54 protein-coding genes and 1 pseudogene (1 of these 55 running past the window's edge) are annotated in these 55451 nt (G+C 63.6%); 33 read left to right on the top strand and 22 right to left on the bottom strand.

The window, feature by feature from the left end; all coding sequences use genetic code 11:
* Positions 1-17 carry the 5' end (the start) of an extracellular solute-binding protein gene (locus JC607_RS08965; protein ID WP_198836594.1) on the bottom strand. Its footprint begins 1273 nt before the window's first position, so only the first 17 of its 1290 coding nucleotides appear in the window; the start codon lies at positions 15-17; its stop codon lies beyond the left edge, outside the window.
* A gap of 267 nt (positions 18-284) precedes the next feature.
* Here JC607_RS08965 and JC607_RS08960 point away from each other — a divergent pair, with 267 nt between their 5' ends.
* Both JC607_RS08960 and JC607_RS08955 read left to right on the top strand, forming a co-directional pair.
* The gene (locus tag JC607_RS08960) at positions 285-1334 is read left to right on the top strand and encodes a GntR family transcriptional regulator (protein WP_198836593.1); all 1050 of its coding nucleotides are present in this window, start codon (positions 285-287) and stop codon (positions 1332-1334) included.
* A complete protein-coding gene (locus JC607_RS08955; RefSeq protein WP_198836592.1) occupies positions 1331-2518 on the top strand; it encodes a PotD/PotF family extracellular solute-binding protein in 1188 nt (395 codons plus the stop codon). The genes JC607_RS08960 and JC607_RS08955 overlap by 4 nt, the downstream gene beginning before the upstream one ends.
* Before the next feature lie 15 nt (positions 2519-2533).
* On the opposite strand, the gene JC607_RS08950 is transcribed toward JC607_RS08955, so the two are convergent.
* Positions 2534-3295 carry a DeoR/GlpR family DNA-binding transcription regulator gene (locus JC607_RS08950; RefSeq protein WP_198836591.1) on the bottom strand — a complete coding sequence of 254 codons (762 nt, stop codon included), beginning with the start codon at positions 3293-3295 and terminating at the stop codon, positions 2534-2536.
* Between the two features lie 163 nt (positions 3296-3458).
* Here JC607_RS08950 and JC607_RS08945 point away from each other — a divergent pair, with 163 nt between their 5' ends.
* The 3 genes from JC607_RS08945 to eutH all read left to right on the top strand — a co-directional run bounded on the left by JC607_RS08945 (position 3459) and on the right by eutH (position 8092).
* Positions 3459-4367, top strand: coding sequence for a phosphotransferase family protein (locus JC607_RS08945; protein ID WP_198836590.1), 909 nt, complete (start codon positions 3459-3461; stop codon positions 4365-4367).
* Positions 4367-6823, top strand: coding sequence for an FAD-dependent oxidoreductase (locus JC607_RS08940; RefSeq protein ID WP_198836589.1), 2457 nt, complete (start codon positions 4367-4369; stop codon positions 6821-6823). The genes JC607_RS08945 and JC607_RS08940 overlap by 1 nt, the downstream gene beginning before the upstream one ends.
* Positions 6824-6895: 72 nt before the next feature.
* Complete coding sequence (gene eutH / locus JC607_RS08935) at positions 6896-8092, top strand: ethanolamine utilization protein EutH (RefSeq protein ID WP_198836588.1); 1197 nt, start codon at positions 6896-6898, stop codon at positions 8090-8092.
* Between the two features lie 48 nt (positions 8093-8140).
* On the opposite strand, the gene JC607_RS08930 is transcribed toward eutH, so the two are convergent.
* Positions 8141-10099 carry an FAD-dependent oxidoreductase gene (locus JC607_RS08930; RefSeq protein ID WP_198836587.1) on the bottom strand — a complete coding sequence of 653 codons (1959 nt, stop codon included), beginning with the start codon at positions 10097-10099 and terminating at the stop codon, positions 8141-8143.
* A gap of 98 nt (positions 10100-10197) precedes the next feature.
* On the opposite strand from JC607_RS08930, the gene JC607_RS08925 reads away from it, so the two are divergent.
* Positions 10198-10797 carry a helix-turn-helix domain-containing protein gene (locus JC607_RS08925; protein WP_198836586.1) on the top strand — a complete coding sequence of 200 codons (600 nt, stop codon included), beginning with the start codon at positions 10198-10200 and terminating at the stop codon, positions 10795-10797.
* 274 nt (positions 10798-11071) lie between these two features.
* Positions 11072-12109: a LacI family DNA-binding transcriptional regulator gene (locus JC607_RS08920; protein ID WP_255532422.1), complete on the top strand. Its 1038-nt coding sequence runs from the start codon at positions 11072-11074 to the stop codon at positions 12107-12109.
* Positions 12110-12265: 156 nt separating this feature from the next.
* Here the strand turns inward: JC607_RS08920 and JC607_RS08915 are convergent, their stop codons facing one another.
* From JC607_RS08915 to dapF, 3 genes are all read right to left on the bottom strand, one after another.
* Complete coding sequence (locus tag JC607_RS08915) at positions 12266-13363, bottom strand: hypothetical protein (protein ID WP_198836585.1); 1098 nt, start codon at positions 13361-13363, stop codon at positions 12266-12268.
* A gap of 184 nt (positions 13364-13547) precedes the next feature.
* Complete coding sequence (gene mtaB / locus JC607_RS08910) at positions 13548-14822, bottom strand: tRNA (N(6)-L-threonylcarbamoyladenosine(37)-C(2))-methylthiotransferase MtaB (RefSeq protein ID WP_198836584.1); 1275 nt, start codon at positions 14820-14822, stop codon at positions 13548-13550.
* Positions 14819-15673: a diaminopimelate epimerase gene (gene dapF / locus JC607_RS08905; protein ID WP_198836583.1), complete on the bottom strand. Its 855-nt coding sequence runs from the start codon at positions 15671-15673 to the stop codon at positions 14819-14821. The genes mtaB and dapF overlap by 4 nt, the downstream gene beginning before the upstream one ends.
* A gap of 155 nt (positions 15674-15828) precedes the next feature.
* On the opposite strand from dapF, the gene JC607_RS08900 reads away from it, so the two are divergent.
* The gene (locus JC607_RS08900; protein WP_198836582.1) at positions 15829-17247 is read left to right on the top strand and encodes an amidase; all 1419 of its coding nucleotides are present in this window, start codon (positions 15829-15831) and stop codon (positions 17245-17247) included.
* 166 nt (positions 17248-17413) lie between these two features.
* On the opposite strand, the gene JC607_RS08895 is transcribed toward JC607_RS08900, so the two are convergent.
* Positions 17414-18931 carry an aldehyde dehydrogenase family protein gene (locus tag JC607_RS08895; RefSeq protein ID WP_198836581.1) on the bottom strand — a complete coding sequence of 506 codons (1518 nt, stop codon included), beginning with the start codon at positions 18929-18931 and terminating at the stop codon, positions 17414-17416.
* 168 nt (positions 18932-19099) lie between these two features.
* Entirely contained in the window at positions 19100-20062 is a 963-nt protein-coding gene (locus JC607_RS08890; protein WP_198836580.1) for a helix-turn-helix domain-containing protein, read from the bottom strand.
* 305 nt (positions 20063-20367) lie between these two features.
* Here JC607_RS08890 and JC607_RS08885 point away from each other — a divergent pair, with 305 nt between their 5' ends.
* The 5 genes from JC607_RS08885 (at position 20368) to modC (ending at position 24348) form a co-directional block, all read left to right on the top strand.
* Positions 20368-21252 (top strand): bestrophin family protein, encoded by an 885-nt coding sequence (locus JC607_RS08885; RefSeq protein WP_198836579.1) that lies wholly within the window; start codon positions 20368-20370, stop codon positions 21250-21252.
* 41 nt (positions 21253-21293) lie between these two features.
* Positions 21294-21638: a winged helix-turn-helix domain-containing protein gene (locus JC607_RS08880; RefSeq protein WP_233092793.1), complete on the top strand. Its 345-nt coding sequence runs from the start codon at positions 21294-21296 to the stop codon at positions 21636-21638.
* A 101-nt stretch (positions 21639-21739) separates the two neighbouring features.
* Positions 21740-22522, top strand: coding sequence for a molybdate ABC transporter substrate-binding protein (gene modA / locus JC607_RS08875; protein ID WP_198836578.1), 783 nt, complete (start codon positions 21740-21742; stop codon positions 22520-22522).
* Between the two features lie 24 nt (positions 22523-22546).
* Entirely contained in the window at positions 22547-23245 is a 699-nt protein-coding gene (gene modB / locus JC607_RS08870) for a molybdate ABC transporter permease subunit (protein ID WP_198836577.1), read from the top strand.
* Positions 23242-24348, top strand: a complete 1107-nt coding sequence (gene modC / locus JC607_RS08865; protein ID WP_198836576.1) for a molybdenum ABC transporter ATP-binding protein — start codon at positions 23242-23244, stop codon at positions 24346-24348. Before modB ends, modC begins: the two co-directional genes overlap by 4 nt.
* A gap of 205 nt (positions 24349-24553) precedes the next feature.
* On the opposite strand, the gene JC607_RS08860 is transcribed toward modC, so the two are convergent.
* On the bottom strand, positions 24554-25639 hold the full coding sequence (locus JC607_RS08860) for a LuxR C-terminal-related transcriptional regulator (protein WP_198836575.1): 1086 nt from the start codon (positions 25637-25639) through the stop codon (positions 24554-24556).
* Between the two features lie 73 nt (positions 25640-25712).
* Positions 25713-26732 carry a polyprenyl synthetase family protein gene (locus JC607_RS08855; RefSeq protein ID WP_198836574.1) on the bottom strand — a complete coding sequence of 340 codons (1020 nt, stop codon included), beginning with the start codon at positions 26730-26732 and terminating at the stop codon, positions 25713-25715.
* Between the two features lie 80 nt (positions 26733-26812).
* Between JC607_RS08855 and JC607_RS08850 the strand changes: the two genes are divergently transcribed.
* The 3 genes from JC607_RS08850 to JC607_RS08840 all read left to right on the top strand — a co-directional run bounded on the left by JC607_RS08850 (position 26813) and on the right by JC607_RS08840 (position 28074).
* Positions 26813-27028, top strand: coding sequence for a DUF2007 domain-containing protein (locus JC607_RS08850; RefSeq protein WP_092899498.1), 216 nt, complete (start codon positions 26813-26815; stop codon positions 27026-27028).
* The gene (locus tag JC607_RS08845; protein ID WP_198836573.1) at positions 27025-27795 is read left to right on the top strand and encodes a tRNA1(Val) (adenine(37)-N6)-methyltransferase; all 771 of its coding nucleotides are present in this window, start codon (positions 27025-27027) and stop codon (positions 27793-27795) included. The genes JC607_RS08850 and JC607_RS08845 overlap by 4 nt, the downstream gene beginning before the upstream one ends.
* 108 nt (positions 27796-27903) lie before the next feature.
* Complete coding sequence (locus JC607_RS08840; RefSeq protein WP_092899494.1) at positions 27904-28074, top strand: YdcH family protein; 171 nt, start codon at positions 27904-27906, stop codon at positions 28072-28074.
* Between the two features lie 46 nt (positions 28075-28120).
* On the opposite strand, the gene JC607_RS08835 is transcribed toward JC607_RS08840, so the two are convergent.
* From JC607_RS08835 to JC607_RS08820, 4 genes are all read right to left on the bottom strand, one after another.
* Positions 28121-28972, bottom strand: coding sequence for a DMT family transporter (locus tag JC607_RS08835; RefSeq protein WP_198836572.1), 852 nt, complete (start codon positions 28970-28972; stop codon positions 28121-28123).
* A gap of 141 nt (positions 28973-29113) precedes the next feature.
* Positions 29114-29839, bottom strand: a complete 726-nt coding sequence (locus tag JC607_RS08830) for a beta-ketoacyl-ACP reductase (RefSeq protein WP_198836571.1) — start codon at positions 29837-29839, stop codon at positions 29114-29116.
* Between the two features lie 196 nt (positions 29840-30035).
* Complete coding sequence (locus JC607_RS08825; protein WP_198836570.1) at positions 30036-31211, bottom strand: acetyl-CoA C-acetyltransferase; 1176 nt, start codon at positions 31209-31211, stop codon at positions 30036-30038.
* A 133-nt stretch (positions 31212-31344) separates the two neighbouring features.
* Entirely contained in the window at positions 31345-32202 is an 858-nt protein-coding gene (locus tag JC607_RS08820; protein WP_198836569.1) for an EAL domain-containing protein, read from the bottom strand.
* Between the two features lie 104 nt (positions 32203-32306).
* Between JC607_RS08820 and JC607_RS08815 the strand changes: the two genes are divergently transcribed.
* The 4 genes from JC607_RS08815 (at position 32307) to JC607_RS08800 (ending at position 34744) form a co-directional block, all read left to right on the top strand.
* Positions 32307-32888 carry a DNA-3-methyladenine glycosylase I gene (locus JC607_RS08815; RefSeq protein WP_198836568.1) on the top strand — a complete coding sequence of 194 codons (582 nt, stop codon included), beginning with the start codon at positions 32307-32309 and terminating at the stop codon, positions 32886-32888.
* Positions 32889-32983: 95 nt separating this feature from the next.
* On the top strand, positions 32984-33901 hold the full coding sequence (locus tag JC607_RS08810) for a co-chaperone YbbN (protein WP_198836567.1): 918 nt from the start codon (positions 32984-32986) through the stop codon (positions 33899-33901).
* A 1-nt stretch (position 33902) separates the two neighbouring features.
* On the top strand, positions 33903-34544 hold the full coding sequence (locus JC607_RS08805; RefSeq protein ID WP_198836566.1) for an LON peptidase substrate-binding domain-containing protein: 642 nt from the start codon (positions 33903-33905) through the stop codon (positions 34542-34544).
* Positions 34541-34744, top strand: a complete 204-nt coding sequence (locus JC607_RS08800) for a Trm112 family protein (protein WP_198836565.1) — start codon at positions 34541-34543, stop codon at positions 34742-34744. The genes JC607_RS08805 and JC607_RS08800 overlap by 4 nt, the downstream gene beginning before the upstream one ends.
* 79 nt (positions 34745-34823) lie before the next feature.
* Here the strand turns inward: JC607_RS08800 and JC607_RS08795 are convergent.
* Positions 34824-35403: pseudogene (locus JC607_RS08795) on the bottom strand (IS5 family transposase); the annotation flags it as partial.
* A gap of 759 nt (positions 35404-36162) precedes the next feature.
* Positions 36163-37395, bottom strand: a complete 1233-nt coding sequence (locus JC607_RS08790; RefSeq protein ID WP_198836564.1) for an RsmB/NOP family class I SAM-dependent RNA methyltransferase — start codon at positions 37393-37395, stop codon at positions 36163-36165.
* Between the two features lie 67 nt (positions 37396-37462).
* Between JC607_RS08790 and JC607_RS08785 the strand changes: the two genes are divergently transcribed.
* Positions 37463-37651, top strand: a complete 189-nt coding sequence (locus JC607_RS08785; RefSeq protein ID WP_198836563.1) for a DUF1674 domain-containing protein — start codon at positions 37463-37465, stop codon at positions 37649-37651.
* A gap of 140 nt (positions 37652-37791) precedes the next feature.
* Here JC607_RS08785 and dapB read toward each other — a convergent pair whose 3' ends face one another.
* Positions 37792-38601 carry a 4-hydroxy-tetrahydrodipicolinate reductase gene (dapB, locus tag JC607_RS08780; protein ID WP_198836562.1) on the bottom strand — a complete coding sequence of 270 codons (810 nt, stop codon included), beginning with the start codon at positions 38599-38601 and terminating at the stop codon, positions 37792-37794.
* Between the two features lie 99 nt (positions 38602-38700).
* Between dapB and rbfA the strand changes: the two genes are divergently transcribed.
* From rbfA to truB, 3 genes are read left to right on the top strand one after another with little or no spacing between them, the layout of a single operon-like run.
* On the top strand, positions 38701-39132 hold the full coding sequence (gene rbfA / locus JC607_RS08775; RefSeq protein WP_198836561.1) for a 30S ribosome-binding factor RbfA: 432 nt from the start codon (positions 38701-38703) through the stop codon (positions 39130-39132).
* A complete protein-coding gene (locus tag JC607_RS08770) occupies positions 39129-39875 on the top strand; it encodes a phosphodiester glycosidase family protein (protein WP_370584776.1) in 747 nt (248 codons plus the stop codon). The genes rbfA and JC607_RS08770 overlap by 4 nt, the downstream gene beginning before the upstream one ends.
* A 3-nt stretch (positions 39876-39878) precedes the next feature.
* Positions 39879-40781, top strand: a complete 903-nt coding sequence (gene truB / locus JC607_RS08765) for a tRNA pseudouridine(55) synthase TruB (RefSeq protein ID WP_198836560.1) — start codon at positions 39879-39881, stop codon at positions 40779-40781.
* Positions 40782-40890: 109 nt separating this feature from the next.
* Here truB and JC607_RS08760 read toward each other — a convergent pair whose 3' ends face one another.
* Positions 40891-42165: a calcium-binding protein gene (locus tag JC607_RS08760; RefSeq protein ID WP_198836559.1), complete on the bottom strand. Its 1275-nt coding sequence runs from the start codon at positions 42163-42165 to the stop codon at positions 40891-40893.
* A 378-nt stretch (positions 42166-42543) separates the two neighbouring features.
* Between JC607_RS08760 and rpsO the strand changes: the two genes are divergently transcribed.
* The 9 genes from rpsO to JC607_RS08715 all read left to right on the top strand — a co-directional run bounded on the left by rpsO (position 42544) and on the right by JC607_RS08715 (position 49206).
* Positions 42544-42813 carry a 30S ribosomal protein S15 gene (rpsO, locus tag JC607_RS08755; RefSeq protein ID WP_198836558.1) on the top strand — a complete coding sequence of 90 codons (270 nt, stop codon included), beginning with the start codon at positions 42544-42546 and terminating at the stop codon, positions 42811-42813.
* 202 nt (positions 42814-43015) lie between these two features.
* Positions 43016-45235, top strand: a complete 2220-nt coding sequence (gene mbhE, locus JC607_RS08750) for a hydrogen gas-evolving membrane-bound hydrogenase subunit E (protein ID WP_198836557.1) — start codon at positions 43016-43018, stop codon at positions 45233-45235.
* On the top strand, positions 45232-45645 hold the full coding sequence (locus JC607_RS08745) for an MnhB domain-containing protein (RefSeq protein WP_198836556.1): 414 nt from the start codon (positions 45232-45234) through the stop codon (positions 45643-45645). The genes mbhE and JC607_RS08745 overlap by 4 nt, the downstream gene beginning before the upstream one ends.
* Positions 45645-46013 (top strand): Na+/H+ antiporter subunit C, encoded by a 369-nt coding sequence (locus tag JC607_RS08740; RefSeq protein WP_198836555.1) that lies wholly within the window; start codon positions 45645-45647, stop codon positions 46011-46013. The genes JC607_RS08745 and JC607_RS08740 overlap by 1 nt, the downstream gene beginning before the upstream one ends.
* On the top strand, positions 46010-47509 hold the full coding sequence (locus JC607_RS08735) for a Na+/H+ antiporter subunit D (RefSeq protein WP_198836554.1): 1500 nt from the start codon (positions 46010-46012) through the stop codon (positions 47507-47509). Before JC607_RS08740 ends, JC607_RS08735 begins: the two co-directional genes overlap by 4 nt.
* On the top strand, positions 47506-47856 hold the full coding sequence (locus JC607_RS08730) for a Na+/H+ antiporter subunit E (protein ID WP_198836553.1): 351 nt from the start codon (positions 47506-47508) through the stop codon (positions 47854-47856). Before JC607_RS08735 ends, JC607_RS08730 begins: the two co-directional genes overlap by 4 nt.
* The gene (locus JC607_RS08725) at positions 47853-48149 is read left to right on the top strand and encodes a monovalent cation/H+ antiporter complex subunit F (protein WP_198836552.1); all 297 of its coding nucleotides are present in this window, start codon (positions 47853-47855) and stop codon (positions 48147-48149) included. Before JC607_RS08730 ends, JC607_RS08725 begins: the two co-directional genes overlap by 4 nt.
* The gene (gene mnhG / locus JC607_RS08720) at positions 48142-48441 is read left to right on the top strand and encodes a monovalent cation/H(+) antiporter subunit G (protein ID WP_198836551.1); all 300 of its coding nucleotides are present in this window, start codon (positions 48142-48144) and stop codon (positions 48439-48441) included. Before JC607_RS08725 ends, mnhG begins: the two co-directional genes overlap by 8 nt.
* 111 nt (positions 48442-48552) lie before the next feature.
* A complete protein-coding gene (locus JC607_RS08715) occupies positions 48553-49206 on the top strand; it encodes a hypothetical protein (protein ID WP_198836550.1) in 654 nt (217 codons plus the stop codon).
* Between the two features lie 64 nt (positions 49207-49270).
* Here the strand turns inward: JC607_RS08715 and pnp are convergent, their stop codons facing one another.
* From pnp to JC607_RS08695, 4 genes are all read right to left on the bottom strand, one after another.
* A complete protein-coding gene (gene pnp / locus JC607_RS08710) occupies positions 49271-51409 on the bottom strand; it encodes a polyribonucleotide nucleotidyltransferase (protein WP_198836549.1) in 2139 nt (712 codons plus the stop codon).
* 180 nt (positions 51410-51589) lie between these two features.
* Positions 51590-52606 (bottom strand): hypothetical protein, encoded by a 1017-nt coding sequence (locus JC607_RS08705; protein ID WP_198836548.1) that lies wholly within the window; start codon positions 52604-52606, stop codon positions 51590-51592.
* Between the two features lie 124 nt (positions 52607-52730).
* On the bottom strand, positions 52731-53654 hold the full coding sequence (locus JC607_RS08700; protein WP_198836547.1) for a formylglycine-generating enzyme family protein: 924 nt from the start codon (positions 53652-53654) through the stop codon (positions 52731-52733).
* 38 nt (positions 53655-53692) lie between these two features.
* Positions 53693-55027: a sulfatase gene (locus JC607_RS08695; RefSeq protein ID WP_198836546.1), complete on the bottom strand. Its 1335-nt coding sequence runs from the start codon at positions 55025-55027 to the stop codon at positions 53693-53695.
* Between the last annotated feature and the right edge of the window lie 424 nt (positions 55028-55451).

Genomic DNA, 55451 nt, shown 5'->3' with positions numbered 1-55451 from the left:
TTCTTGCTGGTCGTCATGGTCATTCTCCCTGTTGCTGGAGGTGGCCTGCCGGGTCTTCTGACCGGTCGGGCGCTGATGGGAACTATCCGGAGCGGATATCACTCTGACAAGTACGCTAGCAAAGTGTTCTTGGGATGCAATGCACAATTTATATCTGGAAAGATGTAAAGCATGGTCGCATACTTCGGGTTCAGTGCTGGATCCGCCACTTTTTTTGGCAAATTGCCCTGTGTTTGCCGGGGTGTGGACGGACTTTGTATGCGATGGACAGAAAGATCGGACAGTTGAGCCAAAACACTGCCGAATCTGCCCCGATGATCGCCCGACCGGCGATGTCGATGGGGGCGGCGGGGTCACGCCCGGCCTTTCTCTATGTCTCGATTCGCGACCTTCTGTCCCGAAAGATCAGCAGCGGCGAGCTGCCGCCCGGGACAGTGCTGAAAGAAGCGCCGGTTGCCGGGCAGCTCGGCGTCAGCCGGGCCCCGGTGCGCCGTGCGCTGGCCCTTCTGGCCGAGGCCGGGCTGATCTTCGAGGCAGGCGGTCAGGGGTTTAAGGTCGGCCAGGCCGCGCCGGTGCAGCTGCCGCTGCGCCAGCTCCACCAGATTCTCACCGGTGAGCCGGAGGAAATCGACCGCTCGCCCTCCTGGGAGCGGATTTTCGACGAGGTGCGCGAGGAGATCACCGCCGCCATGCCCTTTGGCTCCTGGCGCATTCAGGAGGCGGCGCTTGGCGATCATTTCCATGTCAGCCGTACCGTCGCGCGCGAAGTGCTCTGGCGGCTGATGGACCGGCGCCTGGTCGATAAGGACAGCAAATCGCATTGGATCGTCGGCCAGATGACCGCGCGCGACCTGCGCGAGACGCTGGAAATGCGGGCGCTGATGGAGCCGGCGGCGCTGGTCCAGGTGTTGCCTGGCCTCGACCGGGCCTGGCTTGCGCGGCTCGAGGCGCGGGTCGCGGCGCTGATCCGCGCCTTCCCGCAGGTCGAGCCCCAGGCGCTGGATCAGATCGACCAGGCGATGTTTCAGGAGATGTTCGCCGGTCTGCGGAATTCGCGCCTGCTGGCCTCGATCCGGCGCAATCAGATCTCGCTGGTGGTGCCGCATCTCTTCCGCCACCATTTTCCGCTGACCGATGACCTGGCCGCCTTGCTCGATTACGCGCGGATCCTGCATCACCTGGGCCGGGACGAGGCCGAGGCGGCGCAGGTTCTGATGCGCAGCCATCTGTTGCGGATCGGGCGGCTGACGCTGGCGCGCCTCAGGGTGTTGTCGCTCCTGCCGCCGCCGCGCCGGGTGACCTGGCTGATTCCGGCACATCAGGGGGGCCTATGACGGATACCGTGCTGCGCGTGATCGGAACACCTGCGACCCTGACGCCTGAACTGCGCGCGCGGGCAGCGGCAGATTTGCCGTTCGGCATTCAGTTCGAGGTGCTGGACGGGCTCGATTGCCAACGCCGCGGCGTGATGGCGCCCGAGAGCTTCGATGTTTATGACCAGTGGTTCCATTCGCTGGATCTTTTATGGACAGCGGCCTCGATCCGCCCGATCGACACGACGCGGCTCGCGCGGTGGGATGAGGTGACCATCGCCGGAACGCGCCCCGGCGCCAATGGGCGGCAGCCTGGCAGCTGGCCCGGAAGCCTCCTTTATGCGCAATCTGATCGCAGCCTTGCCGCTACGCCGCAGCCCGGAGCGGCCCCGCAAATATCCATGTTGCCAACAACTTACAACGTGGACAGTTTTGTCTGGACGCCGGATATGTCAGCGCTGCGCCGCGCGGAAGAGGCGGAAAGCTGGGCCTGGCTCTTGGATGGGCGCTGGCATGGGCGCGCGGCTCTTGCCGCAGATCCGGCCGCAAGTGTGGTGGAGCTTGCGCTGGCGGCGCGGGCGGCGGGGCTGGTCGACATTGCCGATCCGGGCGATCTGACCATCGAAGAGATCGACGCGCTTTTTGCCGTGCTGATGCCCCTGCGCCGGTCAGGTCATTTCACGCGGTTCTGGGCGACATCTGATGATGCGGTGCGGCTGATGACGCCACAGGGCAGCGGAGGCGGGCCGGTGATTTCGGCTTTGTGGTCGCCCGCCTATTACGCGATGCGGGCCATGGGGCGCGATCTGCATTACGCGGTGCCGGGCGAGGGATATCGTGGCTGGCATTCCGGGCTTTGCCTTTCGGCGGCACTGTCGGGCGAGCGGCTTGAGATGGCCTATGCCTGGCTCAACTGGTGGCTTGATGGTGTGCCCGGGGCGATCATGGCGCGGCAGGGCTATTACATGTCGGTGGTTCAGCCGCTGCGCGACACGCTGACGCCGGCCGAATGGGCCTTCTGGTATGCGGGCGAGCCTGCCTGCGAAGACCTTGCGGGCAGTGACGGGCAGATCGTGGTCCGGCGCGGCGAGCGGCGCGAAGGCGGCAGCTATCAGGACCGTGTCGCCCGCATCGCCGTCTGGTCGACCATCATGCCCGAACATAATTATCTGATCCGGCGCTGGCGCGAATTTCTCGGGGACTGAGGGCGCTGCGCCGGTTCAGTCGCTGGCGCGGATCAGCACGCCCCCGGCCTGCAGCGCGGCCTCGAGGTCCGGCGGCGGCGGCTGGTCACAGATCACCTCGTCAATCGCGTCAAAGCCGCAGACCTGCACCAGGCCCTGCACCCCGAATTTCGTCGCATCCGTCACCACCACCCGCCTGCGGCCGCAGCGCAGCACGGCGAGGGCGAATTCCGCCTCCTCAAGATCGTAATCCATCACCCCGGTCAGGGCATCGATCGCCCCGACCGAGATCACCGCATGATCAACGCTGAACCGGCTGACAAAATCTATCGCCGAGACGCCGAAGGACGCGCCACTGTCGCTCCGCAGCCTGCCGCCCGCCATATAGACCTGGTTGCCATTCACCGTGGCCAGAGTGCGGGCAATGTCTGAAGAATTCGTCACCACCACCAGCCGATGATGCTGCAAAAGCGCGCGTGCCAGCAGGCTCGTCGTCGTTCCGGTATCCAGCATCACCGAATCCCCGTCACGGATCGTCGCGGCGGCGCGGCGCACGATGATGTCTTTCGCCGCGCGGTTTTCGCGCATCCGCCGCTCGAACGGGGCCTCACGCAGCGTCGAGGCCAGCCCGATCATGCCATGCATCCGCACGATCTCGCCCTGCGCGGCGAGGGTCTTCACATCGCGACGAATGGTCTCGGCCGAGACACAAAGGCGCGCGGCAAGCTCGTTGATTCCAACCGTTCCCTGGTCGGACAGCATCGCGAGGATCTGGCTGTGACGCGGAGAGTGATCCATAAAAGTCCTGACCTCGTGACCGTTTGCGCATCTGGCGCGTGAATCTGTGACCGTTTCCACATATTTCGGTCATATCCGGGCATAAATCCACATTTTTGTTGACGCAATCCCAAAGCCACCGCCAGTCTTGCGCAACATGCGGCGACAGACTGCAGGGGGGGCTATGACCGGAGAGACAAGAGTTCCGCCAGAGAAGGCGGCGATCATCGGGGCGCTGCCGCTCTGGCAGGGTGAAATCAGCATTGCGCCGCTTCTGGGTGGCATCAGCAATGAAAGCTGGCTGGTGCGCGATGAGCAGGGCGGCCATGTGGTGCGCTTTGGCAAGGATTATCCGTTCCACCACGTCATTCGCGAGCGCGAGATCATGACCGCCCGTGCCGCCGAAGCGGCCGGTTTCGCCCCCGCGGTCGAATTCGCCGGGCCGGGGGTCATGGTCAGCCGCCACCTGAGCGCGCATACGTTCAACGCCGGTGATGTGCGGGGCAATATCGACGGGCTGGCACGGCTGATCCGCGATTTCCACCGCGAGATGGGGCGCCATGTCTCGGGGCCGGGTTTCATCTTCTGGCCCTTCCATGTGATCCGCGATTATGCCCGCACTTTGCGGACGGGCGGCAGCCGCAAACTGGCGGATCTGCCACGTTACCTCGCATTGGCTGATGAGCTGGAGGAGGCGCAGATCCCGCTGCCGATCATTTTCAGCCATAATGACCTGCTTCCGGCGAATTTTCTCGATGATGGCAACCGGCTCTGGCTGATCGATTTTGAATATGCCGGGTTCTCGACGGCCATGTTCGACCTGGCGGGCGTGTCATCGAATGCGGGCTTTTCGGCGACCGAGACGAACACGCTTCTGCGGGCCTATTTCGGCGAGGCGCCGTCCCGCGACCTCTTGCGCGCGATGGCGGCGATGCAATGCGCCAGCCTTTTGCGTGAGGCGATGTGGAGCATGGCGTCCGAGCTGTATCTGAACGCGCCCGGCACCGATTACCCGGCCTATACCGAAGAAAACCTCGCGCGGTTTGAGATCGCGCTCGACCATTACCGCTCAGTTTACGGAAAGAAAACCTGATGTCGCAGACCCTGCCCGCACATGCTCAGATCGTGGTGATCGGGGGCGGTATTATCGGCTGCTCGACCGCCTATCACCTGGCGCGCGATCACAAGGCGGATGTGATCCTGCTGGAACAGGGCAAGATCACATCGGGATCGACCTGGCACGCGGCGGGGCTGGTGGGGCAGTTGCGCTCTTCGGCCTCGATCACCAGGGTTCTGAAATATTCGGTTGATCTGTATAAGTCCCTCGCCGCTGAGACCGGGCTTGAAACCGGCTGGAAGATGACCGGCTGCCTCAGGCTTGCGACCAATGAGGATCGCTGGACGGAATATCGCCGCCTCGCCACCACCGCGAGAAGCTTTGGAATGGAGATGCATCTCGTCTCGCCCGAAGAGGTCAAACGGATGTGGCCGCTGATGGATGTCTCGGATCTGGTCGGTGCCTCCTGGTTGCCGACGGACGGGCAGGCCAGCCCTTCGGACATCACGCAGTCGCTGGCCAAAGGCGCGCGGATGCATGGTGCGAAGCTGGTGGAACATGTCCGCGTCACCGGATTCGTGATGGACGGGAACCGCATCACGGCGGTCGAGACCGATCAGGGCGTGATTGCCTGTGAAAAGGTGGTGAATTGCGGTGGGCAATGGGCGCGCCAGGTGGGGGCGAAAGCGGGTGTGAACGTGCCGCTGCAACCCGTCAAGCACCAGTATATCGTGACGGAAAAGATCGAGGGCCTCGCGTCTGATGCGCCGACTCTGCGCGATCCCGACCGGCGCACCTATTTCAAGGAAGAGGTCGGCGGCCTCGTGATGGGGGGCTATGAGCCGAACCCACAGTCCTGGCGCACCGGGCTGCCCGGTGGCGACGTGCCCGATCAATGGGAATTCCAGCTGTTCGATGATGATTTCGACCATTTCGAACAGCATATGAAAGAGGCCATCGCCCGGGTGCCGAAGCTCGCGGAAACCGGCCTCAAGCAGATGATCAATGGGCCGGAAAGCTTTACCCCGGACGGGAATTTCATCCTCGGCCTGGCGCCGGAATGCGCCAATATGTTCGTGGGCGCCGGGTTCAACGCCTTCGGCATCGCCTCGGGCGGTGGTGCGGGCTGGGCGCTGGCGGAATGGGTGATGCGGGGCGAGGCGCCGCTGGATCTCTGGTCGGTTGATATCCGCCGCTTCTCGGGGCTGCATCGTGACCGCGCCTGGGTCGAAGAGCGCACGCTTGAGGCTTACGGCAAGCATTACACCATCGGCTTCCCGCATGAGGAATATGAAAGCGGGCGGCCCCGCATCACCTCGCCGCTTTACACGCGGCTGAAAGGCCATGGCGCGGTGTTCGGATCGAAACTCGGATGGGAACGGCCGAACTGGTTTGCCGGCCCGGGCGAAGAGCCGCGTGATCTCTATTCGATGGGCCGCCAGAACTGGTTTGATGCGGTGGGCCGGGAACATCGTCTGGTGCGCGACGGGGTTGGCGTCTTCGACCAGTCGTCTTTCGCGAAATATGAGGTGGCGGGGGCAGGGGCGGCTGAGGCGCTGGAACTGATCTGCGCCAATCATGTGGCGAAAGCGCCGGGCCGGCTGACCTATACCCAGATCCTGAACTCGCGCGGCGGTATTGAATGCGACCTGACCGTGGCGCGGCTGGCGGAGGACCGCTTTTACCTCGTGACCGGGACGGGGTCGCGCACCCATGACCTCGCCTGGATTGCCGATCACTTGCCTGCCGGCGATGTGGCGATCCGCGATGTGACCGAGGATTTTGGTACGCTGTCTTTGATGGGGCCGAAAGCGCGCGCGGTGCTGACTTCGGTCACAAAGGCGGATGTGTCGAATGCGGCCTTCCCCTTCGGCGCGGTTCGCGGGCTGGAGATCGCCGGCCATCAGGTCCGCGCGCTGCGGGTCACCTATGTCGGAGAACTCGGATGGGAGTTGCATGTGCCGCTTGCCGGTACAGGCGATGTGTTCGATGCGCTGATGGCGGCAGGCGCCCCGCATGGTATTCACCCGACCGGCTACCGCGCGATTGAAAGCCTGCGGCTGGAAAAAGGCTACCGCGCCTGGGGATCCGACATCACCCCGAATGACAATCCGTTCGAGGCGGGGCTTGGCTGGGCGGTCAAACTGAAACGCGGCACTGACTTTATCGGGCGCAAAGCCTGCGAGGCGGCTGCGGGCGCCGCCCTGGTCAAACGGCTTGCGGGGTTCACCACTGATGATCCCGATGTGGTGCTGCTGGGGCGTGAAACGATCCTCAGGGACGGCGAGCCGGTCGGCTATCTGACGAGCGGAGGCTATGGCTACAGCCTGCAAAGCCCGATCGGCTTTGGCTATGTGCGCAATGAGGCGGGCGTCAGCGACGCGTTTCTGCACTCGGGCCGGTATGAGCTGGTCGTGGCCAATGAAATCCGGCCCGCGAAACTGCATCTCGATCCGCTTTACGACCCGGGCTCGCTGCGGGTGAAAGCATAAGTGACTGCAGGCCGGGCCCGAAATGGCCCGGCCTTTTATCAATGAAAACAATAATCAACAGGAGGGACAGCAATGGCTTCCATTGGAACATATATTATCTGGCTGATCATGGTCTGCGCCGTCGCGGGTGCGATTGCCGCGATCCGCGATTCTGAAAAAGGGCTTGGCAAAGAATTCACCGAGGGTCTGCATTCGATCGGCCCGATTTTCATTCCTGTGGCCGGGATCATGGCCGCAATTCCCTATCTCTCGCATTTTATTGAATTCGCGGCGGGGCCGCTTTTCGCCCTTGTGGGTGCTGACCCCTCGATTGCCGCGACCACGGTGATTGCGGGCGATATGGGAGGCTACCAGCTGGCCGACAAAATTGCCCAGACGCGCGAGGCCTGGGCGATTGCGACAGTGGTCGGCTTCATGTCGGGTGCGACGATCATCTTCTCGATCCCGGTCGGCCTCGCCATGCTGAAGAAGGCCGATCATAAATATATGGCGCTGGGCATCATGTCCGGCATTCTCTCGGTGCCGGTCGGGGTGCTGATCTCCTGCACGGTGATCGCACTTTCGGGGCTGGATATCCGCCCGGAGGTCTCGACCGCGTCCGATGCGAATTTCGCCCTGACACTCGGTTTTGGCGAGATATTCCGCAACCTCCTGCCGCTGATCATCTTCTGCGTGGCAATTGCGCTCGGTCTGCGATTCGCGCCGGATGCCATGATCACCGGCTTTCTCTGGTTCGGAAAGATCATGTATGCGGGCATCACACTGGTGCTGGTGGCCTCAATCGTCGAATATTTCACCGGGTTCTTTACCAATGTCTTTGGCCATTGGGGCTTTGACCCGATCATCGCGGATGAGGCCGACCAGTTCCGCGCGCTGGAAGTGGCGGGCTATATCGGCATCATGCTCGCGGGTGCCTTCCCGATGGTCTACCTGCTGACGAAATACCTCGCGAAACCGATGGAAGTGCTGGGCGCGAAGATCGGCGTGGCGCCCGAAGGGGCGGCGGGTCTGCTTGCGGCCTGTGCCAATATCCTCGCGATGTTCCGGCTGGTGGAAAAGATGCGTCCGCGGGACAAGGTGGTGGCGATTGCCTTTGCGGTTTGCGCGGCCTTTACCTTCGGCGATCACCTGGCTTTCACCGCGAATTTCCAGCCGACGCTGATTGCGCCGCTGTTACTTGGCAAGCTCCTCGGCGGTGTGGCGGGCTTTATCCTCGCGGTCTGGCTGTCGGTGCCGAAAGCCGAGGCTCTGGCAGCGGCAGAGCGCTGATCCATGCGTCCCGCCCGGGCGCAGGCCCGGGCGGAAAAACCACAAAAGTCAGAGGGCGCGACCGGCCAGCATCCCCTCATAGACCGCTTCTTCCGCCGTGCGGGGTGTCTGGCAATCGCCGACGCTATGACAGTCGATCCCCTGGGCCGCGATCTCTGACCTGAGCCCGTCAAAGGGCAGATGCCCGGACGACAGCACCAGCATATCCACGCCCTCGATTTCCATCGGCAGCCCGGACGCCGTGTGTTGCAGGAAGACCGTATCGCCAAAGGTGCCGATCAGTCGCGCATAGGGCGTGACCCTGACGCCAAGCCGGTGCAGCGAGGCCGCCGTCGCATCGCGAACGTAGAAGGGCATCGCCTCACCCATGTAAAGCCCGTTCACCGCCAGATCGACCCCGGCGCCGTCCCGCGCCAGGGCCTCAGCCACGCCCGGCCCGATCCAGTCGGCGCGCCAGTCGGCCACCACCACCCGCGCACCGGGTTTCACCTCGCGCTTCAGGATCTGCCAGGCGGTGGCGACTCTAATCTCGCCATCCGTCTCAAACGGCGGCAAATAGGGTGTGGCGCCGGTCGCGAGCACCACCGCATCCGGGGCGAAATCGCGCAACAGGCCCGCATCGACGCGGGTGTTCTTGCGGATTGTGACGCCCGCAAGCGCGCATTCGCGGGCAAGATTGGTCGCGATGCCGCCAAATTCCGCGCGATGCGGCAAAAGCTGCGCCAGCAGCGCCTGACCGCCAAGGCGTGGCTCCGCCTCGAACAGCGTCACCTGATGGCCGCGCTCTGCCGCCACCGCTGCCGCTTTCAGCCCGGCGGGGCCGCCGCCGATCACCATGATCCTGCGGGGCCGCGCGGTTGCGGGATGAATGGCGAACACCGTCTCGCGCCCGGTCTCGGGATGCTGGATGCAGGAAATCGGCAGGCCCCGGTGGAAATGATGAATACAGGCCTGATTGCAGCCGATACAGGCGCGGATATCGTCGAACCGCCCCTGATCGGCCTTGACCGGCATTTCGGGGTCGCAGATCAGCGCGCGGGTCATGCCGCAGCCATCGGCCTCGCCCCGGGCGATCACCATCTCGGCCTCTTGCGGCTGGTTGAGGCGGCCGGTGATGAAGACCGGCACCTGAAGTGCCGCTTTGAACGCACGGGCCTCGGGCGCCGTATAGGCAGCCGGGAAATTCATCGGCGGCGCGATATGGACCGCGCCGCCGATGGTCGCCGAGGTGCCAATGGTGACGGAAAGATAGTCGATCCGCGTGCCAAGCCCCTTCGCGGCCGCCAGCGTCTCGGCATTGGTCAGCCCGGCCTCGTCTTTCTCACTGGCCGAGATCCTGAGCCCGATGATGAAATCATCCCCCGTTGCCGCGCGCATGGCTTCCAGCACATCCGCCATGAATTTCAGACGGTTGCTATCTGAGCCGCCGTAGTCATCCTGGCGCCGGTTGACGCGCGGATTCAGAAACTGCGCCGGCAGATAGCCATGCGAGGCGACCAGTTCGATCCCGTCGAGCCCGGCCTGGTACATCCGCCGCGCCGCATCGGCATAGCCTTGCGTGATCCCGGCGATCATCGCGCGATCCATCTCGCGCGGCATATTGCGGAACCGCTCATTCGGGGTGCTTGACGCCGAATAAGCCACCGCCAGCATCCCATTCGCGCTTTCCATGATCTCGCGCCCCGGATGGAACAGCTGCGAGACGACAAGCGCGCCATGGGCATGGCAGCGCCGCGCCAGCTCCCGGTAGCCCGGGATACAGTCATCCGTCGTGGCCATGATCAGATGCGAGGTATAGCGCGCCGTCTCATGCACGCCCGCCACCTGGGTCACGATCAGCCCGGTGCCGCCTTTGGCGCGGGCCTCCTGATAGGCGATATAGGCCTCGTTCACCAATCCATGTTCCGGCAGGCAGGTGTCATGCCCGGTCGAGATGATGCGGTTGCGGATCTCGCGGCCGCGGATCACCAGCGGGCGGAAGAGATTCGGGAACATCTTCTCGGTCATGGCTGCCTGGACTCCAGGGTGGCGGATGCGGCAGGTTCGACAGGGTAAGTAAAAAGATCAATGGTATTTTTTACTGACGGAGGGGGAGGGGATCCAGGATGAAGCCGGATGAGCCGCGCCTGAAGGCTGCGACTGCCGCCGAGGGCCGCGTTCTGGGCGAAAGGCTGCGTGAGCTGCGCAAGCGGCGCAAACAGACGCTGGCGCAGCTGGCGGATGGGGCAGGGCTGTCGATCGGCTATCTCAGCCAGATCGAACGGGATCTTGCCGAACCCTCGATCAATGCGCTGGTTTCCATTGCGCAGCATCTGGGCGTGACGGTGCAATGGTTTTTCGCCGGCAACGAGCAACCGGTGCCCGAGGCCGGGCAGGGCTATGTCATCCGCCAGGCCAACCGGTTGAAGGTTGCCTGTCAGGGCGGTGCGGTCGATGAATTGCTGACGCCGCGCCTGTCGATGGCGCTGGAGATGATCCGCTCGCGCCTGCCGCCCGGCGCCGAGGCGCAGGAGGCCTATAGTCATGACGGTGACGAGGTTGGGCTGGTGCTGTCGGGGCAGCTGGAGCTTTGGGTTGGCGCCCGTCATTTCCGGCTGGAGGCAGGTGACAGCTTTTCCTTCGCCTCAGGCGAGCCGCATCGCTATCGCAATCCGGGCCCGGCAGAGGCCGAGGTGATCTGGGCGATAAGCCCGCCAACCTACTGAAAAAGCAAGGCGAACTGGGCAGCGTATCAGATGTGGCGGAAGAAGATGTGAAGGGGGGTGAATTTGGCCCACCACCCCCCCTCAGGGGTCCGGAGGCTCCAAAAGAGAGCTTGCACAGAGCATCCGGATCACAGTTTTCACTGTTAGCGCTATCATTAGCGGGGGATTACTGCCTGTTCAAGCCCCTCCTGAGACGCTAACAATCAGGAAAGCGCTGTTTCATGACCCGCCCCGATCTGCCCGCCCGTTTCAGATCCCCCCAGAGGACCACCCATTGACCAAAGCTACGCCGCCCGAACCCCACCGCGCCCTGACCCTCCGCGATGTGTCAGAAGCTTCCGGGGTCAGCGAAATGACGGTCAGCCGGGTGTTGCGCAATCGCGGCGATGTGTCAGAGACGACGCGGGCAAGGGTGCTCGAGGCGGCGCGGCGGCTTGGCTATGTGCCCAATAAAATCGCGGGCGCGCTGGCGAGCCAGCGGGTCAATCTGGTTGGCGTGGTGATCCCGTCCTTGTCGAATATGGTCTTTCCCGAGGTGATGACCGGAATTTCGAAGACGCTGGAAGATACCGGTTTGCAGCCGGTGGTGGGCGTCTCGAATTATCAGGTCGATCGCGAGGAGCAGGTCATCTATGAGATGCTGTCCTGGCGGCCTTCGGGGCTGATCGTGGCGGGGCTGGAACATTCCGCAGCATCGGCGGCGATGCTCGCGCAGGCCGGTATCCCGATTGTCGAGATCATGGATATCGACGGCACGCCGGTCGACAGTATGGTGGGGATCTCGCATCGCCGCGCCGGGCGCAAGATGGCCGAGGCGATCATCGCGGCGGGCTATCGCAAGATAGCTTTCCTTGGAACCCATATGCCGACGAATGACCACCGTGCGAGGAAGCGGCTGGAAGGGTTCGAAGAGGCGCTGGCCGCTGCCGGCCTCTCGCTGGTGGACCGCGAATTCTATTCCGGCGGCTCGGCACTGGCCAAGGGGCGTGAGATGACCGAGACTCTGCTCAAACGCCGCCCGGATGTCGATTTCCTGTATTATTCCAACGATATGATCGGCGCGGGCGGGCTGCTGTGGTGCCTTGAGCAGGGGTTGGATGTGCCGGGCCGGATCGGGCTTGCCGGGTTCAACGGGGTCGAACTGCTCGACGGTCTGCCGCGCCGGCTGGCGACGATGGATGCCTGCCGGCTGGAAACCGGGGTCGCCGCGGCCGAGATCATTGCCGGCAAACGCTCCAGCGGCGTTATCGGTGGCGAGGTGATCGAGTTCGAGCCGAAGCTGCAGCCGGGCGATACCATACGCAACCTGTGAGAACTGGCAACCGGGCAGGGGGCGCTGCCCCCGTCTCCGTGCGGAGACTCCCCCGGGATATTTAGAGACAGAAAATGAGGTGAAAAAACTGCATCATTTTCTGTCCTTAAATATCCCCGCCGGAGGCTTCCCAGGTTGCCACCGGCGGGGCGCTGATCATTTCCAGCTGACGTAGTCATCCGCCGTACAGCCATAGGGGGCATTCTGATCCCCGAATCGCTCCTCCAGCTTGCCACAGGCCCAGCTGTTGATCGGGGCCGGCATCATCGCATTGATCTCCATTCCCAGCGGATCGTGGGAGTCCGGGCTGCCGGTCACATACCAGAGCCACCAGCCAAGCGCCGCCAGAACGAAGAAGAGGATCACCCCCAGCCCGGCCAGCAGATTGCGCAGGACCCCGCCGCCGCGTTTCTTTGCCGGGCCTTCGCTGTGCTGCGGCTGGCCGAATTTTTCGGCCTCCTCGCGGTCCAGCAGGGCCAGCGCTTCACGGCGTTCCTGATCTGTCAGGTCGATCCGCGTCAGACCCCGGTCCAGCAAGGCCGGGAGCCGGGCACCGGTGCCCTTTACCCCCAGGCCGTAACCATTGCCCTGATCATCCCAGACCATCAGCGGCGCGTCGCCCTTGCGCAGGGTCGTGGTCAGCACCGGTTTGGGCTGGTCCTTGTCATGATAGCTGATCTGCGTTTTGCCGCGCAGGTTCTGCATATTGGTGATCGCAAGCGGCAGCAGCGCCAGGCGTGAGGGCTGCGCGAGGGCGCGCGATGCTTTGCCTGCCCGGAGGCGCTGCCAGAGGATCGCAGCCGCGCCGCCAAAGAACAGCAGCGCGAAGGCCGCCAGCATCAGGATCCGGTTCCAGATCTTTTCCACGCCAAGGCTCAGCGTCGCCAGATGCGGCTTGTCGCCCGAGATCACCACATCGACCCAGTAATCGCCGCTATGGAAATCGACGAACATCAGCCTGATATCGGATTCGTAATGCTGGCCCTGATAGTTATAGGCGACATGAGCCTCGCAATCGGTGAAAAAGGCTTTGCGGGTGGTGCATTGGCCATTCTGGACATCGCTGTCTTCAACCGTCACCGGGTTCTGGCTGATTTGCCAGTCGCGCCAGATATCCGGAGCCTGCCACCAGGCCAGAAAGCCTCCGACGATCAGCATGACAATCACCGCGAAAAGAGTGGCACCAGGCGGAGAAATGCTGCCGGGGGTGAGTTTCAGCGGTCGGTCGGGGAGGGTCAGGTTTGTATAAGACATCGGACTCATAACTCTGCGTGAATTTCGTGCAAGCTGTCACAGACAGGTGATGAGACCCAGATAAAAAGTGATTTGTTCAGGAAAACCAGACCCTGGCGCCCGCAGGCCCGCCCAGAGAACCTGTGCGGGGATCAGCCGGTGCGGGCTGGCCGGAGGCACAGCCGGGGATATCAGATCGGGGATATCAGAGCGGGGTGGCGATCAGGCGGGTGCCGTCCTGGCCGGTGATGCGGGCCGGGATGATGCGGCCCTCGGGCTGGGCATCTGCAAAGCTCACTTCGGTGAACTGGCCGGTGCGGCCGTTATGCGGACCTTCGGTCAGGACCTGATGCAGGGCGCCCTGCTGGCTTTCCAGATGGCGGATGAGCGCGCTTTCTCCGGCGGCGCGCAGCCGGGCGGCGCGGTCGCGGATCGTCGGACCTTTCACCTGTGGCATCCGCGCGGCGGGGGTGCCTTTGCGGGGCGAATAGGGGAAGACATGCAGGAAGGTCAGGTCGCAATCCGAGACCAGCTTCAGGCTGTTTTCAAACATCTCGTCGGTCTCGGTCGGGAAGCCCGCGATGATATCGGCGCCGAAGATCAGATCGGGGCGCAGGCTGCGGGCCTCTTCGCAGAAGCGGATCGCGTCATCACGCAGATGGCGGCGCTTCATCCGTTTCAGGATCATGTCGTCGCCTGCCTGCAGGCTGAGATGCAGATGCGGCATCAGCCGGCTTTCGGTCGCGATCGCCTGCATCAGGTTCTCATCGGCCTCGATACTGTCAATCGACGAGATCCTGAGCCGTGCCAGATCCGGCACCAGCCGCAGGATCCGCATCACCAGATCGCCAAGGCGCGGCGTTGCGGGCAGGTCGGCGCCCCAGGAGGTCAGATCGACGCCGGTCAGCACAACTTCCTGAAACCCCTTGTCGACCAGACGTTTGATCTGTTCGATCACCACGCCGGCGGGGGCAGAGCGCGAATTGCCGCGCCCATAGGGGATGATGCAGAAAGTGCAGCGATGGTCGCAGCCATTCTGCACCTGGACATAGGCGCGATGGCGGCCAAAGCCGTCGATCAGATGACCGGCGGTCTCTTTCACCGACATGATGTCATTGACCAGTGTCTTCTCGGTCACGCCGATCAGATCCGGCGCCAGGAGGGGCGCGCGCAGCCCGGTCCAGGTCTCGGCCTGCATCTTTTCGTGATTGCCGATGACCTTTGTCACCTCGGGCATCGCCGCAAAGGTCTCAGGTTCGGTCTGCGCCGCGCAGCCGGTGACGATCACCGGCGCACCGGGGTTTTCGCGCGCGAGACGGCGGATTTCCTGTTTGGCCTTGCGCACGGCTTCGGCCGTCACCGCGCAGGTATTGACCACGACCGCGCCATTGACCCCGGCGGCGGCGGCAAGTTCCTTCATCGCCTCGGTCTCATAGGCGTTCAGGCGGCAGCCCAGGGTGGCGAAAACAGGCGCGTTCATGTCAGGGTCGCCAGGAAGGCGGGCGGGATACGGCCCTCGAAGACCAGCGCCACCGGGCCGGCCATCCAGACGCCATCCTCACGCCAGTCGATCTCCAGCACGCCGCCGTCAAGGTCAAGCGTCACGCGCCGCCCGGTCAGCCCGCGCAGATGCGCTGCCACTGCCGTCGCACAGGCGCCCGAGCCGCAGGCGAGCGTGATGCCGGCGCCGCGCTCCCAGACCCGCATGCGCAACCTGTCGGGGCCAGTCAGGCTGGCGAATTCGACATTGGTGCGTTCGGGGAACAAAGGATCATGTTCGACTCGCGGGCCAAGGCCCGCGACATCCGCCGTATCGGCATCGGGCACAAAGAACACGCAATGCGGGTTGCCCATGCCAACTGCCACCGGCGTACCATCCAGCGGCAGATGCGCGGTATCGACCGCATGCGACAAAGGCAGCTCGGCCCAGTCCAGCTGCGGCTGGCCCATATTCACATTGACCCGGCCATCCGACATCCGCTCGGCCCGCAGGGTTCCGCGTTGGGTGATCAGCGTCACCGCATCTTTGCCCAGATCGCGCATGACGTAATCCGAGACGCAGCGCGTGGCATTGCCGCAGGCGCCGGCGCGGCTGCCATCGGTGTTCCAGAAATCCAGGGTGAAATCGACGCTGTCCTGCCCGGCAGGCGCCGGCCGGATCTCGGCCAGCTGATCAAAGCCCACGCCCCGGTTGCGGTCGCCAAGCGCGCGCGCCAGCGCAGCCGTCACCACCGCCTCGCCGCGTGCCCGCGAGTCGATCACCACGAAGTCATTGCCCGCCCCATGCATCTTGATGAAGGGCAGGCCGCTGGGGTCAGGGCCCTGTGTCATGCGCCCCATATACGCCTGCGCCGCCCCGCAATCCAGAGCGCAATATGCAGGCCCGTATGCCGGTTTTGCAGGGGGTGCTTTCTCCCCCTGAGGGTCTTTCACCCGGGGCGCCGCCTCTGCTAGCCTTCGGGCGAATGCATTGTCACGGGACTGCCATGGATCTCACCGCCCGCTCCGCTCTCGATCTCTCGCAGCTGATCACCCGCCGCGAGGTGAAACCGTCCGAGGTGATGGAGGCGCATCTGGCCCGCATCGCTTCGGTGAACCCGCAGGTGAATGCTGTGATCTCGCTGCGCGATCCCGACCAGATCATGGCAGAGGCGCGGGCGCTGGACGCTGTGGCACCTGAAGGCGCGCTGTTTGGCCTGCCGCTGGCGGTGAAGGATCTCCTGAACACCAAGGGCCTCCGCACGACCTATGGCTCGCCGCTTTACGCCGATCATATACCCGAGGCCGATGATCTGATCGTTGCGCGGATGCGGGCGGCAGGGGCGGTCGTGATCGGCAAGACCAATACGCCGGAATGGGGGCATGGCAGCCACAGCTTTAACCCGGTGCATGGCGTGACGCGCAATCCCTATGACCTGACGCGCAGCGCCGGCGGGTCATCGGGGGGCGCGGCGGCGGCGCTGGCCGCGCAGATGGTGCCGCTGGCGGATGGTTCGGATATGATGGGCAGCCTCCGAAACCCTGCAGCCTTTTGTAATGTCTACGGGTTTCGCCCGAGCTGGGGGCTCGTTCCGTCTGACGCCGGGGCCGAGACCTTCCTCGACACGATGGCAACAGAGGGTCCGATGGCCCGCGATATCGCCGATCTCGCGCTGCTTTTGGGCGTTCAGGCCGGGCCCAACCCGCTGACCCCCTTTGGTCAGTCCGCGCAGGATTACCTCGGCGCGGTCCGGGCCGCGCCGGATGATCTCAACGGGAAGCGCATTGCCTGGTTTGGTGATTTCAACGGTCAGATCCCGTTTGAATCCGGCATCATCGCCGCCTGTGAGGCCGGGCTGAAGACCTTTGAAAGCCTCGGCGCCGAAGTGGTGCCGGTGTCGCTCCCGCTGCCGGTGGCCGATCTCTGGCAGGCCTGGGTCACGATCCGCAGCTTCCTGAATTTCGGGGGCAAAGGGGCCGAGCGCCAAACGCCCGCCCGCTGGGCCCGGCTCAAACCCGAAACGCAATGGGAGGTCGAGACCGGCGCGCAAGTGACGGCAGCGGCGCTCTACCAGGCGTCGAAAATCCGCTCCGCCTGGTATGCGCACGCGCATCAGTTGCTGGCGGATTACGATGCGCTGGTGATGCCGGTGGCGCAGGTCTGGCCCTTCCCGGCCGACTGGCGTTATCCCGAAAGCATCGATGGCCAAAGGATGGACACCTATCACCGCTGGATGGAAGTGGTGGTGCCGGTCTCGCTGATCGGCCTGCCCGCTTTGGCGGTTCCGGTGGGATTCGGCGCAAACGGCCTGCCGACGGGTATCCAGATTGCGGGGCGCCACGGATCCGACGCCGCGATTCTCGCCATGGGCGAAGCCTGGCACCGCGCCACCCGCTGGCCGGAAAAGAACCCGCCCCGGATCTGAGGTCCTGCCCGCCGCGGAAAAGCGGGAAAGGGCAGTCCCCGGGCCAGGGCGGGCCGGAGGGCCAGAGGCTGCCCGGGCCGGAACCCGATGCACCCTCCGACAGGGAGAGCAAGAGGGGGTCCGGGGGAGAGTACTCTCCCCCGGCTTTGTCCGGAACCGCTGAGGCTCAGAAGAAGCCGAGCTTCTTCGGATTGTAGGAGACCAGCAGGTTCTTGGTTTCCTGATAATGGTCGAGCATCATCTTATGGTTCTCGCGCCCGATCCCCGATTGTTTGTACCCGCCAAAGGCCGCGCCGGCCGGATAGAGATGGTAGCAATTGGTCCAGACCCGGCCCGCTTCGATCGCGCGACCGGCGCGGTAGGCGGTGTTTGCGTTCCGCGACCAGACGCCTGCGCCCAGACCGAAGACGGTGTCATTGGCGATCTCGATCGCCTCGTCCTGGGTCTTGAAAGTGGTCACCGACACGACCGGCCCGAAGATCTCCTCCTGGAAGACCCGCATCTTGTTGGTGCCCTCGAAGACGGTTGGCTGGATATAGAAGCCTTTCGAGATATCGCCGTTGAAATGGTTCGCCTGGCCGCCGGTCAGCACTTTCGCGCCTTCTTTCGGGCCGAGCTCCAGATAGGACGAGATCTTGTCGAATTGCTGCTTCGAAGCCTGGGCACCGATCATCGTATTCGCCTGACGCGGGTCGCCTGCCACAATGGCCTCGACCCGTTTCAGCGCGCGTTCCATGAACCGGTCATAGATCGATTCCTGGATCAGGGCGCGCGACGGGCAGGTGCAGACCTCACCCTGGTTCAGCGCGAAAAGGGTGAAGCCTTCCAGCGCCTTGTCGAAGTAATCGTCATCCTCATCCATCACGTCTTCAAAGAAGATGTTCGGCGATTTGCCGCCAAGTTCCAGCGTGATATTGGTCAGGTTGTCGGCTGCGGCCCGCATGATCGACTTGCCCACCGGGGTCGAGCCGGTGAAGGCGATTTTCGCGATGCGCGGGCTCGATGCCAGCGCCGCACCGGCCTCGGCACCGGTGCCGTTGACGATATTCAGCACGCCCGGCGGCAGCAGGTCTTCGATGAATGAAAGCAGGAACAGGATCGAAGCCGGGGTCTGCTCTGCCGGTTTCAGCACGACACAATTCCCCGCCGCGAGCGCCGGTGCCAGTTTCCAGGCCGCCATCAGGATCGGGAAGTTCCAGGGGATGATCTGGCCCACAACGCCCAGCGGCTCGTGGAAGTGATAGGCGACGGTGTCATCGTCGATCTGCCCGATCGAGCCCTCCTGCGCCCGGATCGCGCCGGCGAAATAGCGGAAATGGTCGACTGCCAGCGGGATATCTGCCGCCATGGTCTCGCGCAGCGGCTTGCCGTTATCCCAGGTCTCGGCAATCGCGATGGCTTCGAGATTCTCTTCGATCCGTGCGGCAATCTGCAGCAGGATGTTTGAGCGCGTCGTGGCCGAAGTCTGCGCCCAGCCGCGACGGGCGGCATGGGCGGCATCCAGCGCCGCTTCGATATCGGCCGCATCCGAACGCGCGACCTCACAGATCACGCTGCCGGTCACCGGCGAGATGTTCTCCATATAGCGCCCGGCTTTCGGCGCGACCCATTGGCCGCCGATAAAGTTTTCATAGCGGGTTTTGTAGGGCGCAGTGCTCAGGCCGAATTCTTCATGCTTGGTCATGGTAGCTCCTCCGTTGGCCGCTCTCCCTTGCGGCTGATGACACCAAGCTGGCGTCTGATTGCAGGCGGGTCACCCCCGGGGATATGCCGCAGCTGCGAAAGCTGTCGCAGTTCTGAGACAGTCTGTCCTGCCGACTGCCCGACAGTGCGATTGTCGTTCGGCCGTCCGTCAGTCGGACCGGCCCATTTTGCGATGCAGGGTCGCGCGGCTGATCCCAAGCGCCCGTGCCGCGGCCGAGATATTGCCGCCGGTGCGCGCGATGGCGCGGTGGATCACTGCGCGCTCGCCATCTTCGGGGCGCAGATGGCTGCTGACGCCCAGCAGATCGGCGGCAGGGACCGGGTTTCTGGCCAGATCACCGGTCAGGCCCAGATGCTGGCGCGCCATGCGCGTGGCGCCGATCACCAGCTCATCGGCATCGACCGCCAGAAGCGCGCCGGTGCCGCGATCCGCACCGGGAACCAGCACCATCCGCGCGCCGCTGTAGCGCGCCTGGAACAGATCTGCCTCGATCCGGCGGGCGGCCTCATGCACCGAATGGCTCAACAGGCCCGAGAACCCTTCGGCGATATCGGCGCGCACGGTCGAGACATCCAGCACCGCCACCAGATCGCCCGAAGGATCCCAGATCGGCGCCGAGGCGCAGGTCAGCGCGGTATTCGCGGCAAGGTAATGCTGGTCACGATGGATCACCACCGGCCGCCCTTCGGCAAGGCAGGTGCCGATCCCATTGGTGCCAACCGCCGCTTCGCTCCAGTCCGAGCCGGCGCTGAGGCCGGCATCCTGGAAATCGCGGTCTTCCGATTGCTTCACCAGGCGTTCAAAGGGAATGCCGTCCTCGCTTGCGAGGATCACGCTGGCGCCAAAACCGCCGACCACCTGAAACAGCCGCTCCAGCGTCGGGCGGGCGGCGCGGGTCACCGGCTCCATCCTCTCGCGCAGGCGGGCGAGCCCCATCCCGTCCAGCCGCTGATCACGTGGCGCAAGGGCCGAAGGCGCCAGCCCATGGCGGGCCGAACGCGCCCAGGAGGCGACAATCGACGACCGCGCGGCCTGGCCCTTTTCCAGCGCGGCAGAAACCTGGGCCACATGGTCGCGGATGGTGCGGCCGGTGGTGATATTGCCTGGCATGGATCGGCCTTCTCCCCTCCGCCGTCCGGGAACAGGATCCCGTCCGGAATTGCATCTCGGAAACAGCAGTTCTTTCCCCCGGGGCCCGGCTTTTCTGCTACTCTCTGAGCCAGGGCTGCAGGCGCGCCGGTCTGTGGCGCCGATCTGCCGCTGCCAGCTATTTGGGCATTGCCCGCAGAACTGCATCACTCCGGATGCGACAGAGTAACGCATGTTCTGCTTTCGGGGGCAAGAAATCTTGTGGCGCTGTCACGAGCCTGTGCAACGGGTGCCGCAACGCCAATCTGAAAAGGTCGTGGTCCAGGATGATCGTCCGTGACAAACCCACCCCGCTGCAACTTCTGACCGCGACACGCGGTTCGATTGTCTTCCAGGTCGCACCGCCGGTGCTGTTCGTTGCCTGTTTCGCGCTTGTGGTGGTCCTGCTCGACCATATGACGCCCTGGGTGCCGCATCTGAACGCCGCCGCCTATACGGTGTTCGGGATCGGGCTGTCGCTTTTCCTCGGGTTTCGCAATGCCGCCGCCTATGACCGCTGGTGGGAGGCGAGGAAGCTCTGGGGCGGGCTCCTGGCCGATCTGCGCAGCTTTGCCCGGGAGGTCGGGACTTTCGTGCCTGACCCGCGGCGGCGCGAGCGGATGCTGCGGCTGGCGCTGGAATTCATCCATGCCCACCGGATCAACCTGCGCAAGCTGGTGCCGCCGGAGACCGGGCCCGGGGCGCAGTTCCGCGCGGCCACGCACCCGCCCTGTGCCGCGATGGATGCGATCACTGATGAGCTGAGCGCGGGCTACCGGTCGGGCGAGATCGACGGCTTCGGCGCGCGCGCGCTGACCACCCGCATGGCCAATCTCGCCCTGCTCCAGGCGGGGGCCGAGCGCATCGCCAACAGCCCGTTGCCTTACGTCTATTCGCTGCTGATCTATCGCACGACCTGGCTTTATTGCCTGCTGCTGCCGCTGGCGCTGGCGGAAACCACCGGCTGGCTCTCGCCTTTGTTCACCGCCATTGTGGCCTATATGTTCCTTGGCCTGGCGGAAGTGACCGAGGAACTGAGCCATCCCTTCGGCACCAGCCCCAATGGCCTCGCGCTGGATGCGATCTGTCGCGCCTGCGAGATCAGCCTTGCGCCGCATCTGGGGGAGGAGCCGCCGAAACCGCTGGGGCCGGTCGAGCATTATCTCAGCTAGAGCCTCTTGCCAGCCGGCCTCAGGAGGGGGAAACTGGCGTGATGAAACGCTTTTTCCTGCGCCTTTACTTTGACAATGCGATGGTCGGCCCCGGCAAGGCCGAACTTCTGGAACATATCCGCGAGACCGGCTCCATCTCGGCGGCCGGTCGCGCCATGGGGATGAGTTACAAACGCGCCTGGATGCTGGTGGAAGAGCTGAACGCGGCCTTTGCCAGCCCGCTGGTCGCCAGCGCGCGCGGCGGCTCTGGCGGCGGCGGCGCGCATCTGACGCCCGAGGGCGAACAGGTGCTGGCGCTTTTCCGCGAGATCGAACGCAAATCGCGCGAGGCAGGTGCCGAAGAGATCGCCCTGCTCGAGACGATGCTGGCCTCCGGTCAGCCCTGATCTGCGGCAAAGGGCGTTGTGGCGAGCGGGAAATAACCCTTGCGCCTGTCGCCTCGGGCAGTCTTTATATCCGCAAAGATATATCGAACCGGAGGAATCCAATGTCTTTCGCCAGCCGTAAATTCGCCCGCCGCGCTGCGCTGTTTGCGACCGCTTTCAGCCTCGCGCTGCCCGCCATGGCCCAGGCCGAAGAGGTCGTGGTTTTTGCCGCCGCGTCGATGAAGAACGCGCTGGATGAGGTCGCGGCGAAATTCCAGGAGGAAACCGGCAATACGGTGGTGATTTCCTATGCCGGATCGAATGCGCTGGCGAAACAGATCATCGAAGGCGCGCCTGCCGACATCTTTATCTCGGCTGCCGTCAACTGGATGGATGAGGTCGAAAAGGCGGGTCTGGTTGTCGAAGGTGCGCGCGGCGATCTTTTGGGCAATACGCTGGTCCTCGTTGCGCACGGCAAGGATGCCGCGCCGGTCGAGATTGGTGAGGGCTTTGATCTGAAAGCGCTTTTGGGCGATGAGAAACTCGCCATGGCCTTGATCGATTCCGTGCCCGCCGGCCAGTATGGCAAGGCCGCGCTGGAACATCTGGGTCAATGGGGCACGGTTGAGGGATCGGTTGCTCAGGCCGATAATGTCCGCGCGACGCTGGCGCTGGTGGCCCAGGGCGAGGCGCCTTACGGCATCGTTTATGCGACCGACGCCGTGGCCGAGGATAATGTCACCGTGGTCGGCACCTTCCCCGCTGACAGCCATAAACCGATCGTCTACCCTGCCGCCCTGCTGACCGGCGCGGCGGATGCGGCGGACCGCGCCTTTTACGAGGCGCTTTCGGGGGATGAGGCCGACAGGATCTTTGCCGCCGAAGGCTTTTCGATCCTGAACTGAGACTGATGAAAGGGCCTGAGAGGCGTGACGGACTGGCTGTCTCCTGACGAATGGAACGCGGTGATGCTGTCGCTGCGGGTGTCGTTCTGGGCGGTGCTGGTCAGCCTGCCTCTGGGGCTTTTCATCGCCCATGCCCTTGCCCGGTGGGAGTTTCCCGGCAAGCAGGTGCTGAACGGCATCGTGCATCTGCCGCTGATCCTGCCACCGGTCGTTACGGGCTATCTGCTGCTGATGACGTTCGGGCGCAAAGGCACGGTGGGGTACTATCTCGACCAGTGGTTCGGGATCGTCTTTGCCTTTCGCTGGACCGGGGCCGCGATGGCTGCGGCCGTTATGGCTTTCCCGCTGATGGTGCGCGCCATGCGGCTCGCCATCGAGGCGGTGGATCCGAAACTGGAACAGGCCAGCGCCACGCTCGGGGCGTCGAAACCCTGGGTCTGGCTGACGGTGACGCTGCCGATGATCCTGCCCGGTGTGATCGCAGGCTGCATCCTTGCCTTCGCCAAAGCGATGGGGGAATTCGGCGCCACGATCACTTTCGTGTCGAACATCCCGGGCCAGACCCGCACCCTGCCATCGGCAATCTACAGTTTCATGCAGGTGCCGGGCGGCGAGGCCCAGGCCGCCCGCCTCGTCTGGGTCGCCATTGTGATCGCCATGGCGGCGCTTTTGCTGTCGGAATGGGTCTCGCGGGTGGTTGCGCGCAGGATTTCAGGGCAATGACGCTGTCGGTTTCCCTGCAGCACCGCTTTCCCGGCATCACGCTGGATGTGCGGTTTGACGCGCCTCTGGGGGTGACGGCGCTCTTTGGCCGCTCGGGGTCCGGCAAGACCACGGTGGTCAATGCGGTGGCCGGGCTCTTGCGTCCCGATCAGGGCCGGATCACGCTGGGCGACCGGGTCTTACTCGATACCGCGCGCGGAAATTTCCTGCCGCCCCATAAGCGCCGCATCGGCTATGTCTTTCAGGATGCACGGCTTTTCCCGCATCTCACGGTGCGTCAGAACCTGCTTTATGGCTGCTGGTTCGCGCCGAAGGGCCGCGCGGGTGCAGCATTTGACCAGGTGGTCGACCTTTTGGGCATCGCCCCTTTGCTTGACCGCCGCCCCGGTCGCCTCTCTGGCGGCGAGAAAAGCCGGGTGGCGCTTGGCCGGGCGCTTTTGTCCGACCCCGATCTTCTGTTGATGGACGAGCCGCTCGCCGCGCTGGATGAGGCGCGCAAATCCGAAATCCTGCCCTATCTGGAACGGCTGCGCGATACTGTGGCGCTGCCGATCCTTTATGTCAGCCATTCGCCGGCCGAAGTGGCGCGGCTGGCGACGACGGTGGTGATGCTTGAGGCAGGCCAGGTCAGCCGCGCCGGCCCGGCGGACGAGGTGCTGGCCGACCCGGTTTCCGCGCGCGGCTTTGGCCCGCGCGAGGCGGGGGCGGTGCTGAACCTGCGCGTCGGCGCGACTGATCCCGATGGGCTGACGCGGCTTGAGACCGGTGGCGGCGCGCTCTGGCTGTCTTTGCCGGGCGTGGCCGAGGGGACGGCGCTGCGCCTGCGGATCCTTGCGCGCGATGTCATGCTGGCGCGACAGCAACCGGAAGCGATTTCGGCGCTGAATGTTCTTGACGGCACGGTGCGGGAAATCTCGGAGCAAGACGGCGAGGTGCTGGTGCGCCTTGCGGTGGGCGAGGCGGCGCTGCTGGCGCAGATCACCCTGCGTTCGGCCCGGCTGCTTGAACTTGAGCCGGGGATGCGGGTTTTCGCAGTTGTCAAATCGGTGGCGGTGGCCCCGGGGACAGCAGGGGCGGGGGCAGGGGCAGGGACGGTGATATAGGGCGCGGATTTGGCCTCGCAACAGTCTCCGCTGCATTTTCACCCTGTAGGGTGATGGGTCGCCGCTGCAGACGGGGGTATCCTTGGTCCATTGAGACAAGACCTTTCATTCGCTTTCGCCGGGGGGAGGCGCCGCAAGAAGGCGACTTCCCCCGGTTTTCGGCCCAGAGTCAGGGTCGGCATCAGGCGCGGGTCAGGGACGGTTTTCAGCCCCGCCCGTTCAGTCGTTGTATCAGCGCCAGCTGGTTATCGGATCCTGTCTTGTGAAGCAGGCTCTTCACCTGGCTGCGGATTGTCTCGACCGAGCGGCTGTGGGCGTCGGCGATTGCCCGGATCGAGAGCCCCTGCGTGATCCCCGTCAACACCCGTGTTTCGGCTGCGCTCAGGGCATAGCGCTGCTGGAAATGCGCGATTCGCAGCGGTTCGGACCTCACCTGCCCCTCTTCGATGATCAATCCGGCGGCCGGACCACACAGCAATTCGGATATCGGCTCGCGGGCGGCGCGGAACAGGGTCAGCCGGCAGCCATTCTGATGCCAGACATGCTCCGTCGGCCCGTCATAGCCCCGTGCCAGGATCTGCCCCAGAAACTGCCGCGCCGCCTCATCTGCAAAATGAATGCGCCCGGTCGGGGTCAGGGTAAAGAGAGCCGCGCGCCGCGTCGCCTCTTCGGCCGCCGGCGAAATCAATGTCGGTTTCAGATCATCGCCGATCACGCAAAGCCCGGTACCGATCACGCCAAGCGCCTCGGTGGCGAAATTACCCGGAATGACCTCTCTGCCGAGATTGGCGAAATGTCGCATCACCCGCTGAAGATGCGGCGTCAGCGCCTCAAGCTGACGACCCATCATGGTGGCGATTTCAGGATCACTGTCTCCGAAAACCATGGTCAGCAGCATATGTTCGCTGCCCCTTCGCCCGAGGGTCACTCCGGTCGAGCCGATATAGCCGGCAGGCCGCAGGAAATCGTTGTAAAACTCGGTCCGCTTCAGCACTTCGCGCGCGATCACCTGGTGGTCGACGATCACATCATTGGCGCGCAGGAGGTGATCGGGCACCCAGGGGTTCAGCTGGCTGTAATATGTGGCGTAATCCGAGATCTGCCTTGTTCCGATCCCCGAGGTCAGCTCCAGTCGCCCGAGACCTCCACTCATGCGTTCATTTTGCAGCATGAACAGGGCGCCGCCATTGGCGCGATCCGACACCAGCAGACCCAGAAACCGCGACCAGTCTGCTTCCCCAAGCAGAATCGAATAAAGGGCCTCGGTCAGGTCGGCATGAATGTCAGACAAATCGTGCTCCTTGCCGCAAGGAAAGCACAGGCTCTCGCGGAAAGGAAGTCAGCAGTGCCGGCCGTGGCCGCCGTTACGCGATGCGCGAAACCACGAAATCCGCAAGATCGCCCAGGATCGCCCTCAGCGGATGATCGGGGAGCGGCGCCAGCGCGGCGCGCGCGGTCGCGGCCCAGGTGAGCGCATCGGCGCGGGCGGCGGCCAGGGCACCGTGGCGTTCCATCAGCGAAAGCGCAATCTCCAGATCGCCCTCATGCTGATCGCCTTTGGCAATGACGCGGGTCCAGAAAGCCTGCTCTTCCGCATCGGCTTTGGCGACCGCCTTGATCAGCGGAAGGGTCAGTTTGCGTTCGCGGAAATCATCGCCGGTGTTCTTGCCGATCACAGCCGAGGTGCCACCGTAATCCAGCAGGTCATCGGCAATCTGGAAGGCGATGCCAAGCGCGTCGCCATAAGTATAGAGCGCCCGGACCTGATCGGGCGTCGCCCCGGCAATCTCGGCGCCGGATTCCGTGGCCGCGGAAAACAATGCCGCCGTCTTGCCACGCACCACCCGGATATAGGTGTCCTCTGTGGTGGCCAGATCCCGGGCGGCGGTGAGTTGCAACACCTCGCCTTCGGCAATCGTCGCCGAGGCATTGGCGAGAATATCAAGCACGCGCAGGCTGCCCGGTTCGACCATCAGCTGGAAGGCGCGGGCAAACAGATAATCGCCGACCAGCACCGAGGACTTGTTGTCCCATAAAAGATTGGCGGTCGGCCGGCCGCGGCGCTGCGCGCTTTCATCGACGACATCATCATGCAAAAGCGTGGCGGTATGGATGAATTCAACGGTGGCGGCGAGCTTCTGGTGGTCTTCACCGCCCGGATTTCTGGCCGGATAGCCGCAGATATGCGCCGCGGCGAGCACCAGCATCGGGCGGATCCGTTTGCCGCCGGCCTCGATCAGATGGGCGGTGACTTCGGGGATGCGGGGCGCATGTTCGCTGGCCATCCGCGCGCGAATGATCGCATTGACGGCGGCCATATCCGGGGCCAGAGCCTCCGCCAGCCGGTCCTGCGGACCGTGATGCGCGTTGTCACTGCCGTCCATCTTCATCCCCAAACACTCAGGTCAAACCCTGGGGGCAGGCGCCTCTTGCCCTGACGGCCCGGTGCGGCTACCCAAAACCTATGAAAGAGCTTTTGCGCACGACCGACCCGACGGTGATCGCCTTTGCGACGGCCCTTCTTGAGGGCGAGGGAATAACAGCCTTCGACCTGGACGTCCACATGAGTGTACTTGATGGTTCACTCGGAATTTTGCCGCGCCGCCTGATGGTTGCAGACCGCGACCTCTTTATGGCGCGGGCGATCGTGACGGATAACGGCTTGGAGGTTTCGCCATGAGCACGGAGCAGTTTGTCGACGGGGATTTGTCGGATGACAAATTCCTGTGCGGCAGGCTCAGGCTCTGGCAGCCGCTCAGGGGGTATCGGGCGGCGACGGATGCCGTGCTGCTTGCGGCGGCCTGTGGCGCGAAGCCGGGCCAGCAGGTGCTGGATCTGGGCTGCGGGGCGGGGGCGGTGTCGCTGTGCCTCGCCGCCAGGGTGCCGGAGCTGCGGCTCGCGGGGCTGGAGGTGCAGCCGCTTTACGCAGCCCTTGCGCGCCGGAATGCGGAACGCAATGGCATCGCGATGGAGGTGCATGAGGGCGATCTGAGCCGGATGCCCCTGGCCCTGCGTCATGATTTCGACCATGTGGTCGCCAACCCGCCCTGGTATCCGGCCGGGGGCAGCGCCTCGCCGGTGGATATCAGGGCGAAAGCGATGCAGGTGGTCCTGCCGGTGTCGGACTGGGTGGCGGCGGCGACGCGGCGCCTGGCGCCCGGCGGCTGGCTGACACTGATCGCAGGCGCGGATTCGGTGCCCGAGCTCCTGGCGGCGCTGGCGCCAAAGCTCGGCTCGGCCTCGATCCTGCCGCTGGCGGCGCGTGAGGGGCGCGAAGCGCTCCGGGTGATTTTGCGGGCAAAGAAAGGGGGCCGCGCTGCCTTTCGCCTGTTGCCGCCGCTGGTGATCCATGAGGGCCTGGCGCATGATGGCGACCGTGAAAGCTATACTGCGGAAGCAAATGCAATTTTGCGTGACGGTGCAGCTCTGCCGGCGCGTTTCGGCTGATTAAAAGAGAATTACCGGCAATATTTGTCGCTCTCATATGAAAGAGAGATGACACGACGCGCGTTCCGTGCTGCAATCCTCCTTACGCGAACCATACAGGAGGACGAAATGACCATTTCTTCGCATCTGGCAGAACTTCGCAAGAAGCACGAGGTGCTCTCTGATAAGGTCGAGAAAGGGCAACGCAGCCCGGCGACGGATGCCACCCAGATCGCAGAATGGAAGCGCCAGAAGCTTCGGCTGAAAGAGGAAATTGGCCGCCTCAGCGCCTCCCACTGAGTGAATTCTCCTGAGTCCCGACCGGAAACGCCCGGGAATATGAGGATCAGGACGCCTTGCGGGAGGCGATCAGCGCACCACCGGTGATCAGAATCGCAGCCGCAAGGATGGCCCAGCTGGCTTCGGCTTTGCCCGCGATGATCAGGGCAAGCGTTGACAGCAAAGGGGCAGCATAAGAGGCGACACCCAGAAGCTGGATGTCGCCTCTTTTCATGCCGATATCCCAGGTGAAGAACGCCGCGCCGACCGGCCCAATCCCCAGCAGCAGCACCGAGAGCCAGCCGGCAGTGCCGGTGGGCCAGAGGGTCTCCTCCAGCGCAAGATGAGCGATCAGCGACAAGGCGGCGGAGGCGAGACAGAAGATGGTGACGCTTTCCGTTGGCACAGTGCCGAGACGGCGCGAGATGACCGAATAGACCGACCAGGTGAGCGCACAGCCAAAAGCCAGGATCATGCCGGTGGTGTTGAAACCGCTTTCTGTGCCACCGCCAAGGATGATCAGCGCGGCGCCGGAAAAGGCGACAGCTGCCCCGAGCAGCTGCGGCATGCGCAGTTTTTCGCCCGGCAAAAGGCCGGAAAAAAGGACGATGAACAGCGGCCAGAGATAGGCGATCAGCCCGGTTTCTGCTGTGGGTGAAACGCGGAAGGCTGTAAAGTAAAGGAAGTGATATCCGAAAAGACCAATTGTTCCAAACGCATAGACTTTCCACGAGATGGTCTTTAACAGATGGAACCCGTTTCGCGCCGTCCAGACCAGCCCGATGCTGCCGCCAATGGCAAAACAAATCGCGTTGAGCAGGAAGGGCGGCACGGGCTCTGATCCGATGGTCAGAAGGGCCAGCAAAGCCCACATCAGGACTGCGCTAAATCCGATGGCCGTAGCCCTATTGTGCGACATTTCAGCTCTCCTGCCCCCGTTTCCTTAAGTAAGGAAACGGCCCGGAGTTTTCTTTGAAAACTCCGGCGCCCTTGTAATCTGGCACCGCAGAAAGAGAAAGGCCCGCCGGGGCGGGCCTTTCCTGTGGCGCAACGGGATTGGTCAGACGACGAACTGGCCACCATTCGCAGAGATGGTCGAACCGGTGATGAACCCTGCATCATCCGAGGCAAGGAAGGCCACGCAGCGCGCGATCTCGTCCGGCTCGCCGAGGCGGCCGACCGGGATTTGCGGGATGATGCGTTCGGCGAGGACTTTCTCGTCGATAGCGCGCACCATTTCGGTGCCGATATAGCCGGGGCAGATCGCATTTACCGTGATCCCGGCCCGCGCACCCTCCTGGGCCAGAGATTTGGTAAAGCCGAGATCTCCCGATTTCGCCGCCGAATAATTCGCCTGGCCGGCCTGGCCTTTTTGCCCGTTGATGGAAGAGATATTGATCACGCGGCCGAATTTGCGATCCCGCATACCTGACCAGAGCGGATGGGTCATATTGAACAACCCGGTCAGGTTGGTGTCGATGACCTCTTTCCACTGGCCGGGAGTCATTTTGTGGAACATGGCATCGCGGGTAATGCCGGCATTGTTCACCAGCACATCGACCGGACCCAGATCGGCCTCGACCTTTTTGATGCCTTCAACGCAGGCATCATAATCGGCAACTGACCATTTATAGGCCGGAATGCCGGTTTCCGCAGTAAAGGCCTTGGCCGCATCGTCATTGCCGGCATAATTGGCGGCAACCTTATAGCCGGCCGCTTTCAGCGCGATTGAAATGGCTGCGCCGATGCCGCGAGAACCGCCGGTGACGAGTGCAACTCTGGACATGATTCCTCCTCAGAAAAGCTGTTCCCCGGAAGTTAGCGGCAGTTCACCCAGTGCGCAATATTGTTTCAAAAATTATTTTGCTTGCGCAGCAAAGTTTCATTGGGATCGTATGTTTGTAACGCGGCCCGGCTATGGAAAAGGGCACCGGATCGCGCCGGTGCCCCTGAATTTAGGTCTATATTACAAATATTTGATGTCAGTCGCGCTCAAGGCACATCGCGACACCCATGCCGCCGCCGATGCAAAGCGTAGCGAGGCCTTTCTTCGCACCCGACCGGTTCATCTCGAAGATCAGCGTATTGAGGATCCGCGCACCCGAAGCGCCGATCGGGTGACCGATCGCAATCGCGCCGCCATTGACGTTCACTTTTGCCGGATCCCAGCCCATGTCCTTGTTCACCGCGCAGGCCTGAGCGGCAAAGGCTTCATTCGCCTCAACGAGGTCGAGGTCAGCGGCCTTCCAGCCCGCCTTGTCCAGCGCTTTGCGCGAGGCATAGATTGGGCCGACACCCATGATCGACGGATCAAGACCAGCCGTCGCGTGAGAGGCAATCCGCGCGAGCACTTTCAGCCCGCGTTTCGCGGCTTCCTCTTCGGTCATCAGCAAGACGGCGGCCGCGCCGTCATTGAGGCCCGAGGCGTTGGCGGCGGTCACGGTTCCGTCTTTGGTGAAGGCGGGTTTCAGCTTTTGCATCGCCTCGATCGTGGCGCCGTGGCGGATATATTCATCGCTGTCGACCAGGATATCGCCCTTACGGGTCTTCACCGTGAAGGGCGCGATCTCATCTTTGAACTTGCCGGCTTTCTGCGCCGCTTCGGCTTTGTTCTGGCTGGCGACGGCGAATTCATCCTGCTGCTCGCGCGAGATCTGCCATTGAGCGGCTACATTCTCGGCGGTCTGGCCCATGTGATAGTTGTTGAATGCATCCCAGAGGCCGTCTTTGATCATCGAGTCGATCATCTTCATGTCGCCCATCTTGGTGCCGGCGCGCAGATGCGCGACATGGGGCGAAAGGCTCATGCTTTCCTGACCGCCGGCGATGACGATCCCGGCCGCGCCGGTCTGGATCTGCTGGGCGCCAAGCGCGACCGTGCGCAGGCCCGAACCGCAGACCTGGTTGATCGACCAGGCCGGGCTTTCCTTGGGAAGGCCGGCGAGGATATGGGCCTGACGGGCCGGGTTCTGGCCCTGACCTGCGGTGAGCACCTGGCCCAGAATGGTCTCGCTGATTTCGGATTTGTCGATCCCGGCCCGGGCGATAACGGCCTCGATCACACTCGCTCCCAGTTCATGCGCCGGTGTATTGGCGAAAGCCCCATTGAACGAGCCCACGGCGGTCCGTGCAGCCGAAACGATTACGATATTGGTCATCTGAAGCCTCTCCTCAGGCAGTAACGTCGGGCAGAGATCCGCGAGGGGATCGGGCGGCCCGCAGGGTCTTCTTTGGCGAAGAGGGACACAATCAGAAGAAATACGCAAGAATATTGCGCGACAGTTTTTGACCTCAGCCTGCGGTTGTCGCCGCTTGCCTCGCGCGGAGATACAGGCTGAAATCGGGATCGAGTTCCGGCCGGCCGAACAGATAGCCCTGCAGACAGCCGACGCCCTGTTCCCGCAGCCAGTTCGCTTCATCGTTGCTTTCGACCGCTTCGGCCACGAGGAACATGCCAAATTCCTGCGCCATGGCGATGGCTGCGCGCACGATCGGCTGGTTTTCCGGATCCCTGTGACAGTCGCGGATAAAGCGGCCATCGAGCTTGGCGATGTCGAAACCGAATTCATAAAGCAGGCTCAGCGAGGTGAAGCTGTCGCCGAAATCATCCAGGGTGAAGGTGATGCCGTACCCCCGCAACTCGTCCATGAAGGGGATCAGCACATCTGGCATCTGCATCGCCGAAGCCTCGTTGATCTCAAGGATCAGCCCTTTGCCGATGCCGGGATATTCCCCAAGCACGCGGCGCAAAAGCTGCGTCCAGGGCTTATAGCCCACCGATCTCGCCGACATATTCACAGCGATTCGCACCCCGGGATTGCGCCGCAGCGTCATCAGCCCCAGCCGCAGCGCCGCCACGTCGATTTCGCGCCCAAGCTCGCGGGTTTCGGCAACCGACATGAAGTCGCGCGCCGGAATCGTCAGCTGCTTTTCATCCAGCAGCCGGATATAGCCTTCATAAAAGCCGATAATATCAGGGGCGGCGGCATAGACGGCGGGCTGGAAGGCCAGGCGCATCCGTTTGTGCTGCAATGCCTCGCGCACCATGTGCAGCACCGCGCGTTCTGCCGAGGAAACGGCGATGGAAAAAGGCGAGGCTTCCTTGCCGTCGAGATCGAATTTCTTGCGCCGCGCCTGTTCGATGCTCATCCCCGCTGTCCTTATTGTTCGGGTGACACTCTGCGCGAAGATGGGTAAACCGGGGCTGAACGTTCTGCGTTTGTTTCAAATTTTGCCTATTCCGGGAGGCCAATATGACTGCCGATTCCACGCCACGCTGTCCCTGGTGCGGCACAGACCCGCTTTATGTCGCCTATCACGATGAGGAATGGGGCCGGCCTGAACGCGACCCGCGCGCGCTGTGGGAAATGCTGATCCTCGAAGGCTTTCAGGCCGGTCTCTCCTGGTACACGATATTGAAAAAACGCGAAAATTTCCGCGCGGCCTTTCAGGGCTTTCAGCCGGAAACCATCGCCTCCTGGGGCGCGGATGAGGTGGAGCGCCTGCTTCTGGACCCCGGCATCGTGCGCCATCGTGGCAAGATCGAGAGCACGATCCGTTCGGCCCGCGCCTTTCTCGAGATCGAGGCGGCCGAGGGATTCTCGTCCTGGCTCTGGTCTTTCACCGGCGGCGGGGTGTTGCAGAACCGGCTCGGCACGATGGCGGAGGCCGTGGCCTCGACGCCTGAAAGCACCGCCATGTCCAAAGCCCTGAAAAAACGGGGTTTCAATTTCTGCGGCCCGGCGATCACCTATGCCTTCATGCAGGCGGCGGGGATGGTGAATGACCATCTGACCACTTGCCCGCAACATGGGGAATGTGCTGCGCTCGCCTGATCGGGGGAGCGATCAGGCAGGAGGGGACGCGCGCCCCCTTGGCGACTGCGACATCAGCGCGCATATAGGGGCAAAGCCGCGAAAGTGAGGACAGCATGCTCGGTCTTGATGAGACACAAAAGCCCGCCGCCAGCCAGCCTGGCGATCTGATCAAAGACGGTTCCGACGCGACATTCATGGCCGATGTGATCGACGCCTCGCGCGAAGTGCCGGTGATCGTTGATTTCTGGGCGACCTGGTGCGGACCCTGCAAACAGCTCGGGCCGGCGCTGGAGGCTGCGGTCACGGCGGCGAAAGGCAAGGTGCGGCTGGTCAAGATCGATGTGGATCAGAACCAGATGGTCGCCGGTCAGTTGCGCGTGCAGTCGATTCCGACGGTCTATGCCTTCTGGCAGGGCCAGCCGGTTGACGGCTTCCAGGGCGCGTTGCCCGGCTCTGAAATCAAGAAATTCGTCGAGAAACTGGTGGCGCTTGGCGGTGATGACGGGGGCCTGGGCGATGCGCTTGCCGCCGCCGAAGAGATGCTGACAAACGGCGATTATGCCGATGCGGTCGAGACATTCGCAGCCATCCTTGGCGAAGAACCCGAGAATGCGGCGGCCTTTGGTGGCCTCGCCCGCAGCCATGTCGGCGCCGGCGATTTTGACGCCGCAGAGGCGCTTTTGCAGACCGTTCCGGCCGCGATTGCCGGCGCGCAAGAGGTCGAGGCTGCCCGCGCGCAGCTGGAACTGGCGCGGCAGGCTGCCAATGCCGGCCCCGAGGCCGAGTTGCAGGCCGCCGTCGATGCGGACCCGGCCAATCACCAGGCGCGGTTTGATCTTGCCGTGGCGCTCAATGCCAGCGGAAAGATCGATGAGGCGGTGGACCAGTTGCTGGAACTGTTCCGGCGCGACCGCGAATGGAATGACGGCGCCGCGCGCGCGCAGCTCTTCACCATTTTCGACGCGCTGAAGCCGCAGGACCCGATTGTGCTGAAAGGGCGCCGTCGGCTTTCTTCGATGATCTTCGTCTGAGATGTTTCCGCTGCGGCCTTCGCTGGCGGATCTGCCGGGGATGATCCCGGTCTTCCCGTTGCCCGGTGCATTGCTCCTGCCCCGGGCGCGGCTGCCTTTGCATATTTTCGAGCCGCGTTATCTCGCGATGATCGACGATTGCCTGAAACATCCGCACCGGCTGATCGGTATGGTCTGTCCGCTGGGCGAGGACCGGCTCTCGACCATCGGCTGCGCCGGCCGTCTGGTGCAACTCGGTGAGACCGATGACCGGCGCTATATGATCACGCTTGCGGGCCTCGTCCGGTTCCGGATGGGCGATGAGGTGGAGGGCTTTACCCCCTATCGCCGTTTCAATGTGGACTGGTCACCGTTTGAGCGTGATCTGGGCGGTCCCGAAGAGGATACAGGCCTCGACCGGCCGGCACTGTTCTCGCTGATCTCGCGCTATCTGGCGGGCCGCGATCTGACCGCTGACTGGAAGGGGCTGGAGGCTGCTCCGGATGAGATTCTGATCAACTCCCTCTCCATGCTGGTGCCGCTGTCGCCCGAAGACCGCCAGGCCCTGCTGGAAACCCCGGATCTTACGACACGGCGTGAGACGCTGGTGACTTTGGTGGAATTTGCCCTCAGGGGCGGCAATGACGATGAGGTGCTGCAATGAGCGAGACCGGGACCGAAGACCAGAAACCGGCCGCTTTCGACCGGCGGATGCTCGAGGCTCTGATCTGCCCGGTCACGCATGGGGCGCTGATCTGGGACAGTGAGAAGCAGGAACTGATCTCGAAATCAGCGAAACTTGCCTTCCCGGTACGGGGCGGAGTTCCGGTTATGCTGGTGTCGGAAGCCCGCGAGCTGGACTGACCGCCGGCCAGCGGCGGGCGCGGAATTTTTCTGAAAATTCCGGCCAGATTTCTTACTTAGGCTCCAGACTCATTCACACTTAAAGCCAGAAGAGGACGGTCGCAGCCAGAGCGATGGCAGAGAGGGAGACGATGGGGCATCTGTCGTATCTGGTGGCCACGCGCCGCCAATCCTTGAGCCTTCCGAGCATGATCTCGATGCGGTTTCGGCGTTTGTAGCGGCGTTTGTCGTATCGAACGGCTCTTCCGTCCGGGAATGCAGGCCCTTATCCCTTTGTCTTTCAGGGCATCTCTGAACCAGCCGGCATCATAGCCGCGATCGGCGAGCATACAGTCCACCTTTGGCAAGCTGCGCGAGCTGTGCAGCGGCTCCACTGTAGTCGCTGACCAGACCGGCCGCGACCAACAGACTGATCGGGTGGCCCTGCGCATCGGAAACGGCATGCAGCCTGGTGTTCATGCCACCTTTCGTGCGTCCGATCAGCCGGCCCATTCCGGGGGCTTATGCGGCCCCACCGGGGCCACGGACCCCCTTCATACCCCCTTCTTAACCCGTAGGCTGGAGGCCGTGCGATGGGCTTTCAGACAGGTCGCATCGATCATGATGGTCTTTTCGTCGGCGGCCTCGGACGCCAGGCCGTGCATCATCCGCGTGAACACCCTGCCAAAGAAACTAAAAGCGTGCGCAGCTTTTGTTGCATAGTAGATTCGAAGAATCGAAAAAGTATTTCGATTCAATTGCTTGAAATCGGCCTGATTGACGATGAAAAGCAATAGTCTGCGCAGGAAAGGAATAACATGCGCAAGCATAGAGTATTGATAACAAATGGTTATATCGGTGGTACGGTCTGGTTTGCCTTGCTCGGATCGGTGATCTCGCAGTAGGTCAGGTCAACAGCACCAAATCGCGGTGAATTCTTGGGCCGGTCCAGCATCAGGGCCCGGATGGCCTGTGCAAAAGCACTTCGACCGCCCTCGCAGCAATCGGGCACTTGATCATCATCATCGGCAACCTGGACGCCTCCCCTTTCTCGGCAGCAGCCGGTAGTGCGGCCTTCCACAAGATCGGAAGGCCCCCAATGAAAACAAGAGCTTCTACGCTTACTCCTCCTATGGCCTCAGAATTCTGCGCCAGACGGCTCGCACCCGTTCTGCCGGGCGATGTAGTCCAGACCCTGCAACGATACATGGTCGAACTGCTCGCCCGAGAGGTGTATCCGCCCTATCGTGGCGCAGGACTCGATCTCACGGCGCTGGCACAGACACTATCGCTGGACCGCGTCTTGTTGCAGTCGCAGAAGGCGCAGCTCAGCTCCACGCAGCGCCACCTCCGCCCATGCAGTGGTGCTGATGAAACACCTTCCCCGAATGGCGTCGAGGCAGGAGTTTTTCAGCGGCCTGCTCAGAAATTTGCGGCCCTCAGGGGCGATGGAGGCGCATCATGAAAAATCCGTCCATACCGCCCTGCGACGCGAGGTAATCCGGGCGCAGCCGCAGCCCGCCGTTTTCTGTCCACCAGTCGGAATGGATGCCGTCAAGATCAACGCGGGTGGTTTTCAGCCCGGGATGCCGGGCGAGGACGGCATCCAGCTGGAGCTCGCCCTCTTCCGGCAGGAGCGAGCAGGTGGCGAATACGAGTCTGCTGCCCGGCTTCAGCCAGGACAGCGCCCTGTCGATCAGCTGCGATTGCAGTTCGGCCAGGCCCGTGATCTCGCTGCCATCCTTGACGAAGGGCAGGTCGGGATGGCGGCGGATGGTGCCGCTGGCCGAACAGGGCGCATCCAGCAGGATCGCATCAAAGAGGCTATCCGGCTGCCAATGCAGGGCGTCGGCGGCGATCAGCTGCGCCTGCAGGCCGGTCCGCGCCAGGTTTTCCTCAACCCGCCGCAGCCGCGCCGGAGAAATATCAAGCGCCGTGACCTCGGCACCGGTGGCCGCCAGTTGCATCGTCTTGCCGCCGGGAGCCGCGCAGAGATCGAGCACCCGCTCTCCGGCCTGCGCCTGCAAAAGCCGCGCGGGCATTGCGGCGGCCATATCCTGCACCCACCAGCTGCCTTCGGCATAGCCGGGAAGGGCGGTGATCCGGCCGGGATCGGAAAGGCGCAGGCTGCCGGTCGGCATCATCTCGCCCTCGGGGTGCGGGCCTTCCGGGCGCAGTGTCAGATCGAGCGGCGGTGGGGCTGCGAACACGGTTTCCATCTGATGGACCGCATCGCGGCCCCATTTTTGCACCAGCGGCTGGCGCAGCCAGCGCGGCAGTTTTTGCACCGGCTGCTCTGTGAGGGCGGCCGGGTCGATCCCGCGCAGCACGGCATTGACGAGGCCGGACATATGCCGGGTTTTGCGGTCCTGCTGCGCGATGGCGACGCAGGCATTCACCACACCATAGGGCGCCGCGCCCAGGGCCATTTCCACCAGGCCGAGCCGGAGGATATTCATCAAAGCGAGCGGCGGCGATTTGCGCAGCTTTGGCGCGAGGATGTGGTCGGCGGGGGCCAGCCGGCGCAGCACTTCATCGGTCAGGCGACCCGCACGGGCGCGGTCCTGCGGCGCGAGATCCGGTTCGGTGAGCCCGGCGAGCATCTTCCCCTCGCCCAGCACCGCATTCAGCGCGGCAACTGCCGCTGCCCGTGCCGCTATACCTTCAGCCATTCTGCGCCCCTTTGCACCTGCCGTCCGGCGCTGTATCACAGACAAGGACCGGAGAGGAACCGCTGCCATGACCGATTGCCAACCGGAAGAAAAACGCGATCTGCCGCCCGAGGCGCTGCGGGCGCTTGCCGAAGCCGGGGCGCGGCGCAAGGCTTTGGGCGATCAGGCGGTGCCAAAGGAATATGGCGGGCGCGACGGGCTGGAGCCGGTGCGCTATGGGGATTGGGAGAAGAAGGGGCTCGCGGTCGATTTCTGACCGGCTGAGTGCCTGCGGTCCGAGTGCCTGTGGACGGAGCGCCTATGCCTGACTGCGGAAGCGCTCCGCGCGGGAGTATTCAGGTCAAGAGGAAGCTGGCCCTCCGGATCCAGGGGCGGATCGAATGGGCTGATCCGGTGTCAGATTCCGAGCACATCCGCCATGTCATAATGGCCGGGCTTTTTGCCCTGCCCCCAGAGGACGGCGCGCAATGCGCCCCGGGCGAAGATCGAGCGGTCTGTGGCAAGGTGGCGCAGCACGATGCGTTCGCCATCGGCGGCGAAGATCACATCATGTTCGCCGACAACATCGCCGCCCCGGATCGCTGAAAAGCCGATCGTGCCGCGGCTGCGGGCGCCGGTGATGCCTTCGCGGGCGGGGGTGCGCAGCTCAGCCAGGCTTTTGCCTCGGCCTTCTGCGGCGGCCGCGCCCAGCATCAGCGCCGTGCCGGACGGCGCATCGACCTTGTGACGGTGATGCGCCTCGACCACTTCGATATCCCAGTCTTCATCCAGCGCCGCCGCGACCTTGCGCGCAAGCCCGGTCAGAAGATTGACGCCGAGGCTCATATTGCCGGCGCGGATGATGACCGCATGGCGCGCCGCCGCGCCGAGTTTCGCGATATCCGAATCGCTGAGCCCTGTGGTGCCGATCACATGCACCGCGCGGGCCTGGGCGGCGAGGCCGGCAAATTCCACCGTGGCCGCGGGCGAGGTGAAATCGATCACGCCCTGGGCTTTGGCGAAGGCCTCGACCGGGTCATCGGTCACGATGATGCCATTCGGCTGGCCGCCCATGCATTCGCCAAGATCGCGGCCGATCCAGAGACTGCCTTCGCGTGCCACCCCGGCGACAAGACGCGCCTTGCCGCTGGCCTGGATGGTTTTCACCAGCATCTGCCCCATGCGGCCCGACACACCCGTGACGACAATACCCGGCAGATCGCTCATGACTTCCTCCAGCGCTTTCCTGCTGTGGTTTAACGCCGGCAGCGCCTGGTTGAAACCCTGCCCGTTGCGGGGCGGGCCGAAAGCGCTTAAATGCGGGGCATGGCCACAAAACGCACATCCTCCGGTCAGGGGCCGTCGCAGCGTCAGCTGCGGGTTGGCGAACTGATCCGACGTACCCTTTCCGATGTTCTGAACCGGGGCGAGATCCACGACCCGGAGCTGAATGCTATGCCGATCACCGTCGGCGAGGTCTCGCTTTCAACCGATCTCAAAGTGGCGACGGTTTATGTCATGCCGCTTCTGGGCTCGGCGCCGGTTGATGAGGCGGTGAAGCTGCTGGCGAAGCACCGGGGCGAGCTGCGCCACCGGGTCGCGGCCGGGCTGACGCTGAAATACGCGCCCGATCTGCGGTTCCGCCCGGACGAGACCTATGACCGGCTTGACGAGACGCGGCGGCTGTTCGCGGATCCGAAGGTGCAGCGCGATATCGGGAGCAAAGATCAGGAAGGGGCCGGGGAGGAAGAGGCGTGATCCGCCTCCTCGCGGCCCTGGTGGTGCTGATATCGGGTGCGGGGGCCGCATCGGCCTCGGCCTGCCGCCAGGATATGTTCGAGGGCGTGCCTTTCAGTCTTTGCGAAGTGACGGCAGCGGATGATCTGCGGCTGTTTCTCGACGGTCCCAGGGGCAATCTCGGCTCGTTCCGCGCGGTTGACCAGGCTTTGGCGGCCGAGGGCAAAGCGCTTGGTTTCGCGATGAATGCCGGCATGTATCACCGCGACCGCTCGCCCGTCGGACTTTATATCGAGGGCGGCGAAGAGAAACATGCCATCGTCACTGCCGAGGGGCCGGGGAATTTCGGCCTGCTGCCAAATGGGGTGTTTTGCTGGGCGGATGGCAGTTTCAACATCACCGACAGCCGCGCGTTCGAGCCCCTGCGGGGCAATTGCCGTTATGCGACGCAGTCGGGGCCGATGCTGGTGATCAATGGCAAGCTGCATCCCCGCTTTCTGGAAAACAGCGATTCGACCTATATCCGCAATGGCGTCGGCGTCGATGCCGCGGGGACGAAGGCAGTCTTCGTGATGAGCGACCGGGCCGTCAGTTTCCACCAGTTCGCGCGGTTTTTCCGCGACCATCTCGGGCTGACGGATGCGCTTTATTTCGACGGCAATATTTCGCGGCTTTACGCGCCCGAGCTGGGGCGCCATGACGGCGGCTTCGCGATGGGGCCGATTGTCGGCACCGTGATCGATTCGGGTCAGGCACAGGACTAATCAATGGCGAAAACGCGCAAAGGCCGCCCGGTTTCCGGCTGGGTGATCGTCGACAAGCCTGCGGGCATTGGCTCGACCGATGTGGTGAACAAGGTGAAATGGGCCTTTCAGGCCCAAAAAGCCGGCCATGCCGGCACGCTGGATCCGGATGCGACGGGGGTGCTGGCGGTTGCTCTGGGCGAGGCCACCAAATGTGTGCCGGTGGTGGCGGATGCACTGAAATGCTACCGGTTCCGGGTGGTATTCGGGGCCGCGACTGCAACCGATGATGCCAGCGGTGCGGTGATTGCGACCTCGCTTGCGCGGCCTTCGGATGGTGAAATCGAGGCGGCGCTGGCCGCGTTTCGCGGCGAGATCCTGCAGGTTCCGCCACAGGTTTCCGCAGTCAAGGTCGATGGCGAGCGTGCTTATGACCTCGCCCGCGAGGGGATCGAGATGGATCTCGCGGCGCGGCCGCTATGGGTTGACAGCCTTGTGCTGCTGGGGCGGCCCGATGCCGATCACGCCGATCTGGAAATGGTCTGTGGCAAGGGCGGCTATGTGCGCGCCATTGCACGCGATCTTGGCCGGGCACTTGGCTGTCTCGGCCATGTGGCCTGGCTCAGGCGGGAATGGTCGGGGCCATTCGAGGCGGCTGAGGCGGTCACGATGGCGCAGATCGAGGAGCTGGCGCGGCAGGACGGGATCGACGCTCTGCTGGCGCCGCTCGAACTCGCGCTGGCGGATCTGCCAGAGCTGAAGGCGACAGCGGAAGGGGCGGTGCGGCTGAAGAACGGCAATCCGGGGCAGGTGCTGGGCCATATCGATTATGGCGATGAGGCCTGGGCGAGCTTTGACGGCAAGGCGCTGGCGCTTGGCCGCTATATGGGCGGTGAGTTGCACCCGTCGCGCGTGTTCAATCTTTGACGTGCTGGCGCTGATTTTCGCGGCAGGGCTGCGGCATTGAGACAGGGCGGCCGATCTGGCCGCCCTTTGGGTTTTCGCATCTGCCCTGGCTGAGTCGCGCCGCGCCGGATCAGGCGGCGAGCAGCCTGATTTCGGACAGGTTGACCTGGCCATTCACCTCGGCCACGACAAAGCCGTCGATGCTGATCAGGGATGAGCCGCCGGTCGCGCTTTGCGTCACCGAGACTGCGGGCGAGACATGGGCGGCCGGGTCATAGACCAGCACGATCTCATCATCCTGCGGGTCGTAATCGGTGATGGTCGCGAAGCCGCCTTCACCCAGCCATTGCGTCAGGACGAAGCTGTCAGATCCCGCGCCGCCATTGCCATAATCGCCCGCGCCGAGATGGATCACATCATCGCCGTCACCGCCATTGAGGAAGTCGACTTCGCCATCGTCACCCTCGGGGAAGGCGCCCCAGAGCGTATCATTCCCGGCGCCGCCATCCAGCGTATCCGCGCCCGCACCGCCGACCATCTGATCGTCGCCCTCGCCGCCCCAGAGCCAGTCATCGCCCTCCTCGCCATAAAGACTGTCATCGCCCTCACCGCCCAGCAGCGTGTCATTGCCGGCGCCGCCCCGGAGCAGATCGTCGCCTTCATGCCCCATCAGCTGGTCGTCACCCGCGCCGCCTTCAAGCGTGTCATCGCCCGCGTCACCATGCAGCTCGTCATTTCCGGCACCGCCAAAGACGAGATCATTGCCCGCCCCGGCTGTGACAATGTCGTTGCCGTCATCCCCGTAAATCGTGTCGTCGCCGTCACGCGCATTGATCTGATCATTGCCCTCGCCGCCCCGGATCAGGTCTGCGTTGTCCCCACCGTCGAGCAGGTCGTCCCGGGCCGTGCCACTGGCCGGCGAGGACAGCGACGAGCCTGTTTCTGTGGCCGAACCGCTTCCCGGAAGGACAGGGGTGGCGGTATCCGTATCGTCATCATCGGAGGGGTCAACGGCTGTACCGGGCGCCGGATCGGTGATCTGAGGGCCATCAACAGGCGCCAGGCCAGTATCAGGGTCATGGTCGCTATCGATGCCAGTTCCCGGAACATCTGTTCCGCTGTCACTGCCGCCGGGATCAGTTGAGACGTTGCTTCCTGTGTTCGTAGAGCTGCCGATCCAGCCGCCGCCATGCGTGCCGCCTGTTCGGAAGGGGTTCACGAGGTGCAGGGGGTCATCCTGAGCGGCCTGGTCCGGATCATCCAGCAGGTTACCGTGTTCGGCCTGATCTTCGGTCTGGCCGTCTGCGTTTTCAGCCTCATCCTCTTCGTCCGTGGCGCGGGCCGAAATGCCCTCGATCACGGCTCCCGCGAACACTGCCCCCAGCAATCCTAACAGGCCTAACATTGTTCCACCTCACATGGCCGGCCCTTGCGGGGCGTTAACCATTTTTCACGTTAACCATTTGATGCATATGAAAACTTCCTGATCAGTCAATACCACGTGAGGGTGTATTCTCATAGGAGATGTTTTGGTTAAGTTGTGAAAAATCCGACGCGATCCGTTTCCGGATTCGCGCTGACCGGACGGGTTCAGCCGGTGCGGGCCAGGACCAGACCTGATCCGATACGCTTTGCCGCCGACAGCGCCAGGGGCTTTCCTTTTGCGCCGAATCCCCGTATAGGCGCGCATCCCCTGCAGTGGTTTTCCCTGCCGGGGTGTAAGGGCCCTGCTGGACGACATCCCGGCTTGTGCCGTCTCTCGCAACACCGAAAGGAGCATCCGATGTCGATCACCGTCGAAGAAAAAGCCCGCCTGATCAAGGAATACGCGACCAAAGCCGGTGATACCGGTTCGCCCGAAGTGCAGGTTTCCATCCTGTCCTCGCGCATCGCGACCCTGACCGAGCATTTCAAAACGCATAAGAAAGACAACCACTCGCGTCGTGGTCTGCTTATGCTCGTCGCGCAGCGCCGCAAGCTGCTGGACTATCTGAAAGCCAAAGACGAAGCCCGTTACAGCTCGCTGATCGCGCGCCTCGGCCTGCGTCGCTGAGGTTTTGCCGCAGCGCCCGGTTTCACCGGGTCGTGTCTGTGTCACAAGAATGCCCGTGCCGAAAGGTACGGGCATTTTTCTTTGATACCGCCCCTCTCTTATAGTTTTAAACTATAATGACAGCCGCAGATTTCTATTTCTCTCTTCGGGTGCCCGCCTGTATCGACTGAGTGACCGGAGGCGGTAACCGGAGGGGGAGGCCATGGCGCAAGACAAAAGCGGTTTCTCCCTGTCCCGGGCGGCGGGCTATCTGGCAGCGGCTGTCGCTTTCGCGCTGTTTGCAGCACTCTTTGCACTGGCAGGAGCGGTCCTCACAACCGGCGCGGTCCTGTTCGATCTGGCCTGGGTGCCCTCGCTCGGGATCGGGCTGTCTTTCATGCTTGACCCGCTGGCGCTGATCTTTGCTGCGCTGATCACCGGAATCGGCGGGCTGATCTTCCTCTATGCCACCGGCTATATGGGCGACCACCCGCAATTCGGGCGCTTTGTGCTCTTCCTGTTTCTCTTCATGCTTTCGATGCTGGGGCTGGTGCTGGCGCGCGACCTGATCACGTTATTCGTGTTCTGGGAGCTGACCTCGCTCACCTCTTACCTGCTGATCGGCTTCAGCCATGACGATCCGAAGGCGCGCCGCAATGCGCTCCAGGCGATGCTGGTCACGGCAGGTGGCGGGCTTGCGCTGCTGGCCGGGTTCATCCTGATCGGCTTTGCTGCGGGGAGCTATGATCTCGCGGTGATCCTGCAAGGCGGGGGATTGCAGACCAGCCCGCTTTATGGCGCGATCCTGACGCTGGTGCTTTTGGGGGCATTCACCAAATCTGCGCAGATCCCGTTCCATTTCTGGCTCCCGAATGCCATGGCGGCACCGACCCCGGTTTCGGCCTATCTCCATTCCGCGACCATGGTGAAGGCGGGGGTCTATCTGCTGGCGCGGCTGCATCCGGCGCTCTCGGGCACCGGGGCATGGGAGATCACGCTGACCCTGGCCGGCGGAGCAACGGCGCTTTTTGCCTCGGTCATGGCGATCCGCCAGCGCGATCTGAAACAGGCCCTGGCCTGGACGACGCTGATGGCTCTGGGCGTGCTGGTGCTCTTTCTGGCGCAGGGTACGGGTGTGGCCCTGACGGCGGCGCTGACCTTCCTGATCGTGCATGCGCTTTACAAGGCGGCGCTGTTCATGGTGGTGGGCGCGGTGGATCATGGCACCGGCAGCCGCGATGTGACAGCCTTGCGCGGCTTGCGGCGGGCAATGCCGCTGACCGCGGTTTCGGCGCTTCTGGCTGCGGTTTCGATGGCCGGCCTGCCGCCCTTCCTTGGCTGGATCGGGAAAGAGCTGCTTTATGCCGGGGTCACGCCCTGGCTGGTCCTGCCGCTGCTGGCCGCGAATGCGCTGATCTTTGCGGTGGCGGGAGTGGTGGCGCTGCGACCTTTCTGGGGGGCGCCGCCCGGGCCCTTGCCGCGAGAGCCGCATGAGGCAGGCTGGCAGATGCTGGCCGGGCCGGTCGTGCTGGGGGTGGCGGGTCTTGTCTTCGGGCTGATGCCGGGCCTCTTGCAGCCGTTGCTGGACGCGGCGGTCATGGGATTTGGCGCGGCCCCGGCGGCAGAGCTGCATCTCTGGGCCGGGGTCAACCTGCCGCTGGCGCTCAGCTTCGCGACCTTCGGGCTGGGGGGGCTGTTGTTCCTGGCCGCGCCGCGTCTTCTGGCGCGCGGGACCGACCTTTCCTTTGCGGACCGCTGCTGGGACCGGTTGCTTGCGGGCCTTGCCAGCTTCGCCACGTGCCTGACCCGGGTGATCCAGTCCGGGAGGCTGAGCCGCTACCTCACGCTGAGCTTTCTGACGGCTGGCCTCGTGACCCTCGTCACACTGGCGGCAAAGCGCCCGCTGCTGGCGGTGGATTTCACCGCGCCGCTGCCGCTCTGGGTGATCGCGGGTTTCATGCTTGGCGGGGCGGCGCTTGCGCTGACGCCGCATTCGCGCATCGCCAATATCGCCGGGATCGGCACGGTCGGGATCGGCGTGGCGCTGATCTTCCTGATCTTCGGCGCGCCGGATGTGGCGGTGACGCAGCTGATGGTCGAGTGCCTTTCTGCCGTCCTGTTCGGCATCGCGCTGCTGCGCCTGCCCGGAATCACCGAGCGCCGCAGCCCCCGCCGCCGCGCGTTGCATTGGGGGATCGCGGGCATTGTGGGTCTGTCGGTTACGCTGATCCTGCTGGCGATCACCGCGCATCCGCCGGACCGGCAGCTTGCCACATATTTCGAGGAAAACAGCTTCAGCCTCGCGCATGGTCTGAATATCGTGAATGTGATCCTTGTGGATTTCCGGGCCTTTGACACTTTTGGCGAGCTCACCGTGGTTCTTCTGGCCGGCATCGGCGCCTGGGCGCTGCTGAAGCGCCGCATCGGGAGGGCGCGCGGATGAGATCGCCGATCCTTGCCACCGGGGCGCGGCTTTTGCTGCCGCTCTTCCTGGGGTTTGCGCTTTATATCCTCCTGCGCGGCCATAATGCGCCGGGCGGCGGCTTTATCGCCGGGCTGATCGCGGCGCTTGGCTTTGCGATTGTGATCTTCGCCGATGGGCCGGAGGCCGCGCGCCGGATGCTGCGGATCGATCCGCGCAGCCTGGGCGGCATCGGGCTGGTTTGCGCCCTGATCGCGGGGGGGGGCGCCGCGCTGAGCGGGGGGGCGCCTTTCCAGGGGATCTGGCTCGATCTGCCGGTCCTGCCGCTGTCCACGGTGCTGCTGTTTGACATCGGCGTATTCCTGGCCGTGATCGGCGGCGTCCTGGCGCTGATCTTCGCGCTGGAAGACAGCGGAAAGGCGGGCGGCTGATGGAAACCATCCTTGCGATACTGGCCGGAGCGCTGGTCACTGCCGGGCTCTGGCTGATGCTTTCGGGCAATCTGCTGCGCTTTCTCTTCGGGCTGATGCTGCTTTCGAATGCGGTCAATCTGGCGATTTTTGCCGCCGGACGCCTGACCGAGGGCCGCCCGCCCCTGCTGGAGCCCGGCGGGGCGCGGCCCGTCGGCGAGCTGGCCAATGCGCTGCCACAGGCGCTGTTGCTGACCGCCATCGTGATTGGCTTCGGTCTCTTCGCCTTCGCCCTGGCGCTGACGATCCGTGCCTATCGCAGCTTTGGCCATCTTGAAGTTGACCGGATGCGCCTGGCTGAACCGGAAGAGCCGCGGGGGGAAGCATGAGCTGGATCCTCGCACTTCCGATCCTGACGCCGTTCATCGGGGCCGGGGCCTGCCTGTTCCTGCGCAATCGAAAGGGCGTGGGCTGGATCTCGGTCCTGACGGCGCTGGCCTCGCTGGGGCTCGCGGTCCGGCTTCTGGCCACGGTGATCGACCATGGCGTCATCGCGGGTCAGGTCAGCGGCTGGCCTGCGCCTTTCGGGATCACGCTGGTGGCGGATTATCTCTCGGCGGCGATGGTGCTGATCACGGCGATCATCGGGCTGGCGACCGCCCTCTGGGCCATGGCGGAAATCGGCCCGACCTCGGCGCGGCTCGGCTGGTTCACCCTGTTCCAGACATTGCTGGGCGGTGTGACCGGCGCCTTTCTGACCGGCGATCTTTTCAACCTCTATGTCTGGTTCGAGGTGCTGCTGATCTCGTCCTTTGGTCTGCTGGCGATCGGAGGCAGCCGCAGCGCGACGGACGGTGCGGTGAAATATGTGACGCTGAACCTGATCGCGACGGCGCTGTTTCTCTGCGCCGCCGGGCTGACCTATGGCGCGACCGGCACGCTGAATATGGCCGATCTGCATGGCAAGGTGGCGGCACATCCCGATCAGGGGCTGATGACGGTAATCGCCATACTGTTCATGCTGGCCTTCGGAATGAAAGCGGCGGTCTTTCCGTTGTTCTTCTGGCTGCCGGCCTCGTATCACACGCCGCATTATGCGGTATCCGCCCTTTTTGCCGGGCTTCTGACCAAGGTTGGCGTCTATGCACTGATCCGGGTCTTCACGCTGATTTTCACCGGGGATCAGGGCTGGACGCATGAGATCCTTCTGTGGTGCGCCTGCCTGACCATGGTGACCGGCGTGCTTGGCGCGGCGGCGCAGAGCGATTTCCGCAAGATCCTTTCCTTCCACATCGTCAGCCAGATTGGCTATATGGTGCTGGGTCTTGCGCTGATGACGCCGCTCGCGCTGGTGGGGGCGGTGTTTTACCTGCTGCACCATATCATCGTGAAGGCGAACCTCTTCCTTGTGGCCGGGGTGTCGCGCCGTCTGACCGGCGGCTCTGATCTGGCGCAGATCGGCGGGCTTTACCGGGCGGCGCCCTTCCTCGCGGTCCTGTTCCTGATCCCGGCCTTTTCGCTGGCGGGCTTTCCGCCGCTTTCGGGCTTCTGGGCGAAATATCTGCTGGTCCGGGCCGCGCTGGAGGAAGGCGCCTGGCTGGTGGCGGGGATCGCGCTTATGGTGGGGCTTCTGACCATTTACTCGATGACCAAGATCTGGGCCGGTGCCTTCTGGAAGCCGCATCCGGGCGGATATGAGCCGGTGCTGGCGCAGCTTTCGCCCCGCGCGCGCGTGCTGATGCTGACGCCGATGGCGGTGCTGGCGGCGATGACGGTGCTGATCGGCGTGATGCCTGAGCCCTTCGTGACTTTTGCCACCACCGCCGCGCAGCAGCTCCTGGAGCCTGACGCCTATATCCGGATCGTGCTGGGAGCGCGCCCATGAGCCATGCCCGCCGTATTGTCCCCCGCATCTTTGCCGGCGCCAGCCTTGCGCCCTGGTTCCTGAAAGAGCTGGTGAAATCCTGCCTCCAGGTCGCGCTTGACTGTATCCGGCCGCGCCTGACGCTGACTCCGGCGATCATCCGGCTGCCGCTGCGCCCCGATATCACGGATGCCGAGATCTTCCTTTTGTCGGGCCTGATCACCCTGACACCGGGCACATTGACGCTGGACGTCGCCGGGGACCGCAGTTGCCTTATGATCCATTGCCTGCATGGCAGCGACCCGGAGGCCCTGGTTCAGGAATTGCAGGATGGTATGGCGCGCCGCGTCAGGGGGGTGTTCAGATGAGTTCTGCCGCGTTTCTGGACCTGAGCCTGACCGGGGCCATGGCGCTGATGGCGCTGGCGGTGTTTCTGGGGCTGCTGCGGCTGTGGAAAGGGCCGACGCTTGGCGACCGGGTGGTGGCGCTTGATATGATGTCAGCGGCGGTGATCGGCTTTTGCGCGCTGTTTGCGCTGAAGGCCGGGATCGGGGCCTATCTCGATATCGCGGTGGCGGTGGCGCTGGTGAGTTTCGTGCCGGTGGTCGCCCTGGCACGCTATGCCGAGCGGCTGGCGCGGCGGGAGGGAACCGATGACTGAGGTGATCACAGGGGTTCTGGCGCTCGCGGCAGGGGTGTTTGCGGTGATTGCGGCGCTTGGCGTCCTGCGCTTTCCCGATGTACTGACCCGGATGCATGCCGCGTCAAAGGTCGGGGCATTCGCCGGCAGCCTCGCGCTCCTGGCGGCGGCGGTGGGCTTTGGAACCACGGGGGCGGTGGTGAAGGCGCTGGTGGCGATCCTCTTTCTTTTTGTCACCGCCCCTGTCGCCGCACACCTGATCGGTCGCGCCAGCGCCTGGCGCAGCGGGGGGCTGCCGCGCGGGCGGCGCTGATCGCGCTGGACGGATTGTGATCCGGGCCAGCAGCGCCCGCTTTTGCGCTTTGGCGCGGCATGGCTTATGCTTGATCCGAGAGCAGCCCATCCGTCACCCGCGAGAGACAAAATGTCCCGTATCCTTTCCAGTGCCTTTCTGGTCCTGGCCCTCGGTGCCGGTGCCGCAGCGGCCGATGTCTGTAACTATCGCCTCAGCGAGATGATCGCGCTGCGCGCCCCGAAACTCGCGGCAGCGGCGGCAGATGCAGCCGTCGTCGGACGTTTTGATCCCACGGCGCCGGATTTCCTGACCCTGGTCGACAGCAGCACCGGCTTTTCCGCCGTGGGGGCTGTCGTGGCGGGCGCCAATGCCGCCAAAGCCCTTGGCGGGGCAGAAGCCGCGCTTGGGGCAGGGGGCACCGTGCTGACCTCCTCGGCGCTTGGCATGGCGGCGGGGGCGGCAGCGCTAGGCATTGTCGGGCTGGAGGGCGTCTGCCAGTTCAAAGCCGAACGCCTCACCGATTATTATGAAGTGCTGGCTGTGCTGGCCGCTGTGGCAGAAACCGCCGACCGGGATTTCTTTCAGCTACAGCTTGGACCTGCGCGCAAGAAGGGCGCTGTGGTCGAGATCTGGGATACCGGCAGCGGGGTGCGCAAACAATATCCCGTGGCCGAGCTTTACTTCGTCAATGGCGAGCTGAAATATCGCCGCTGGGGCTTCAACAAGAACCTCGGGATGCTGATGCAGTTCGAGGGGGGCATCCCCAAAGTCGAACAGAAATGACCTGAGCGAAAGAGAAAAGGCCCCGGATCGCTCCGGGGCCTTTCTTAATTCTGAAGCGGGGGGCTCAGCCCTCGGCTTCTTCTTTCTTCTCGGTGATTTCCAGGCCGGTTTCCTGGTCAACCATCTTCATGCCGAGACGGACCTTGCCGCGATCGTCAAAGCCAAGGAGTTTCACCTTAACTTCCTGACCTTCTTTCAGGATCTCGTTCGGATGGTTCAGACGCTTATTGGCGATCTGCGACACGTGAACCAGACCGTCCCGCTTGCCGAAGAAGTTCACAAACGCGCCGAAATCGACCAGTTTCACCACTTTGCCGGTGTAGATCTTGCCATCTTCCGGCTCTGCCACGATCGACCAGATCATGTCATAGGCCTTTTTGATGGCATTGGCGTCATTCGAGGCAATCTTGATCATGCCATCATCATTGATGTCGACCTTGGCGCCCGACACTTCGACGATCTCACGGATCACCTTGCCGCCCGAACCGATCACTTCACGGATCTTATCGGTCGGGATCGACATGGTTTCGATCTTGGGCGCATAGGCCGAGAAGCCCTGCGGTGCCGAAAGCGCGGCATTCATCTCGCCGAGGATATGGAGACGGCCGTCTTTGGCCTGGGCCAGAGCCTGCTCCATGATCTCGGGCGTGATGCCGGCGACCTTGATGTCCATCTGCATCGTGGTGATGCCGTTGGCGGTGCCTGCAACTTTGAAGTCCATGTCGCCGAGATGGTCTTCGTCGCCGAGGATGTCGGTCAGAACCGCCCAGCGGCCATCGTCTTCCAGGATCAGACCCATGGCGACGCCGGCAACCGGCGATTTCAGCGGAACACCCGCATCCATCATCGAGAGCGAGCCGCCGCAGACCGAAGCCATCGAGGACGAGCCATTCGATTCGGTGATCTCGGACACGACGCGGATCGTGTAGGGGAAATCGGTCGCCGCCGGCAGAACCGCCTGCAGCGCACGCCATGCCAGCTTGCCATGGCCGATCTCACGACGGCCGGGCGAACCCACGCGGCCAACTTCGCCAACCGAATAGGGCGGGAAGTTGTAATGCAGCAGGAAGTTCGACCGGTAATTGCCGTTCAGCGCGTCGATGATCTGCTCATCCTCGCCGGTCCCGAGCGTGGTGACCACAAGGCCCTGGGTTTCCCCACGGGTGAACAAAGCCGAGCCATGCGCGCGCGGCAGGATGCCGTTTTCGCAGAAGATCGGGCGGACGGTTTTGTTGTCGCGGCCGTCGATCCGGGCGCCACCATTGATGATGTCACCGCGCAGAATGCCCGATTCCAGCTTTTTGATCGCCGAGCCGAGGTTCTTGTCGGCAAGATCTTCTTCCGACAGCGAAGCCTTGATCGCTTTCACCGCAGCCGAGATCGCATTGGTGCGGTCCTGCTTGTCACGGATCGCGAAAGCAGCGCGCATCTGGGTTTCGCCAGCGGTGGCCACACGGGTGTAAAGCTCGGAATAATCCGGAGCCTGGAAGTCGAAGGGCTCGTTGGCGGCTTCCTCGGCGAGGTCGATGATCAGGTCGATCACCGGCTGCATCGCGGCATGGCCGAACTTGACGGCGCCGAGCATTTCTTCCTCGGTCAGCTCGTAAGCCTCTGATTCCACCATCATAACGGCGTCTTTGGTGCCGGCGATGACGAGGTCCAGACGCTGGTCCGGGTTGTTCTTCAGCTGGGTCATGTCGTCCATGGCCGGGTTCAGAACATATTGGCCATTGGTGAAGCCGACACGCGCCGCCCCGATCGGGCCCATGAAGGGCACGCCCGAGATGGTCAGCGCGGCCGAAACGGCGATCATCGCGACCACATCTGGGTCGTTCACGAGATCGCAGGACAGCACGGTTGCCATGACGAGGACTTCGTTCTTGAAGCCTTCGACGAAGAGCGGGCGGCAGGGGCGGTCGATCAGACGCGAGGTCAGCGTCTCTTTTTCCGACGGGCGTGCCTCACGCTTGAAAAAGCCGCCAGGCACTTTGCCGGCGGCATAGTATTTTTCCTGGTAGTGAACGGTCAGCGGGAAGAAATCCTGGCCTTCCTTGGCCGTCTTGGCGAAGGTCACATTGGCCATGACCTGGGTTTCGCCCAGCGTCGCAATGACCGAGCCATCGGCCTGGCGCGCAACCTTGCCGGTCTCCAGGGTCAGCGTCTCATCGCCCCACTGGATAGATTTTTTCGAAATTTTGAACATGCATTTTCCTCTTGGGAGCGCTCCGGCCCCTGCCGGTCTCCCGATATATGGCGACCCCATTGTCGCCGCCCCAATCCTCATGCATGTGCCCGGGGCCAGGGGCGTCACGTCTCAGATGGCGCGGGCCATACAGGAAAACGGGCTGTTTGGGAAGCCCGATCCGGTCAGCCCCCTTCGGCATCAGCCTTTGATCGCCGCCTGCAGCCTTTGCATATCGGCGGTGAGGGCAGGCGTGCTCAGCCCGAGCCTGGTGGCGAGGGCCGCGATCCGGATCCGCCAGTCGAAGCGCGCCAGTGCCTCGTGATGGTTTCGGCGCGCGACCTCCGGTGTCCAGGCTTGGACGGCTTCGGCGATCAGATCGAGGTTGCGGTCAAGGTCGATCCCGCCGGTTTCCAGCACAGAGCCGGGCCAGCTGACCAGCCGTACATCGCCTTCGGGCTGGCGCCCGGCAACGCTGGCGCCGCAGGCCAGCGCATCGGTCCAGCGCGCGGTGACATAGGCGCGCGTCGGGTGAGTATAGGGGGCGGGCGCCGCGATATTCGAATGGGCGATGATGAATTTCGACCGCGCATACCAGTCGCGCATCAGCTCGGTTTGCTGGGTTTCCGGGCTGGCGGGGAAGGGGGGGCGGCCCTGGAAATGCAACCCCCGCGCCGCGCAGGCGGCGGCGGTGCGCGCGTCATCATCCCAGGCCCCGGGCTGGCGGCCGATCCGCAAAAGATCAATCGGGCGCTCCGCCGCAGCGCTGCCCAGATCCAGCACATCGGCCCCCCAGCCGAGATATATCGCGCGGCCCGGCGCCAGCGCCTCGTAATCCGGGCCATCCGCCTCGCGGGTATAGGCCACCAGGTCGAAATGCGACAGCAGGCGCGCGGCGGGGCGCGGCCAGGTTTCAGTCCAGAAACTGTCGATCACCCAGAGCGCGCGGAAGGCCCGTTTCTCGCGCCAGAGCGGATGGGCGAGCGCCCGCAACAGTTCGGAAGGCGAGCGCAGCACAAAGATATCGCCGCCCGTGCCGCCCCGCGGCGGAGGAAACAGCGTGGCACCAATCCGCCCGGGCAGCGAGAGCCGACAGGGGCCAAGGTCGCAAATCCCGGCCTCAAGGAGCCGCGCCATCAGGCTGATCAGGTGATTGACCGGCATCCAGCCGGCATCCTGGTTTGCGAAACAGAACAGCCTTGTCGCAGCACGTGTCATCTTATCGGCCTCCGGCAACTGACAGGGGGCCTGCGGCCATATCCCGTGCAGAGATAGCAGAAATTCCGTGCAGGCGGAATGGGTTGCTGCGGTCCCGGGGGGCGGCATTTGTCAGGGGCCGGCCTCAGACCGTATCAGCCCCGATCACCCGAAAGCCAATGTGGCCGGTCGAGCTTTCCGCCGTATTATGGCTGCGTGAATGCACGAAATAGCGGCCGCAATAGCTGTCATGACACAGATGCGAGCCGCCGCGCATCACCTTGCTGCCACCTGTGACCTGGCTCACAGGATCAGGGCGCGGCGGGTGCTGTGCGGCGGGCAAAGGGCCAAAGCTGTCCGCTGTCCATTCCCAGACATTGCCAGTCATATTGAACAGCCCATAGCCGTTCGGGGAAAAGGCCCTGACCGGAGCAGTGCCGGCAAAGCCGTCTTCTGCGCTGTTCTGATCGGGAAAGCGGCCCTGCCAGATGTTATGGCCATGCCGCCCAGCCGGGGTCAGATCATTCCCCCAGGGAAATTTCATCCGCGTAAGCCCGCCGCGCGCGGCATATTCCCATTGCGCCTCGGAGGGCAGACTGGTGCCGGTAAACGCTGCAAAAGCCTCGGCGTCATGCCAGGAGACATGGGTGACAGGGTGGTCCTCGCGGCCGGCAAGGTCACTCTCCGGGCCCTCGGGATGCGCCCAGTCGGCACCGGTGACCCGGCGCCACCAGGGCGTGCCGGCGGGATGGGTCAGCCAGACCTTTGGCTCAGCCAGGAAGAGATGGAAGACGAAGGACCAGCCCTCGCGCCCGGCGGTGGTCACATACCCGCTTTCCTCGATGAAACGGGCGAAGATCCGGTTGCTGACGGTCACCGCCGAGATCTGAAATCCCGAAAGCTTCACCCGGCGCCTGGGGCTGTCGCGATCGGCCTCATACCGCGATTTCGGCGTTCCCATCTCGCAAAATCCCGCCGGGATCTGCCGCATATCTTCGGCAATTGCGGCCCGAAGGGCCGCAGAGGCCGCGCCCCCGGCTGTCCCGGCAGTGGCGGGCGCGGGCGTCATGTGCCCCCCGCGTGCGGGCGCGCAGCAGCCTTTGCCGTTCATTCGGCATCCCCGGCCGGTGCGAGATCGGGCGGCGGCGCGACATAGGCATGGCGTGTGAGCCAGTCCTCCAGCGCCGAGCGCATCTCCGGAAAGGCCGGGTGGTTCTGGCCCAGATCCCTCAGCTGCCAGAAATCCTCTTCCGTATCAAAGAGCTGATACCAGCCATCCTGATAGCGGATCAGCCGGTATTTGCCGTGCCGGATCGTCACATGCCCCTTGTAAAAGGACGGCACTACCGGATCCGGTGCCCTCTCGCCTTTCACAAGCGGCAAAAGCGATTGCCCGCATTGCCGCATTGGCGCTGCGACATTGGCGATGTCCAGCAAAGTCGGCCCGACATCGATCATCGCAACCGGATCGGTGACCACACGCGGCACCGGGTTTTCCGGGTCGAACAGGATCAGCGGCACATTGAGCGACTGCTCCCACAAAGTCGTCTTGCGGAAGATATTGCGGTTGCCAAGGTGAAAGCCGTGATCCGCGACAACCATGATCACCGTATTGGCAGCATGGCGGGATTTGCGCAGCACCTCAAGCACCCGGCCCAGCTGATAATCGGCATGGCTATAAGCTGAAAAATAATTGCGCACGCTTTTCTGCCAGAAATCGAGATCGCGGAATTCCTCGCTTTCCGGAATGTTCTCCGTGACATAGGGCGCGTCAGCGACATAGCCGTTCCAGCCCTCGGGGCGGATGAACGCTGCCGGATCATATTGCTCTTTAAAACGCGCCGGCGTGCTGTGGGGCGTATGCGGGCTGAAAAAACCCAGCTCGCGGTAAAAGGGCGCATCCCCTGCATAGGTTTCAAGAAAGCCGATTGCGGATGTCGCGGCCTGGGCATCAAAGAAGAAATCATCATCCGTACCGTCTTCGGTCCCGCGCCCGCCCCGGTAGCCGCCGTAGAATTTCATCCGGCGTTTCATCTCTTTGGGCAGTTTCACATCCAGCGAGAACTCTTTCGCGGCGTCGGAATAGAGTGCTGCATGATGGCGCGGGCGCAGCACCGGGCTGTGATGCACCTTGCCCCCCGAAGAACAGAAATAGCCAGCGGCCTTCAGATTGCTGATCCAGCACTCCCGCGCCGGAACCTGGCGGAAAACGTAGCGCGCATTGTCGAAGATCTGCGACTCATGCGGCATCAGGGTCGTCATCATGCTGGCCCGCGCCGGACCGCAGACCGGAGCCTGGCAAAGGGCGGTGTGGAACGCCGTTGACACCGCGCAAAGATCGTCCAGAACCGGGATCTGCAAAGGCGCGCCGAACACCGATTTATAGCGCCAGGGCGCTACGGCATCATCAAAGCTGACCAGAAGAATATTCTTACGCGTCATAATGTTACCCTGTCAGGTATCGGGAACTGGCAGGGCCGCGGGCAGTGCAAAAGCCGTGCGCATTCCGGCAGTGCCGGGAGGCATGAAGCAAACAACGAACGCTCCCGTCTGATCTGGCATATGCAATCTGCCGCCGATGAATAGCCCGGGCAGATTGTTAGCCGATGGCCGGCGTCTGGTCCATCCCGGCCATGGTTTTGGCGTCATTCTCTGGTGCTGCCGGCTGCCAGAGACAGCGCCTTCGGACCCGTGACAGGCCTGCCGCCGGGTTCGGTGACTTCCCTTCCTTACGTCATTCAAAACCCGGAAGAATGGCAGCTGGTGGCTTCAGGCCGCAGTTTGCTCCGGAAGCGATTTTGGGAACGAACCGGCTTTGTTGCGCAAATGCAGCGTAGGATTCACCTCACGAATCCAGTCTGTTAGT

This window comes from Paracoccus sp. IB05 (assembly GCF_016405985.1).
Classification (GTDB): domain Bacteria; phylum Pseudomonadota; class Alphaproteobacteria; order Rhodobacterales; family Rhodobacteraceae; genus Pseudogemmobacter.
The sequence above is the reverse complement of the archived record's forward strand: the minus strand, read 5'-3'. Positions and strand labels throughout refer to the sequence as shown.

Excerpts from the sequence above, each read along its gene's own strand:
- JC607_RS08955 (WP_198836592.1), top strand. The coding sequence starts at position 1,331 with ATGACGGATACCGTGCTGCGCGTGATCGGAACACCTGCGACCCTGACG.
- JC607_RS08950 (WP_198836591.1), bottom strand. The coding sequence starts at position 3,295 with ATGGATCACTCTCCGCGTCACAGCCAGATCCTCGCGATGCTGTCCGAC.
- JC607_RS08945 (WP_198836590.1), top strand. The coding sequence starts at position 3,459 with ATGACCGGAGAGACAAGAGTTCCGCCAGAGAAGGCGGCGATCATCGGG.
- JC607_RS08940 (WP_198836589.1), top strand. The coding sequence starts at position 4,367 with ATGTCGCAGACCCTGCCCGCACATGCTCAGATCGTGGTGATCGGGGGC.
- eutH (WP_198836588.1), top strand. The coding sequence starts at position 6,896 with ATGGCTTCCATTGGAACATATATTATCTGGCTGATCATGGTCTGCGCC.
- JC607_RS08930 (WP_198836587.1), bottom strand. The coding sequence starts at position 10,099 with ATGACCGAGAAGATGTTCCCGAATCTCTTCCGCCCGCTGGTGATCCGC.
- JC607_RS08925 (WP_198836586.1), top strand. The coding sequence starts at position 10,198 with ATGAAGCCGGATGAGCCGCGCCTGAAGGCTGCGACTGCCGCCGAGGGC.
- JC607_RS08915 (WP_198836585.1), bottom strand. The coding sequence starts at position 13,363 with ATGTCTTATACAAACCTGACCCTCCCCGACCGACCGCTGAAACTCACC.
- mtaB (WP_198836584.1), bottom strand. The coding sequence starts at position 14,822 with ATGAACGCGCCTGTTTTCGCCACCCTGGGCTGCCGCCTGAACGCCTAT.
- dapF (WP_198836583.1), bottom strand. The coding sequence starts at position 15,673 with ATGACACAGGGCCCTGACCCCAGCGGCCTGCCCTTCATCAAGATGCAT.
- JC607_RS08900 (WP_198836582.1), top strand. The coding sequence starts at position 15,829 with ATGGATCTCACCGCCCGCTCCGCTCTCGATCTCTCGCAGCTGATCACC.
- JC607_RS08895 (WP_198836581.1), bottom strand. The coding sequence starts at position 18,931 with ATGACCAAGCATGAAGAATTCGGCCTGAGCACTGCGCCCTACAAAACC.
- JC607_RS08890 (WP_198836580.1), bottom strand. The coding sequence starts at position 20,062 with ATGCCAGGCAATATCACCACCGGCCGCACCATCCGCGACCATGTGGCC.
- JC607_RS08885 (WP_198836579.1), top strand. The coding sequence starts at position 20,368 with ATGATCGTCCGTGACAAACCCACCCCGCTGCAACTTCTGACCGCGACA.
- JC607_RS08880 (WP_233092793.1), top strand. The coding sequence starts at position 21,294 with ATGAAACGCTTTTTCCTGCGCCTTTACTTTGACAATGCGATGGTCGGC.
- modA (WP_198836578.1), top strand. The coding sequence starts at position 21,740 with ATGTCTTTCGCCAGCCGTAAATTCGCCCGCCGCGCTGCGCTGTTTGCG.
- modC (WP_198836576.1), top strand. The coding sequence starts at position 23,242 with ATGACGCTGTCGGTTTCCCTGCAGCACCGCTTTCCCGGCATCACGCTG.
- JC607_RS08855 (WP_198836574.1), bottom strand. The coding sequence starts at position 26,732 with ATGGACGGCAGTGACAACGCGCATCACGGTCCGCAGGACCGGCTGGCG.
- JC607_RS08850 (WP_092899498.1), top strand. The coding sequence starts at position 26,813 with ATGAAAGAGCTTTTGCGCACGACCGACCCGACGGTGATCGCCTTTGCG.
- JC607_RS08845 (WP_198836573.1), top strand. The coding sequence starts at position 27,025 with ATGAGCACGGAGCAGTTTGTCGACGGGGATTTGTCGGATGACAAATTC.
- JC607_RS08840 (WP_092899494.1), top strand. The coding sequence starts at position 27,904 with ATGACCATTTCTTCGCATCTGGCAGAACTTCGCAAGAAGCACGAGGTG.
- JC607_RS08835 (WP_198836572.1), bottom strand. The coding sequence starts at position 28,972 with ATGTCGCACAATAGGGCTACGGCCATCGGATTTAGCGCAGTCCTGATG.
- JC607_RS08830 (WP_198836571.1), bottom strand. The coding sequence starts at position 29,839 with ATGTCCAGAGTTGCACTCGTCACCGGCGGTTCTCGCGGCATCGGCGCA.
- JC607_RS08825 (WP_198836570.1), bottom strand. The coding sequence starts at position 31,211 with ATGACCAATATCGTAATCGTTTCGGCTGCACGGACCGCCGTGGGCTCG.
- JC607_RS08820 (WP_198836569.1), bottom strand. The coding sequence starts at position 32,202 with ATGAGCATCGAACAGGCGCGGCGCAAGAAATTCGATCTCGACGGCAAG.
- JC607_RS08815 (WP_198836568.1), top strand. The coding sequence starts at position 32,307 with ATGACTGCCGATTCCACGCCACGCTGTCCCTGGTGCGGCACAGACCCG.
- JC607_RS08810 (WP_198836567.1), top strand. The coding sequence starts at position 32,984 with ATGCTCGGTCTTGATGAGACACAAAAGCCCGCCGCCAGCCAGCCTGGC.
- JC607_RS08805 (WP_198836566.1), top strand. The coding sequence starts at position 33,903 with ATGTTTCCGCTGCGGCCTTCGCTGGCGGATCTGCCGGGGATGATCCCG.
- JC607_RS08800 (WP_198836565.1), top strand. The coding sequence starts at position 34,541 with ATGAGCGAGACCGGGACCGAAGACCAGAAACCGGCCGCTTTCGACCGG.
- JC607_RS08790 (WP_198836564.1), bottom strand. The coding sequence starts at position 37,395 with ATGGCTGAAGGTATAGCGGCACGGGCAGCGGCAGTTGCCGCGCTGAAT.
- JC607_RS08785 (WP_198836563.1), top strand. The coding sequence starts at position 37,463 with ATGACCGATTGCCAACCGGAAGAAAAACGCGATCTGCCGCCCGAGGCG.
- dapB (WP_198836562.1), bottom strand. The coding sequence starts at position 38,601 with ATGAGCGATCTGCCGGGTATTGTCGTCACGGGTGTGTCGGGCCGCATG.
- rbfA (WP_198836561.1), top strand. The coding sequence starts at position 38,701 with ATGGCCACAAAACGCACATCCTCCGGTCAGGGGCCGTCGCAGCGTCAG.
- truB (WP_198836560.1), top strand. The coding sequence starts at position 39,879 with ATGGCGAAAACGCGCAAAGGCCGCCCGGTTTCCGGCTGGGTGATCGTC.
- JC607_RS08760 (WP_198836559.1), bottom strand. The coding sequence starts at position 42,165 with ATGTTAGGCCTGTTAGGATTGCTGGGGGCAGTGTTCGCGGGAGCCGTG.
- rpsO (WP_198836558.1), top strand. The coding sequence starts at position 42,544 with ATGTCGATCACCGTCGAAGAAAAAGCCCGCCTGATCAAGGAATACGCG.
- mbhE (WP_198836557.1), top strand. The coding sequence starts at position 43,016 with ATGGCGCAAGACAAAAGCGGTTTCTCCCTGTCCCGGGCGGCGGGCTAT.
- JC607_RS08745 (WP_198836556.1), top strand. The coding sequence starts at position 45,232 with ATGAGATCGCCGATCCTTGCCACCGGGGCGCGGCTTTTGCTGCCGCTC.
- JC607_RS08740 (WP_198836555.1), top strand. The coding sequence starts at position 45,645 with ATGGAAACCATCCTTGCGATACTGGCCGGAGCGCTGGTCACTGCCGGG.
- JC607_RS08735 (WP_198836554.1), top strand. The coding sequence starts at position 46,010 with ATGAGCTGGATCCTCGCACTTCCGATCCTGACGCCGTTCATCGGGGCC.
- JC607_RS08730 (WP_198836553.1), top strand. The coding sequence starts at position 47,506 with ATGAGCCATGCCCGCCGTATTGTCCCCCGCATCTTTGCCGGCGCCAGC.
- JC607_RS08725 (WP_198836552.1), top strand. The coding sequence starts at position 47,853 with ATGAGTTCTGCCGCGTTTCTGGACCTGAGCCTGACCGGGGCCATGGCG.
- mnhG (WP_198836551.1), top strand. The coding sequence starts at position 48,142 with ATGACTGAGGTGATCACAGGGGTTCTGGCGCTCGCGGCAGGGGTGTTT.
- JC607_RS08715 (WP_198836550.1), top strand. The coding sequence starts at position 48,553 with ATGTCCCGTATCCTTTCCAGTGCCTTTCTGGTCCTGGCCCTCGGTGCC.
- pnp (WP_198836549.1), bottom strand. The coding sequence starts at position 51,409 with ATGTTCAAAATTTCGAAAAAATCTATCCAGTGGGGCGATGAGACGCTG.
- JC607_RS08705 (WP_198836548.1), bottom strand. The coding sequence starts at position 52,606 with ATGACACGTGCTGCGACAAGGCTGTTCTGTTTCGCAAACCAGGATGCC.
- JC607_RS08700 (WP_198836547.1), bottom strand. The coding sequence starts at position 53,654 with ATGACGCCCGCGCCCGCCACTGCCGGGACAGCCGGGGGCGCGGCCTCT.
- JC607_RS08695 (WP_198836546.1), bottom strand. The coding sequence starts at position 55,027 with ATGACGCGTAAGAATATTCTTCTGGTCAGCTTTGATGATGCCGTAGCG.